The 57,671-nt window shown below is 63.9% G+C and carries 39 protein-coding genes (1 of these 39 running past the window's edge); 7 read left to right on the forward strand and 32 right to left on the reverse strand.

Annotated elements, in window-relative coordinates; all coding sequences use genetic code 11:
- The 14 genes from CKW37_RS07100 to CKW37_RS07165 form a co-directional block, all read right to left on the reverse strand.
- Positions 1 to 1,699, reverse strand: a 1,699-nt coding sequence (locus tag CKW37_RS07100; RefSeq protein WP_177454404.1) for an autotransporter-associated beta strand repeat-containing protein, incomplete at its 3' end; no start/stop codon positions are given.
- Positions 1,700 to 1,982: 283 nt separating this feature from the next.
- Positions 1,983 to 2,810 (reverse strand): SDR family NAD(P)-dependent oxidoreductase, encoded by an 828-nt coding sequence (locus CKW37_RS07105; protein WP_095154980.1) that lies wholly within the window; start codon positions 2,808 to 2,810, stop codon positions 1,983 to 1,985.
- A 9-nt stretch (positions 2,811 to 2,819) separates the two neighbouring features.
- Positions 2,820 to 3,587 carry an SDR family oxidoreductase gene (locus CKW37_RS07110; RefSeq protein ID WP_095154981.1) on the reverse strand — a complete coding sequence of 256 codons (768 nt, stop codon included), beginning with the start codon at positions 3,585 to 3,587 and terminating at the stop codon, positions 2,820 to 2,822.
- Between the two features lie 244 nt (positions 3,588 to 3,831).
- On the reverse strand, positions 3,832 to 4,047 hold the full coding sequence (locus CKW37_RS07115) for a hypothetical protein (RefSeq protein WP_095154982.1): 216 nt from the start codon (positions 4,045 to 4,047) through the stop codon (positions 3,832 to 3,834).
- 144 nt (positions 4,048 to 4,191) lie between these two features.
- Entirely contained in the window at positions 4,192 to 5,427 is a 1,236-nt protein-coding gene (locus CKW37_RS07120) for a helix-turn-helix transcriptional regulator (RefSeq protein WP_095154983.1), read from the reverse strand.
- A gap of 198 nt (positions 5,428 to 5,625) precedes the next feature.
- Positions 5,626 to 8,049: an RND family transporter gene (locus CKW37_RS07125; RefSeq protein ID WP_095154984.1), complete on the reverse strand. Its 2,424-nt coding sequence runs from the start codon at positions 8,047 to 8,049 to the stop codon at positions 5,626 to 5,628.
- 201 nt (positions 8,050 to 8,250) lie between these two features.
- A complete protein-coding gene (locus CKW37_RS07130) occupies positions 8,251 to 13,491 on the reverse strand; it encodes an RHS repeat-associated core domain-containing protein (RefSeq protein ID WP_095154985.1) in 5,241 nt (1,746 codons plus the stop codon).
- 114 nt (positions 13,492 to 13,605) lie between these two features.
- The gene (locus tag CKW37_RS07135) at positions 13,606 to 18,741 is read right to left on the reverse strand and encodes an RHS repeat domain-containing protein (protein WP_095154986.1); all 5,136 of its coding nucleotides are present in this window, start codon (positions 18,739 to 18,741) and stop codon (positions 13,606 to 13,608) included.
- A 258-nt stretch (positions 18,742 to 18,999) separates the two neighbouring features.
- Positions 19,000 to 19,947, reverse strand: a complete 948-nt coding sequence (locus CKW37_RS07140) for an OB-fold domain-containing protein (protein WP_095154987.1) — start codon at positions 19,945 to 19,947, stop codon at positions 19,000 to 19,002.
- Between the two features lie 4 nt (positions 19,948 to 19,951).
- On the reverse strand, positions 19,952 to 21,163 hold the full coding sequence (locus tag CKW37_RS07145; protein ID WP_095154988.1) for a thiolase family protein: 1,212 nt from the start codon (positions 21,161 to 21,163) through the stop codon (positions 19,952 to 19,954).
- 90 nt (positions 21,164 to 21,253) lie between these two features.
- Positions 21,254 to 22,921 carry a DUF1302 domain-containing protein gene (locus CKW37_RS07150; protein WP_095154989.1) on the reverse strand — a complete coding sequence of 556 codons (1,668 nt, stop codon included), beginning with the start codon at positions 22,919 to 22,921 and terminating at the stop codon, positions 21,254 to 21,256.
- A 67-nt stretch (positions 22,922 to 22,988) separates the two neighbouring features.
- Positions 22,989 to 24,074: an MBL fold metallo-hydrolase gene (locus CKW37_RS07155; protein ID WP_095154990.1), complete on the reverse strand. Its 1,086-nt coding sequence runs from the start codon at positions 24,072 to 24,074 to the stop codon at positions 22,989 to 22,991.
- On the reverse strand, positions 24,067 to 25,917 hold the full coding sequence (locus CKW37_RS07160; protein ID WP_095154991.1) for a long-chain-acyl-CoA synthetase: 1,851 nt from the start codon (positions 25,915 to 25,917) through the stop codon (positions 24,067 to 24,069). The genes CKW37_RS07155 and CKW37_RS07160 overlap by 8 nt, the downstream gene beginning before the upstream one ends.
- Entirely contained in the window at positions 25,914 to 26,996 is a 1,083-nt protein-coding gene (locus tag CKW37_RS07165) for an alkene reductase (protein WP_095154992.1), read from the reverse strand. Before CKW37_RS07165 ends, CKW37_RS07160 begins: the two co-directional genes overlap by 4 nt.
- A 250-nt stretch (positions 26,997 to 27,246) precedes the next feature.
- On the opposite strand from CKW37_RS07165, the gene CKW37_RS07170 reads away from it, so the two are divergent.
- On the forward strand, positions 27,247 to 28,569 hold the full coding sequence (locus CKW37_RS07170; protein WP_095154993.1) for an MFS transporter: 1,323 nt from the start codon (positions 27,247 to 27,249) through the stop codon (positions 28,567 to 28,569).
- Positions 28,570 to 28,950: 381 nt separating this feature from the next.
- On the opposite strand, the gene CKW37_RS07175 is transcribed toward CKW37_RS07170, so the two are convergent.
- The 13 genes from CKW37_RS07175 to CKW37_RS07235 form a co-directional block, all read right to left on the reverse strand.
- Positions 28,951 to 29,892: a peptidylprolyl isomerase gene (locus CKW37_RS07175; protein ID WP_095154994.1), complete on the reverse strand. Its 942-nt coding sequence runs from the start codon at positions 29,890 to 29,892 to the stop codon at positions 28,951 to 28,953.
- On the reverse strand, positions 29,889 to 30,347 hold the full coding sequence (locus CKW37_RS07180; RefSeq protein WP_095154995.1) for a YbjN domain-containing protein: 459 nt from the start codon (positions 30,345 to 30,347) through the stop codon (positions 29,889 to 29,891). Before CKW37_RS07180 ends, CKW37_RS07175 begins: the two co-directional genes overlap by 4 nt.
- A 112-nt stretch (positions 30,348 to 30,459) precedes the next feature.
- Positions 30,460 to 31,656, reverse strand: a complete 1,197-nt coding sequence (locus CKW37_RS07185; protein ID WP_095154996.1) for an EAL domain-containing protein — start codon at positions 31,654 to 31,656, stop codon at positions 30,460 to 30,462.
- 97 nt (positions 31,657 to 31,753) lie between these two features.
- Positions 31,754 to 35,374 (reverse strand): transporter substrate-binding domain-containing protein, encoded by a 3,621-nt coding sequence (locus CKW37_RS07190; protein WP_095154997.1) that lies wholly within the window; start codon positions 35,372 to 35,374, stop codon positions 31,754 to 31,756.
- A 25-nt stretch (positions 35,375 to 35,399) separates the two neighbouring features.
- On the reverse strand, positions 35,400 to 36,026 hold the full coding sequence (locus CKW37_RS07195; RefSeq protein WP_095154998.1) for a response regulator transcription factor: 627 nt from the start codon (positions 36,024 to 36,026) through the stop codon (positions 35,400 to 35,402).
- Positions 36,027 to 36,207: 181 nt separating this feature from the next.
- Complete coding sequence (locus CKW37_RS07200) at positions 36,208 to 36,936, reverse strand: molecular chaperone (protein ID WP_095154999.1); 729 nt, start codon at positions 36,934 to 36,936, stop codon at positions 36,208 to 36,210.
- A gap of 39 nt (positions 36,937 to 36,975) precedes the next feature.
- Positions 36,976 to 38,148, reverse strand: coding sequence for a hypothetical protein (locus CKW37_RS32940; RefSeq protein WP_177454405.1), 1,173 nt, complete (start codon positions 38,146 to 38,148; stop codon positions 36,976 to 36,978).
- Complete coding sequence (locus CKW37_RS07210) at positions 38,145 to 40,646, reverse strand: TcfC E-set like domain-containing protein (RefSeq protein ID WP_095155344.1); 2,502 nt, start codon at positions 40,644 to 40,646, stop codon at positions 38,145 to 38,147. Before CKW37_RS07210 ends, CKW37_RS32940 begins: the two co-directional genes overlap by 4 nt.
- Before the next feature lie 107 nt (positions 40,647 to 40,753).
- Positions 40,754 to 41,236, reverse strand: a complete 483-nt coding sequence (locus tag CKW37_RS07215; protein WP_095155000.1) for a CS1 type fimbrial major subunit — start codon at positions 41,234 to 41,236, stop codon at positions 40,754 to 40,756.
- Between the two features lie 327 nt (positions 41,237 to 41,563).
- Entirely contained in the window at positions 41,564 to 42,046 is a 483-nt protein-coding gene (locus CKW37_RS07220; RefSeq protein WP_095155001.1) for a CS1 type fimbrial major subunit, read from the reverse strand.
- 50 nt (positions 42,047 to 42,096) lie between these two features.
- On the reverse strand, positions 42,097 to 42,579 hold the full coding sequence (locus tag CKW37_RS07225) for a CS1 type fimbrial major subunit (protein WP_095155002.1): 483 nt from the start codon (positions 42,577 to 42,579) through the stop codon (positions 42,097 to 42,099).
- A gap of 282 nt (positions 42,580 to 42,861) precedes the next feature.
- Entirely contained in the window at positions 42,862 to 44,160 is a 1,299-nt protein-coding gene (locus CKW37_RS07230) for an ATP-binding protein (RefSeq protein WP_095155003.1), read from the reverse strand.
- A 9-nt stretch (positions 44,161 to 44,169) separates the two neighbouring features.
- A complete protein-coding gene (locus CKW37_RS07235) occupies positions 44,170 to 44,871 on the reverse strand; it encodes a response regulator transcription factor (RefSeq protein ID WP_095155004.1) in 702 nt (233 codons plus the stop codon).
- Positions 44,872 to 45,028: 157 nt separating this feature from the next.
- Here CKW37_RS07235 and CKW37_RS07240 point away from each other — a divergent pair, with 157 nt between their 5' ends.
- The 3 genes from CKW37_RS07240 (at position 45,029) to mobA (ending at position 50,005) form a co-directional block, all read left to right on the forward strand.
- Positions 45,029 to 46,207, forward strand: a complete 1,179-nt coding sequence (locus tag CKW37_RS07240) for an efflux RND transporter periplasmic adaptor subunit (protein WP_095155005.1) — start codon at positions 45,029 to 45,031, stop codon at positions 46,205 to 46,207.
- A gap of 11 nt (positions 46,208 to 46,218) precedes the next feature.
- A complete protein-coding gene (locus CKW37_RS07245; RefSeq protein WP_095155006.1) occupies positions 46,219 to 49,347 on the forward strand; it encodes an efflux RND transporter permease subunit in 3,129 nt (1,042 codons plus the stop codon).
- A 61-nt stretch (positions 49,348 to 49,408) separates the two neighbouring features.
- On the forward strand, positions 49,409 to 50,005 hold the full coding sequence (gene mobA / locus CKW37_RS07250) for a molybdenum cofactor guanylyltransferase MobA (RefSeq protein WP_095155007.1): 597 nt from the start codon (positions 49,409 to 49,411) through the stop codon (positions 50,003 to 50,005).
- Here the strand turns inward: mobA and CKW37_RS07255 are convergent.
- From CKW37_RS07255 to gnd, 4 genes are all read right to left on the reverse strand, one after another.
- The gene (locus CKW37_RS07255; protein ID WP_095155008.1) at positions 49,991 to 50,440 is read right to left on the reverse strand and encodes a MarR family winged helix-turn-helix transcriptional regulator; all 450 of its coding nucleotides are present in this window, start codon (positions 50,438 to 50,440) and stop codon (positions 49,991 to 49,993) included. The two genes, mobA and CKW37_RS07255, sit on opposite strands and share 15 nt — an antisense overlap.
- Positions 50,437 to 52,014 (reverse strand): class I adenylate-forming enzyme family protein, encoded by a 1,578-nt coding sequence (locus CKW37_RS07260; protein WP_095155009.1) that lies wholly within the window; start codon positions 52,012 to 52,014, stop codon positions 50,437 to 50,439. The genes CKW37_RS07255 and CKW37_RS07260 overlap by 4 nt, the downstream gene beginning before the upstream one ends.
- 780 nt (positions 52,015 to 52,794) lie before the next feature.
- Positions 52,795 to 54,297 carry a glucose-6-phosphate dehydrogenase gene (gene zwf, locus CKW37_RS07265; protein WP_095155010.1) on the reverse strand — a complete coding sequence of 501 codons (1,503 nt, stop codon included), beginning with the start codon at positions 54,295 to 54,297 and terminating at the stop codon, positions 52,795 to 52,797.
- A complete protein-coding gene (gene gnd, locus CKW37_RS07270) occupies positions 54,294 to 55,274 on the reverse strand; it encodes a phosphogluconate dehydrogenase (NAD(+)-dependent, decarboxylating) (RefSeq protein ID WP_095155011.1) in 981 nt (326 codons plus the stop codon). The genes zwf and gnd overlap by 4 nt, the downstream gene beginning before the upstream one ends.
- A 199-nt stretch (positions 55,275 to 55,473) precedes the next feature.
- Here gnd and CKW37_RS32945 point away from each other — a divergent pair, with 199 nt between their 5' ends.
- Complete coding sequence (locus CKW37_RS32945; RefSeq protein WP_175650522.1) at positions 55,474 to 55,638, forward strand: DUF6026 family protein; 165 nt, start codon at positions 55,474 to 55,476, stop codon at positions 55,636 to 55,638.
- 40 nt (positions 55,639 to 55,678) lie between these two features.
- Here the strand turns inward: CKW37_RS32945 and CKW37_RS07275 are convergent, their stop codons facing one another.
- The gene (locus CKW37_RS07275) at positions 55,679 to 56,287 is read right to left on the reverse strand and encodes a LysE family translocator (protein WP_095155012.1); all 609 of its coding nucleotides are present in this window, start codon (positions 56,285 to 56,287) and stop codon (positions 55,679 to 55,681) included.
- A gap of 109 nt (positions 56,288 to 56,396) precedes the next feature.
- Between CKW37_RS07275 and CKW37_RS07280 the strand changes: the two genes are divergently transcribed.
- Positions 56,397 to 57,323 (forward strand): LysR substrate-binding domain-containing protein, encoded by a 927-nt coding sequence (locus CKW37_RS07280; RefSeq protein ID WP_095155013.1) that lies wholly within the window; start codon positions 56,397 to 56,399, stop codon positions 57,321 to 57,323.
- Positions 57,324 to 57,387: 64 nt separating this feature from the next.
- A protein-coding gene (gene alkB / locus CKW37_RS07285) for a DNA oxidative demethylase AlkB (protein ID WP_095155014.1) crosses the window boundary here: on the forward strand, positions 57,388 to 57,671 show its 5' end (the start). It continues 370 nt past the right edge of the window; only the first 284 of its 654 coding nucleotides appear in the window; the start codon lies at positions 57,388 to 57,390; its stop codon lies beyond the right edge, outside the window.

Consider the following 57,671-nt stretch of genomic DNA (forward strand, 5'->3'; position numbering starts at 1 on the left):
CCGTCAGGTTGCTGTTCAGCGCCACGGCGTTGTTCAGCATCACCGACTGGGTGGCGCCCAGGCTGGATGCGCCGGACACGGTCAGCGCGCCGCCACCCAGTGACGCATTGTTGCCGACCAGCAGGGTCCCGCCGCCGAGCGTGGTGCCGCCGCCGTAGGTGTTGGCGTTGGACAGCACCAGGGTGCCGGCGCCATCTTTGTTGAGCACGGAACTGGCGTTGCCCTGCAGCGCCCCACTCAGGGTCAGGTTGCCGGTGCCACCAAAATTCACTGTGCCGGTGAGGTTGATGGTGTTGCTCAGGGTCGCGGTGGCGCCGGAGTCGATCCGGGTGCCGGTTGCGGCGCTGACGGCGCCGGTGCCCAGGGCCTGGCTGCTGCCGATGACGAGCGAGCCGGCGTTGAGGGCGGTGCCACCGCTGTAGGTATTGGTGCCGTCCAGGCGCAGGACACCCGTGCCACTCTTGGTCAGACCGGCATTGCTCCCCCCCGAGATCACGCCCGACAGGGTGAACGGCGTGGTGAAGTTGCTGACGGTCAGGCCGTTGCGACCCGTGCCGATGTTGAGGCCCATCACGATGTTGTTGGCGATGCTGATCGAGGACGAGGAGCTATTGAGGGTGCCGCCATTGGCGTAGATCGTACCGCTACCGGCGAAGGCCCCGTTGTTGATCAGCAGCACGCCGCCATCGAGGGTGGCCTGGGTGGAGGCACCGCTCAACAATGCGCCTTGCAGTGTCCAGGTTCCACTGTCGACCACCAGGTTGCTGAAATTGATGTACTTCGTCGAATCGATGATGCCGGTGCCGACGTTGGTGCCGCTGCCACCGCTCATGTCGTTTTGCAGCCTGAGCGTGTTGTTGCCACCGGCACCGCCATCGACGATGCCGGTAGGCGCAAAGTTCAGCCCGCCCATGCCGACGACGATCAACTCCCCGGCGCTGGCCCCGCTGGCGCTGACCGACGAGCCGGTGACCGCGGTGAACGTGTTGGTGCCGCCGGCGCCCATCGACACACTGCCGATCACCGTGCCGCCGTTGACGAAGATATTGCCCGCAAGCGAGGACTCGAAGCCGACCCGCCCGATGACGCTGCCGGAGTTGAGGAAGATCACCCGGCCACCGCCGTAGATCGCGACCACCGGCCGGTTGGCCGCGTTTTCGCTGGCACCGATGGCCAGGGTCGTGGAAATCAGGCCGTAGTTATCGATGATGGTACGGCCCGAGAGCCCGTTGTTGATGTCCAGCGCCACGCCGGTGAAATCAATCAGCGACCCGTTGATGTCGCCGGAAACACCGCGGATCACGCTGCCGGCGGCGTTGGTGATCGACAGGTTGGAGAAAACGGGGCTTACGAGTTTCAGCGCGGTGGAGGAGAACGCGGACGAGCCAATGGAGGGGTCGATGGAGCCGCCGTTGTACAGGGAAGTACTGGTACCCGTCACGGTAAACGCCGGTTTGCTCGGATCGGACGTCGTCACGACCCCGCCGGACATGAGGGTGATCACCAGATTGCTGGCCGCCAGGTCAAGGTTCGTGTTGACACCGGAACAGTCCACCGCCGATCCATTGGTCGGCGTCGCCGGTGTGCACGCGGCGTAGATCGGGTCGGACACGGCGAACGCGCCGAACATGGCCATGCTGACGGCCAGCGACAAGCGGGTACGGGCGGTGCGCGGTACTGCGGTTTTACGTCTGTCCACAACGACTCCTATGTGGATCAGGCGACTCATCCCTGACAGCGCAGCAACGCTGCGCGAGTAATTGACGGGCCCGACCTTGGCAAGATGAAGGATTTTTTATTGGTGGCACTTTAACAGCTCCCACTCAATAGAAAAATTTGCGCACAAGGTTATTGAGGGAAACTGCGCTGGCAAGCCCCCACAGGTTCATCGGTGCACGCAAATCCCTGCGGGAGTCGGCTTGCCGGCGATGCGCCGCAAGGCGGCGCTCGATCTGACGGACGCTGAAGACTGTCGGCTGGCCTCAGTCCGCCAACAACCCAAGCTTCCTGGCAAACGGCTGCGCCGCGATGGTCTGGCGTTGATACTGGCTGGCGTCTTCATGGGTGGCGAGCCACAGCATCACCGCCGCCGGCACCTCTGGCGGCGCACTGCCGGCGCGCAGGGCGATCACACCTTTTTCGCCGATGGTGGCTTTCAGCGCGTCGGTGGTCACCACCCCGGGATTGACGGTGTAGGCGCGGACGCCGGCGTCACCCAATTCCACCGCAACGATCCCCGACAACCGTGAAACCGCCGCCTTGCCCGCGCCATAGGCATAGCCCCAGCCGCCCTTCCCGGCCGCTACCGGCGGGTCGCTTTCGCCGGCGCCGGAGGTGACGTTGATCACCACGCCGTCGCCCTGCTCCGCCATCACCTGGGCCACCGCGCGGGTCAGCAGGAACGGGGTGAGGATGTAGCCCTTGAACATCCGCTCCAGCGTTTCCGGCTGCAACGCCATGAAGCCGGCATTGAGGTCGCTGCCCTGGTAGATGGCGTTGTTGATCAGCACGTCGATGCGGCCGTACTCGGCCAGCACCGCGCGGCAAGCGGCCAGTGCCGAGTCACTGTCGAGCAGGTCCATCGGCACCACCAGCGCCTTGCGGCCCAGGGCGCGGATAGCGTCGGCGGTGCCGTTGAGGCTGCCCGGCAGTGGCGCGCCACTGGCATCGCGCAGGGCATGCGGGTGCTGCTCGCCTTCGTCGAGGGTGCGGGCGCTGATCGCCAGGTCGAAGCCGGCCCGGGCGAACGCCAGCGCCGCCGCGCGACCGATGCCGCGGCTGGCACCGGTGATGAATGCAACCTTGTTCATGTGTTTTCCTCAGACCCGCTGCGGCCGGACCATGGCGTCCATGCCGCCGTCGATGTACATCACGCTGCCGTGGATGAAGCCCGCTTGTTGCGACTGCAGGAAGGCGATCAGCGCGGCGATTTCCTCGGGGTGACCGTTGCGCCCCAGCGGCGCGACAAATGCGCGTACCGCCTGGCCGAAGCGCGGGTCATTGCGCGAAGCATCGTGCAGCGGGGTTTCCACCGCGCCGGGCGCGACCACGTTGAGGCGGATGCCCTTGGCCCCCCAGGCCGCCGCGAGGCGTCGGGCGTGGTGGGTGATCGCATATTTGGAACAGGCGTAGGCCACTTGGGGTTCGCCCAGGGTGTTGGCGATATCCAGCGCCCGGGCTTCGTCGTTGTCGAGCATGGCCAGGGTCATCGGCTCCTGCTCGGCGCCGGGACGAATCGCCGCCACCGAGCCGATGACCAGCGCCGCCGGATGGCTGCCCTTGGCCAGGGCGTCTTCGAGGCCGCCGAGCAACTGGCTGACGCCGAAATGGTTGATCGCCACGATCAATCCGCAGGACGGCGCGGTGACCCCGACGCCGGCGCAGCAGACCAGGCCGTCGAGGACGCCGTCACTGAGGTCGAGGACCTGGGCGATGGCCGCGTCGCGGCCTTCGCGGGTGGACAGGTCGGCAATGACCTCGGCGTTGCCGCGGTCGATACCGATGACGCGGTGGCCGGCGGCGCGCAGGGCAGCGGCAACGGCGGCGCCGATGCCGGAGGCGCTGCCGGTGATGGCGGTAGTGGGCATTGGAAACTCCGTGAATTGGGCGTTGTTGGGGGGGGCGCTTCGCGAGCAAGCTCGCTCCTACAGGGATGTGTGGCGCTTTTGCTTTTTGTAGGAGCGAGCTTGCTCGCGAAGCGCCCCCCCAATAATCAGCAGCAACCCAGCCAGAAACATCGTCCGAGAAGACTAAAAACACACTGCAAACAAAAGCCCAGCGGGACGACGCTGGGCTTTTACTGTGGAACACCAAGGACAGCGGTTGCCCTTCTTATTCAGTCCTGTGCTCGCCTGAATCGATGTCTCTATCCAACATTTCTTTCAGATCTTTCAAGTCTTTCAGGCCTTTCAGACTGCGCCCCCCGCTTTTCACTTCTTCGCCTTGCAAGGCCACTTCTCTGCGTGTAACCGCTGCCTTCACCGTTTCCAATTCCTCGACCTCGGTGAGTTGGGAGACTTGCAGAACAATGTCATCTACGCCGGCCATATCGGTTCACCTCACAAGAAGGGGCGACAGGTTGCCTGCCCGCTGCCCCATTCTTCGCGTGCCGTGCAGGTTGCGCACCTGACAATACTGATAGTGTTTCAGACCGTTTTGGCGTAACGCTCATTCACTACACGCATGAGCCCCTCATGCCCGCCGTGCCAACGGCACCGCCAGTTGCGGCGGTGGCACCTTCAGCTTGCCGGGGGTCTTCAGCGGCATTTTCGGTTTGCCCAGCGCCACCACGCTGTTGAGCAGGATCCGCACCAGCTCGGTCTGCCGGCGCACGCCCGTCTTCGAGAAGATCGAGCGCAAGTGGGCGCGAGCGGTGTTGCGGCGGATGTTCAGTTCCTCGGCGGCCTCCTCCAGCGACAAGCCGTTAGCCAGCTCCATGGCCAGCGCCGTCTCGGCCTTGGTCAGGTTGAACAGTTGCTTGGTCACCAATTCGCTGGCCAGCGACTTGCTGGCGGCATCGCGGATGTACACCAGCGCCGCCGGCTTGCCCTTCTCTTCCGCCCAGTCCAGCGACGGAATCGATTCGACCACCAGGCCCAGGTTGACCTGCCCGGAAGGCCGGGTCACCGACATGGCCTCGGCGCTCTTCGGCGCATCCGGGGAGAACGCCGCGCGGATCAGCCGTTGCAGTTCGCGGTTGTCGCTGGGGTACGTCGCTTCCAGGCGCCCGCCCACCAGTTTCAGGCCGTCGGCCTGGGCCAGCAGGTCCTGGGCCACCGGGTTGACCCGCAGCACGCTGCCGCTCTCGTCCAGCACCAGGGTCGCCACCGACAGGCGGCTGATGGCCTGGGCGTAGAGGTCGCTGAGGGATTCGCTGCGGTCCAGCAGGTTGTGCACTTGCAAGGCCCGGCGCAGGTGCGGCAGGAACATCGCGCACAGGGCGCGATCATTGCGCGAGAACGCCGGCGCCTGTTTCGGCCGGGTGATCCGGAAGCGCAGCTTGCCGCCATCGGGGGTGGAGATGTCCGCGCCCATCACGTGGTAGACCCCTTGCGGGCCGCAGAACATCTTGAAATAGGCGCAGTGTTCCCACTCGGTGGACGACATCACGTCATCGACGGTGAACACATAGTCCAGTGGCTGGTTGGTAAAGGGCGTGTGGGTTTGCGGGTAGGTCATGTAGCTGACGTCGCCGGCGCCCTCGATGTCGCCGACGATGATCATCACGCCCATGTCCGGCTGGTCCGGCACGCGCAGGATCAGGGTCACGTAGTTGGCGTCGTAGAGGGTGCGGAAGCTGGTCAGGGCGCGGGCCATCAGTTTCGGGTCCATCGCGCCGTCATAGACTTCGCCGACCAGCCGGTCGTAGCCGGCCAGATCCAGACCGAGGCTGCTCAGGGCGTCTTGGGTCAAGACAGGATTCTCCACAGTCTTCTCCTCGCTCGGGTAAGGCGCGCTGGCCTTCCCTTGTTATTTTTATAATTTCGGCTCGGGGGCATTGCTGCCCCTTTGACAGTGCACATCTCGCAAGGCGAGGCCTTTCTGCCTTGTAGGACAAATCGGCCCGCGCCACAGTCTCCCTATCTCCCGCAGCGCCCACAATAGGGCGCCCGCTTATATTTTTGATTACCGGATATGTGGTGCCGCTGGCTGTTTCTTCAGACGGAATTCGCCCCGCACCACCTCCACCGATTGTGCCTCCCGGGCCACCAGCGGCCGCCCGCGATTGAACCAGGCGGCCAGGGCTGGCAGCAGGAAGATCGCCCCAAGCACGTTGACCAGGAACATGAACGACAGCAGCACGCCCATGTCGGCCTGGAACTTCAGCGGCGCGAAGGCCCAGGTGCAGACGCCGATGGACATGGTGAGGGCGGTGAACACCGCCGCCGTGCCGCGCTGGCACATGGCCTGGTAGAAGGCTTCGCGCAAGTCGGCGCCCGCGGACATCTCGTGCTGGATGCGCTCGTACAGGTAGATGCCGTAGTCCACGCCGACCCCGACGCCCAGGGCCATCACCGGCAGGGTCGCGACTTTCAGGCCGATGCCGAGCATGGCCATCAGCGCGTTGCAGAGGATCGCCACGATTGCCAGCGGCACCAGAATGCACAGCACCGCCCGCACCGACAGGAAGGTCAGCCAGCAGAACAGCGCCACCGAACCGAACAGCGCCGCCAGCATGATTACCTCGGCGCGCTTGACCGCTTCGTTGGAGGCCGCCATGACCCCGACATTGCCGCCGGCCAGGAGGAACTCCACCCGTGGCGTGGCCACCTCGGCGATGATCCGCTTCGCTTCGTTGACCGCATGGCTGACAGTGGCGCCTTCGTGGTCGGCGAGGAACACCAGGATCTGCATCTGCTGGCAACCATCGGTGACCAGCCCGTCGTCCGGCATGTAAGCGCGGGCCCCTTGGCTCAGGCCGCGAGACGAACCAGGAATCGCCGCCCAGCGCGGGTTGCCCTCGTTGTTGCCGGCGATCACCCGCTTGCCCATGCCGGCCACGCTCTGCACCGACTGCACGCCCTGCACCGCCCGCATGCGGAAGTCGAAGCCTTCCACCGCGCGCATCACTTCCGGGTTCAGGCAGCCTTCCTCGACACCGTGGGTCTGGACGAACACCGCCAGCACGTCCAGGCCGATCGAGTAGCTGCTGATGATGCGGGCGTTGTCCTGGTTGTAGCGCGAGTCGGCGCGCAACTCCGGCGCGCCGGCGCCGATATCGCCCACCGCCAGGTCGCGGGCCTTCCAGGCGCCGGCCGCGAGGAGCAACAGGCTCAGGCCGAACACCGCCAGCGCCGGGCCCGGCTCGGCCAGCGCCGACAGCCGCCACCACAGCCGATGACGCGCTTGCCGGCTGGCCTGCTCGCGGCTGAGCAGGCCGCGTTCCAGCGGCAGCCAGGAAATGATGATGGGCAACATCAGTTTGTTGGTGATGATCATCAGCATGACGCCGATGCAGGCGGTCACCCCCAGTTCGTGGACGATGGGAATGTCGATCAGCATGATCACGCCGAAGCCCAGGGCGTTCATCAGCAGCGCCAGCGAGCCGGGAATGAAAATCTTGCAGAACGCCGTGCGCGCCGCCTGCAATGAAGTGGCGCCGGCGACCACGTCCTGTTTCCAGGCGTTGGTCATCTGCACCGCGTGGGAGACGCCAATCGAGAAGATCAGGAACGGCACCAGGATCGACATCGGGTCGATGCCCAGGCCCAGCAGCGGCAGCAGGCCGAGCAGCCAGACCACCGGCAGCAGCGCCACCACCAGCGCCACCACGGTCAGGCGCAGAGAGCGGGAATACAACCACAGCAACAGGCCGGTGATGACGAAGGCGATGGCGAAGAAACCGATCACCGTGGTCAGGCCCTCCACCACGTCGCCCACCAGCTTGGCGAAGCCGACGACGTTGATCTCGATGGTGTCGCTGGCATATTTCTGGCGGATCTCTTCCAGGCTGTTGGCGACCTGGGTGTAGTCCACCGGTTTGCCGCTGCGCGGGTCGAGGTCCTGCAGGTCGGCGCGGACCATCGCCGATTTCAGGTCATTGGCGATCAACCGGCCGACCTGCCCGGACGCCGCGGCGTTGCTGCGCACCTGGGCGAGGTCGTCGGGGCTGCCGCTGAAGCGTGGCGGCACCACCACATCGCCGTAGAAGCCTTCTTCGGTGATCTCGATATAACGCACGTTGGCGGTGAACAACGACGTCACGCTGGGCCGGCTGACCCCGCTGATGAAGAACACATCGTCGGTGACCTTGCGCAGGGTTTCGAGGAACTCGGGGTTATAGATGTCGCCCTCGCCTTTCCAGCGGACGCTGACCAGCAACCGGTTGGCGCCGGTGAAGTACTGGCTGAACTTGAGGAAATTCACCATGTAGGCGTGGCGGACCGGGATCTGCTTGTTGAAACCGGGGTCCAGTTGCGTGTTCAGGGCGCTGTAGCCCAGCCCCAGGCTGAGCAGCACGAATAACGCCAGCAGCCCCTTGCGCCAGGCCATCAGCCAGTCCGCGACGAACTCGACGCTGTGCGTCACCCATTGCTTGACCTGATTCATTGTGCGTCTCTCATGCAAACCGCTCCCTGATCCGGTGTTCTTGTTTCAGGGGATAGTCAAGGCTGAGAGGGTTTGCGGCATCGTCCAAATGGCTTAATAACCGCTGAAACGAAAACCTCGTGGCTTGTCTGAGCGTCGACGGGCCACGGGGTTTTCGAACGGTGTGAATCAACAGCAACATCACGGCGGCAACGACCGCCTTCAGGCAAACGGGGTTTCTTCAAACGCACCACCCGCTTTGTGCGGCAACGACTGGAAGGGATCGGCAAAACGGGCATTGCCGGAAAGTGCTACATCATTGATTTCCTGGACTCCGCCCAGTTGTGTACTGACGAAGTTATCCCCCGTTACCGGTTCGACAGTTTGAATCATGCTCCAGAAATCAAGGGTGTTGTCCGTGATTTCCGCCACTTTATAAACGGTTGTGGGTGCGTTTTCAGCGAGCATTTTCAGATGGGTTGCCTGTGCGCGGTAGGAAACCGCGCGCGCGCCTTCGTACAAATAATGAGGAACTTTTGCCGCGCTGTACCAACGCTGAGCACCGGCCAACGCTGACTTGCCGAGCGCTGTTGCGTAGAGCGATATATAACGTGCGGCCATATTGAGTGAGCCCCTGCTCAATGTCTGGGCTAATTGAGCGATGGGTTTTGCAGCCCGGTAAACGCCATGCGCCACTATGCCCAATGCAGGCCCTGCCAGGCCCGCGCCTACTGACATCACTCCGAGGCCGAGGCCGATTTTCCCCAATACGTTGGACGTCTTCGGGTCGCTGTCTTTCAAAATGATCGAGGCCAACTCGAAATAGAAGGCGCCCATTGAGATACCCGTCACCGCCATTGAAAAGGCCAGCGAGGCACCGGATGTCAGTGGTGCCAACATCGCCCCCACCCCGGTGATCACAAGACCGAACTCCCGCGTCTCCATCCACGGTTTTTCACCATAGCGGCTGTATTGCATGACCACCTGGTGCCCATCGTAGTCATGGTTATTGACCGGGTCGGCATCGCAGTAACTGAAGCGGGAGAGCCCTCCTGCGTCAAACGGACTCCAGCTATCCGGTGACTGAAACCGCTGCAACTGCGGGTCATATAAACGGTAGCCGTTACCCAGATGGTAAAACCCCAGGCGATTGAGTGGCTCACCTTTGAAACCGAGCCAGGTCACGGACTTCGGCTCGGGTTTGCGATAGCCGTAAGGGGTATACGTGAAATAGGTAATGGCCTTGCTGGCGACATCGATACTGGCGAATACCGTACCTGCCGCATCGCGCAACTCGAAAGAACAACTGGACGACGCGGCGGCTGTACCGCTCGTTATCACCGCCTCTTGCAGGTAGCAACTCGGGCTGTCGTTTTGCAGCACAAGTGTGCGCTCGTTGAAACCATGGGTACTTTCATCGTCGCGCTGGACCACCGCATAAATCCGGTTGTTGCGGTAATGGTAGCGCTCACTCCATTTGCCTTGGTTGGCACCGCGAATCCGCCCGAGGTCGTCATACGCGAACACATAGGCTTCCTCGCCAGCGATAGTGCAGGTATCAACCTGTCCGTTGCGGTGATAAGCGAAGTTGCGGTCACCCTGCTGGAGGACAAAACCAAACAGGTCATATCGGGTTTCACCTTTATCCGACCCCGTCATCTCCTCAGGTTTTCGCCCATAGGTGTAGCCGATCGTGGTGGTTGCGACGGATGCGGGGCGAGTGGCTCCGGTATAGCAGTCGTCCAGGCGTGACCGGACGTTGCCCACGCAGCCATAAACGAAGGCCTGTTTGACACAGTGCTGGCCGTTGTCATTTACGACACCTGGGCCCGTGCAGGACCACGTTTGCAAGCGCTTGAGGCCGTCGTATTCATAACTGTCGGCGCATTTCTCCTTGCCTTTGACCTTCAAACTGCGTTTTTTAAGACGGCCGTCGCCCAACAAGGTGCGCTCAATGACATGGGGATCAACACCGTCACAGGCAAACGCGCGGCTGATCTCATGACCACTCGCGTCGTATGTGTAGGTGACGGTCATCGTGACGTTACTGTTCAGCGCCTTGATGGTCTCCTTTTCCAGGCGGCCGCTATCCGCGTATACCGAGGTTGTTTCGCAACGGTTGTTCTTCGAGGCGGTAATGCGCCCAAAGGCGTCATAGGCGTAGCGGGTGAGTCCGCCCTCCAACCCTTCGAACCCGAGCAGGCAGCCACGCAAGCTGAAGGTGCTGGTTGAAGCGCCGGTGCCTTTCGGCTCGACAATACGCTCGCTTCGCGTGAACCCGGTGCAAACGGTTTCGTAACCTGCCAGGGGAGATGGCGCGCCGCTATCTTCTACTCCGGCTTTTTCTTGCGGTGCGGTTTCTCCTGCAGCGTGGGTTCCTGTTTCAGACACGGGGGTTCCGTAGTCATCGATCAGGCATGTTTGCTCCCACACTTTCCGTGTAAAGCCACGGCCCAAGGCATCGTTCATCTGAACACCCAAGGCCGTGGCCTCCTCACCTTCGATCCGCGCACTCAGCCACTTCGAGTAACGGTCTCTCCAGGAGACGGAGGAGGTAAGCCCGTCTGTCGTGGTGGTGAGCAAGCGCCCGGTCGCATCATAGGTGTATGTCGTAGGGGCACCTATGCAGGGGGTGAGGGTTGTGAGCTGACCGTAGGCGTCGTAGCGGAAAGAGAGGCTGTCTTGTTCGGTCTCCTTGTTGTCCTTGTCCACGTTCAGGTACTTGATCGACGTCGGCTGCCCGGCAGCGTTGATGGCGCGAACAACCTTGAAACGCGTACCGCCCGGGACGCCGTAGGTTTCACTGCTAGTGCCTTGCGCATCCCGTTGGCGCTCAACCTGAAAACTGCCCTGTGTCAGGGTTTCACGACCCGCGGCAACGGTGAGCGTCTGGATTTTGCGGTCAAGTTCTTTGCCGTCGCTGCCCTTGAGCACCTGGGTGACCGTCTGGCTGCCGTCCGTGCCGACTTCACTCCAGCGCGTTTCGCGGGTCATGCAGTGTTTGTGGGCGCTGTCGTAGTCGTAGTCACACCGGCTGGCGACCGCACCGCCAGGGTGATAGGTGGTGGTACTGGTCGACAGCCATGCCTTGCCATCGGGGCTCAGCCAACTCTGACGCTCCCGGTTCAGCGTATCCCTGACCACCCGGGTTCGTACGCCAGTCCCGCCCTCGTGGGTTTCACATTGATACAGTCCGCCTTTGAGCACAGTCCACTCATGCAGCCGTTCCGTGGTTGTGCCGTCCGCTAACGTCACCTTCTGCGCCGTCAGCCTTCCCTGTTTGTCATATTCGTAAGACGTCTCGACGTTCTCGCCGTTTTTCGACCCATGCAAACGCCCGGTGTAAATGGAACTACGACAAGACGTGTGAATCTCTTTAATAGGCTCGGGCCGCGAGGAGTTGCATTGGGGCTGAACAACAATTTCGGTAAGGAATTCATCGTCGCCCCCGTCCGCGGCAGACTCAACTTTATAAGAAAAGGTGGTCGTAACCCCAGAACGTCCATCCTTTACCCCTTCAGGCGTGAGCCACTCCATTTCCTTTTGACTGACCAGGCCAAAGCCTGGCAAGTTACTGTCGGTTTGATACTTCAATGTTTCTCTACATATTGCGAATGGCGACTCGACAGCGTCCAACTTGAACCCTCGCGCATTTTGCTTGCTCTGAAAGTCCAGGCTTTTCTCCAGATCAGCCAGCGTTTTCTTGGCTTTTTCCCCGTCTTGTTTTTTCAGGCTATCCAGCAGTGCCTTGGCCGCCTCTTTGGCTACCGCCAACTGCAAAGCGGAAACATCGACTTCGGTGTAGTCCGGCCGTAGTACCGTCAATTTTATCTCCGGCACGACCATCACGCCCAAGGGGCCTTTATTCAGGGTTTTATAGCCATAAAAAGCCAGGCTCAACGCATACTTGTTTTCACCCTCTTTGCGATAGACCAGTTCAGACTCAACGTGCGTGCATCCGCCACTTTCATCACCTGGGTATTTGATATCCACAGGCAGGTTGAATGCATTCCGGGCATAGTCATTGGCCGCATGACTCATGCTGACGGTTGTTTCTATGCGAGTACCCCAGGTAAACCCGGATGAACCGAATGCGAGGGCTCCCCAACCGATCGGGTTCAAATAGTCGAGGGGCGCCAACAGGATGCCGAAGAAACTGGTGTTGCTGTAGCCGACTTTTTTCTCCGTCACGGTGTATTTTTTGTAGTTATTGAAATAGGTCCATTCAGTAACCGTGTCACCTTGTGCTCTGGACACCAGGTTACCGCTGGGGTCATATTCCAGCGTTACCTCATCGACCGTGACCCCATCAATTTTCTTGGTGGATTTCACCGTGGCCACGGCACGCTTATCGTCCACCTTGACCTCTTGCTCCTGAGTGACAGCCACGCCATTGGCAATGACCGTCTCCGACACCTGCCGGCCGTCCTTGTACTGGTATTCACGAGTGCAGAGCACAACAGCGTCTTCATCACCCTTTTTCAATTGGCGGCAGGTGATGGTCGTCTTGTCGGCCGTGTACTCATACGCTTCAACAAGAGGATCGACGCCCGCGCCAGGTGAAACTTTATATTCACTGACTTTATCGCCTGCGTAGGTCACGGACTCGGTATGGGTGGACGTGTCTAACCGCAGAGCGTCACCTTCCTTGGCCCCGGCAATCATGTGTTCCGTGATGATATCGATGCGGCTTAATTTATCGTCGACGAGAGTGCTCCGGTATATTTTCTTGCCCAGGATTCCGCACCCCGTGACCGTGACCTTGAACTCAACGCCCTCCGCCTTGAAGTCATCATGCGCCTCCAACTCATACCTCACTTGTTCATGGGTATCCGGAAACACGATGAGTCGTTTGAAAATCAAATTCTTCCCAAATTTATCGATATGCCGGCCATTTCGCGGTGCTGCTTCAGTTTTTAACAGGCATCGATCACCCGCATAAATTGAACGTAATCTGGACTCCGAATCAGAAAAAGAAGCCTCGTAAATATCGGTTTCCCAGTCTAGTTTTAATGTTTTTCCTGTAGGGGCAGAGTACGCCAACAACAGCCCACCACTGTTCGAATAAATGTGATGCTCCTTGCCACCGTCTTCATGACGCACGTGGATATCACAAAAATCACCATTCTCAGCGTAGTGAATGGGCCCGGCCGACAGTGTAAAATCACCAAAATCCTTCTCGCTCTTCTCACTAATACTCGTGGTAATCAAGCGCCCGTCACGAATGGGCAAGTCCAGTATATGCAGGACTTCATCATACCTGACACCGGATATCTCGCTTATAACACCAACAGGCAGGAGCGTAATGCTGGGAGATTCCAAGCTACAAAACAAACTCAAGTTTAACGGTACGCTCAGCCCTTCATCCGCATAAAGACCAGCAATGGGGATTGAAAATCTACCCTGACCAGTCTGTGGATTGATCGAGATATGTTTCTCGAAAAGATTCGGATTGGAAGACATGAACGGTGCTCCTGAAAGGAATGGCACTACGCCCCACCCATTCCACCACCGCCGCAAAAAGGCCACAACTGACAGAATTATCAGTTGTGGCCGTAAAAAAATCTGCTAGCGGCTTTATTGGAAGTTTCGATAAAGCGCTGCCGGTTCTAACTCCGGGTGTTCAAAGGGATCCTCGTCGTCGAACTCATCCAGTTCCACATCCCCATCGATATCCATGTCCCCGCTCAACGAATGACTGAAACTGTCAGTCGCGGCAATAATCTGGAAATCCTGGATCTGGGTCCAGTAGCGAAGCGCGTCATCGGCGCGTGATAGGGCCAACGGCATGGTAGAGCCCCTTTCAAGCACTCGCTTCATAAAGGTGGCATGGGCCCGATAAGAAATCGGGCCCATGCCCCAGTAGAGGTAGTTCGACGCGCTGGCAACGTGTTGCCAACGCTGGGCCGCACCCAGCGCGGATTTGCCAAGTGCCGAGGTTTGCAGGCGCATATAGCGCCCGGAAAGCGCCAGCGATTTGTTGCTCAGGGCCTGCGCGGCACTCGCAATCGAGTTCGTGCCGTGGGACACCGCATGCGCAGCGAGCCCCACAACGGGTTTGACGATACCGGCCGTGATGCCCGCGAGCCCGAACGCAAGCCCCGCGGTTCCCAGGGCCTTGGATAATTTCGGATCGCTGTCCTGCAACAGGATCGACGCCAGGTCGAAATAGAATGACGCCGCGGAAGCGCCCGTCACCGCGATGGAAAAGGCCAGTGAGCCTCCGGCCGACAAGGGTGCCAGCATCGCACCCAGGCCGGTCAGTACCAGACTGAACTCACGGGTATGGATCAAGGGCATCCCGCCATGGCGACTGTATTGCGCAACCACCGTGTGCCCGTTGTAGTCATGGTTGTTGACCGGGTCCGCGTCGCAGTAACTGAACCGTGAGAGTCCTCCCGCGCCAAACGGGCTCCAGCTATCGGCGGCCTGGAAACGCTGCAGTTGCGGGTCGTACAGGCGGTAGCCATTGCCCAGGTGATAGAGCCCCAGGGCATTGAGCGGCTCGCCTTTGAAGCCGAGCCAGGTCACCGCGCGCGAGTCGGCTTCGCGATAACCGTAAGGCGTGTAGGTGAAGTACGTGACGTGCTTGTCGCTCAGGTCGATGCTTGCGAAAACACTGCCGGCGGCGTCGCGCAGTTCGAAAGAACGGGTTCGCGAAGGGTCACCCGCAGCGCTGAACACAACGCGGTCCTGTAGATAGCAACTCGGGCTGTCGTTCAGCAGCACGAACCGGCGCTCACTGAAACCCTGGCTGCTTTTGCCGTCGCGCTGGACCAGCGCGTAAATCCGCTCGTTGCGGTAATGGTAATGCTCGCTCCATTCACCCTGGCGTGCGCCGCGGGTCCGGCCGAGATCGTCGTAGGCAAACACATAATCCGCCTCGCCCTCGACAGAACAGGTGTCGACCTGGCCATTGCCGTGATAGGTGAAGCGCCGGTCAGCCTGCCGGGTCACCCTGCCGAACGGGTCATGTTCTGTCGGGCCGTTGTTCGACGCGGTGAGTTCCTCGAGTTTTCCGTAGCAGTATTCGAGGGTGCGGGTCGTGCAGGCGTCAGGGCGGGTGTTGCCGCTGTAGCAGTCATCTGCCCGGGACAGCACATTACCCAACGGGCAATAGGTGAAGACCTGCCGGACGCAACGCTCGCCCTCGTCGTTGCTTGCGCCAGGGCCGGAGCATGACCAGCTTTTCAGCCGTTTGAGCCCATCGTATTCGTAGCTGTCGCTACGCCTGGCCTTGCCTTTGACGTTCAAGCTGCTCTTTTGCAGGCGACCGTCGCCCAGCACCGTGCGCTCGATCACATGGGTATCAAGGCCGTCACCGGCGAAGGTGCGGCTGATCTCATGGCCGCTTTCGTTGTACTGGTAGGTCACGGTCATGCTGACGTCGGGGTTCAGCGCCTTGATGGTTTCTTTTGCCAGCAGGCCGCTGTCGGTGTAGGCGAACGTCGATTCGCAGCGCGCGTTGCTGGACCGGGTGATGCGGCCCAAGGCGTCGTATTGATAACGCGTTGCCCCGCCTTCCAGGCCCTCGAACCCGATAAGGTTGCCGCGCAGGCTGTAGCGGGAAATGGATTCGCAGGTGCCCTGTGCAGCGACTATCCGCTCGCTGCAGGTGAAGCCGCTGTTGCTGCTTTCGTAGCCCGCCAGGGTTGGCGGTGCAGGCTCATCGTCCTGAGCCGCGTCGAGCGTCTTCACCTGGCCCCAGACGCGCTGCGAATAAACGCTGCCCAGGCCATCCGCATTCTGACGCCCGACAAGCCGGCGCTCCGTTCCGGTGCCGATATCCTGAACATGGATGTCCACGTCATTGGCGGTGACGTTGGTGTACTTCCGGCTGATTTCAATGCCCTCGGTGGTGGCCGTGAGCACGCGCCCCATCGAGTCATAGGTGTAGGAAGACGCACCCGCGAAGGTGGGCGTCAGTTTTTCGAGTTGGCCATAGCCGTCGTAGCTGAACAAAAGGCTGTCCAGCTCGGTTTGCCTGTCGTCCTTATCCAGCTTCAGGTATTTGACCGATTCCGGTTGCCCGGCCGCGTTGCAGGCGCGGTGAACCAGCAGCCGGTCTTTTCCGGGCGTGCCAAAGGTTTCCTTCAGCGCACCGTGCTCGCCGTACTGGCGCTGTACCTGAAAACTGCCTTGGGTCAGGGTTTCACTGTCGGCGCCGATGGTCAGCGTCTGGCTCTTGCGGTCCAGCTCCTTGCCGTCGGCATCCTTGAGGACATGGGTGATCGTGTGGCTGCTCTGGGGGTCGGCGTCGCTCCAGTGTGTTTCACGGGTCATGCACTTGTTGTGGCTGCTGTCGTAATCGTCATCACAACGGCTGGCCCGCCGGCCACTGGGGTGATACGTGGCGCTGCTGGTTTGCAGCCAGGCAACGCCATCCGGACTGACCCAGCGCTCGCGCTCGCGGCCGAGCACATCCTTGATGACCCGGGTTCGCCGGGTTGCGTCGGTGCTGTGGGTTTCACACTGGTACAGCCCGCCCTTGAGCGCGGTCCACTGGAACAGCCGGTCAGTGCGCGTGCCGTCCGGCAGCGTCACCTCCTGGGCGACCAACCTGCCCTGCTCGTCGTATCGGTAGGCGGTCTCGATTCCGTCACAGTCCTTGGCCCACTGCCGGCGTCCGCTGTAGATGGAGCGGCGCTGGGACGAATGGACCTCGGGGCTGGTTGACGTCGAAGTGCGACGGCCTGAAACCGTGGTGTCGATGCACAGCGCATCGCCGCTGCCGTCCTGCGAAGGCTCCACCCGGTAGTCGAAGGTGGAGACAACGCCGTCGCGCTCTTTCGGCGCGCCCTCGGCGTCGAGCTGACGCCGGGTTTTCTGGGTAATCAGTCCATAGCCCGGTTTCTTGTTATCGCTCTGGTACTCCAGTGTTTCCAACAGCATGCCGCCGTTGGTCCAGGGCTTTAGCAGCCTGAACCCTCGGGCGTTTTCCTTGCTTTGCGCGACCAGGCTCTTTTTCAGGGCGGCAAGGTCATCGTCTGCTTTCTGCTTTTTGAAACTCTCCAGCAACTCCCTTGCGGCGGCATTGGCCACCTCAAGTTGCTGAGCGGACACATCGACTTCTTCGCACGACGGCTGCAACACCGTGAGTTTCTGTACGGGAACAAGCCCCGCGCCAAGGGTTTGGTAACCATAGTAAGTCAGGCTCAGGGCCCGTTTCTTTTTGCCATCCTTGCGGTAAACGAACATTGATTCGACATGCGTGCAACCGCCACTCATATCGCCTGGGTAGTTGAGTGCCACCGGCAACTGGAACGCTTCCTTGGCGTAATCATTGGCCGCGTAACTCATGCTCACTTCACTGTCGATGACCGTGCCCCAGGTAAACCCCTGCGAGGCGAAAGCATGCATTCCCCAACCAATCGGATTCAGATAGTCGAAGGCCTTGAAGAACAGACCGAAGAAGCTCGTGTCCTCGAATTTTGTAGCTTTTTCTTCTACCCGGTACTTCTTGTAATTGTTGTAGTACGTCCATTCGGTGACCGTGTCACCCCGGGTTCTGGACACCAGATTGCCGCTCGGACCGTATTCCAGGGTTTCCTCATCGACCGTTACTCCATCGACGGCCCGGGTGGATTTGACGATGGCCAGCGCATTTTTCTGGTCCAGCGTGACGTGTTGTTCCCGAGTGACCTTGATGCCGTTGGCGACCACTGATTCGGCAACCTGGCGCCCTTCCTCGAAGAGGCACTCGCGGATACCGAGCACCGTGCCCTCGGCCACGTCATCGCCCGCGCTGACCTGACGGCAAGTCATCGTGGTTTTGTCGTCACTGTACTCATAGGTTTCAACAAAGGTATCGACCCCGGCCCCGGGTGAAAGGCTGTAGCTGCTGACTTTATCCCCGTCGAAGAGCAAGGTTTCCGTGTGGGTGGAGCTCTCCACCACAGGCGCATCGCCTTCTTTCGCACCGGGAATGCTGTGCTGCCGGCAGACGTCGATCTTGCTGAGCTTGCCGTCGGTGGTTTCAAGCCGATAGACCGTCTTGCCCAGGATGCCGCAGCCCTCGACCTCGATGGTGACAATCGGGTCGTGCCCCTTGCGCTCGATTTCCTTGAAGGTATAGGTAACTTGCTCAGGCGTACCGGGGAACACTACAAACGCTTCGAAGATTTGAGCGTCCTTTGAAGTACGTTGGTACTTGCCCGCTTTTAACACCCGCACTTCTACCTGACGGCAGTGCTCGCCCTTGACCTTGAACAAGCATCGATCACCCGCCTCAATGGAATGCAGTCGCGCACAGCCATCTTTTCGTTCATAGACCTTGTCATCGTAGGTCCACTCAAAGTTCAAGGACTTGCCGCCAGGAGCGCTGAACCGGGTCAACACCACCTCGGCGATGTTTTCCCCGAACCTGGAAAACACCTCCCCCCCGCCGCCCTTGTGAGACACGCGGATCAGATGATTGAAGCGCGTGTAGGTAATGCCGATATCACCGAAGTCATTCTCGCCCCAGGTCAGTTCCTGACTGATCAAACGGCCATCACTGAGCGGCAATCCTTCCAGGAACGCTCCACGCATCCTCCCCGATGGCACCAGTTGCAAAAAAGGCCTGTCCAGGCTGCAGAACACGCTTAATTTGTAAGGCGTACTCAGCCCTTCATCCGCATACAAATCGGCGATCGGCAAAGAGAACATGCCCTGGCCGGTCTGCGGGTTAATGGAAACATGCTTGTGGAATAGTTCCGGATTAACAGAGGCCATGGACGGTGCTCCTGCGGAGGCGAATCATGCGCCATCCCAGCACCGCGCCGTTGTTGGCGCAACTGACAGAAATATCAGGTGCGCCGCACGAACCCTGTGGGAGCCGGCTTGCCGGCGATAGCGTCCTCAGCGTTCCCCCATTGAATGGATAAGCCCACGACGCCAACACCCAACCTTATCGCGAGCAAGCTCGCTCCTACACGAGCGCGCGAGTCCAGACGCCGCGGCGTGCGGCGTCATCAGAGCATCCAACCCCGTTCAGGCCCGGTACAAAATCACCAGATCATTGATCACCGAAGGCCGCTCCTGCCCCAGCACATGGATATTGATCTCCAGCGTCAGTTGCGTGCCGCGCCCGAGCAGTTCCACGCTCTTGACCCGCGCCCGCGCATGGATGCGCGCACCCGCCGGCACCGGCGCGGGGAAGCGCAGGCGGTCGGAGCCGTAGTTGATCTGGGTGCCGAAGCCGGTGATCTCGAAGCCCAATGCCAGTTTCATCCGCGATTGCAGCACCTGCACCAGCGCACCATGGGCGATGGTGCCGCCGAACGGGCTTTGCAGGCGCGCCCGCTCGGGGTCGGTGTGAATCCAGTAGTCATCGCCGGACAGTTGGGCAAAGGCGTCAATCAGCGCCTGGTCGACGACGATCACGTTGCTCCAGTCGCTGAAGCTGTCGCTGACCAGAGACTGCAAGGCGGCGGCATCGTTGAAGTCGATCTTGCGCACCGGCGCCGTATCCTCGGCCGGTTGCGGCTCGGGTTCCAGGCCCGGCAGCGGCTCCAGCGCGGCGGCGTCCTTGTCCAGGCCGGTAAAGCGCAACAGGCGGTTGCCCTTGCCATCCACTTCAGCGAACACCGGCTGCAAGGCCATGCCGATGTGGATTTCGTCTTCGTCCAGGCCCACCAGGTTGCTGTTGATCCGCACGCCTTCGGCCAGTTCGACCACCGCCAGTTTCTGCGGCATTTCATCGGCGAAGTCCGGCAGGGTCGGGATGCGCGTCAGGGTGTAGCTGTACAACGTTGCCCGGCCCGGCACTTCACGCCACGCCAGGTCATGGGCCAGGCACGACGGACAATGCCGGCGCGGGTAAAACACCCAGTGCGAACAGGCGTTGCACTGTTGGATCAGCAGGCGACGGGCCTTGATCCCTTCCCAGAACGGCGCGGAAATCTCCGTGGCAACGGGCATCGGTTTGTTGTTGGACATGCTCTTATGCTCCCTGAAGTATCAATGCGCCCTGCTCGCTCATCACGCCGCCGGTGCCGGAGACATAGACGGTGTCGCAGCCTTTGAGCTGACGCTCGCCCGCCGTGCCGGCAATCTGCGTCACCGCCTCGATCACCTGCGACATGCCGCCCGCGGACCCGGCCTGGCCGAAGCTGAGCTGGCCGCCATGGGTGTTCATCGGGAAATCGCCGCGCCAGGTCAGGTCGTGCTCGCGGACAAAGGCCATGCCCTCGCCCTTGCCGCAGAAACCGGCGTCTTCCAGGGTCAGCAAGGCGGTGATGGTGTAGCAGTCGTAGATTTGCGCGGCATCGACGTCCGCCGGCTTGAGCCCGGCCATGGCGAAGGCGCGCTGGGACGCCGGGCCGATCGGCGTGTGGATCATGTCCGCGGCATAGGACGGCGACTTGAACGCAAGGTGCTCGCCGAAACCGGTGACGAAGGCCGGGCGCTTGCGCGAACGGGCCGCGACTTCCTTCGAGGCGATGATCATCGCCGCGCCACCCGCCACCGGCATGACGATTTCAAGGACGTGCAGCGGGTCGGCGACCATGCGGCTGGCCAGCACTTGCTCGATGGTCAGCGGCTGGCCGTAGAACATCGCCTCCGGGTTGGCCTGGGCGTTGGTGCGCTGGTCCACGGCGATTTTCGCCAGGGCCACCGGGTCGTAGCCGTACTGCGCCGCGTAGCGCTGGGCGATCATCGCGTAACCGGTGTTCTGGCCCATATGCCCGTAAGGCAGGTCGAACTCGGCTTCCGGCGCGCCAAACGCCGTGCTGTGACCGCCGAAGCGCATGGCCCGGGCCATCCAGCTCGGGTCTTCGTCCGGGCCGAACGGCGCCATGCGCGCCGGCAGCACGCACAGCACGGCCTGGCACAGGCCCAGTTCGATGGCGGCGGCGGCGCGCCAGACCATGCCCACCGAGGTGCAGCCGCCCAGGTCGACCACTTCGGCAAAGTTCAGGCGCAGGCCCAGGTACTCGGCGGCCATGGCCGGGACGAACACCGACGCCTCATGAAACTGCGGGCCATTGATCACCAGCCCGTCCAGGTCCTCGGCCTTGAGCCCGGCGTCGCGCAAGGCGCGGGCGGCCAGGTCGGCGACCTGCTCCAGGTGAAACATCTTCGGCGCGGTGGCGTACTTCTCCGGCTTGTATTGCGCGGTGCCAACGATGGCCGCGTGCCCTTTGAGGCCCATAGTCCCTCCCCGTCCGGGCCTGTGGCCCGGTTGTTGTGTCGATGATGGTGAAAGCCCGGGCCAGCGCAGGCCGCCCGGGCCGCGTGCGACTCAGAAGCTGTATTTCATCGAGAACGTGGCGTAGTCGCGGTCGGCGAACGGACGCTTGACCGGGTCCGCCGAGCCCAGGTAGCCGGTGTAGTTGAGGCCGACTTCGAGGTTGCCCAGGTACTTGAACGTGGTGCCTACGCTCAGGCGTCGGTCGCCCTGCACGCCGGAGATGCTGCCGGCCATGGGTGTCGAGCCGCTGAACACGTTGGAGAAGCGCACTGGCACTTCCAGATCCCAGCCCTGGAAAACCCCCGGATAACTGAACGATGCGCCCAGGGTGTAGGCGCTGGAGTCGCGGCTGCGCCAGGCGGATGAAGTCTTGTAGGTGTAGTCATCGGAATTCCCCACCATGCCGCCGAGTGACGGCAACAGGTTGACGCCTTGCAGGTTGGGCGCGGCGGAGGCGTCATCGACGCTGTCCACCCGTACATGAACGACTTCGGCGGTCAGCGTGGTCTGGCTGGCCCAGGGCCGGTCGCCCAGCACGCGCATCGCCGACAGTTGCATCTGCTGGCCCTTGCCGCGGGTCGGCACCGGCCCCAGACCGGTGTTGACCATCACCGGCGCGCCGTCGCGGTACGACCATTCGCCACCGATCTGGTACTCGCCGAGCTTGGTCGAAGCGCTGATACCGGTGAGCTTGATGTCCTCGAAGTACTTGACCTTGTAGCCGTTGGCGGCAAAGGCATAGAGGCCGCCACCCACCGGCACCGGGTCATAGCCCACCAGGGCGGTGGCCGGGTTCTTGTCGTGGTAGTTGACGTGGAACAGCGACATCTCGATCGCCGGCACCGGCCGGAAGCGCACCTGCACGCCCCACTGGCCGCTGTCGCGCGGTTCGTCGGTGCCGCGATAAGCGATCTTGCTGGTGCCGCTGTAAAGGAATTCGCGGCCCGGGCCGATCACATCGCTGCTGGACAAGTAGCTGCCCACCGGCGGCAGTTCGGTGCCCTTCCATTCGTACTGCACATAGGCGCCGAAGGTGATTTGCGGGTTGAGGCGGAACGACGCCGAGACCTGCCCCACCGGCAGCAGCACTTCCTTGACCTCGACCCCGGGCTGCGCGGCCTTGACCGCGTCGGACGGGTTCTGCACGCCGTTGACGCCGGGGTAGTACAGGCTTTCGCCCCAGGACTCGATATGCCGCCCGGCCTTGACGTCGAGCATGGTGTCGTTGTCGAAACGCCAGCCGCCGAACACGTAGGCATCCAGCAGGCGGGTGCGGCCGCCGCTGTAGTAGCGGGTGTCGCTGGTGAATTCGTCGTGGTCGCCGCTCTTGTTCACGGTGGCCGGCGAGTCGTTGTCGTTGCTCTTGTGGTAGACGTCGTCGTAGAAGGTACTGGCGCGCACCACCGCGCCGTAGTTGTCCTTGCGCAGGATCATCTCGCCGAGGGCACCGATGCGGTTGGTGGTCAGGGCGCCACGGTCGAAGTTGCGGTTGGCGTCGTCGGCGTTGACGCCCATCAGCCGCCTGCTCTGCTCGCCCAGGCGCACCCCGACGCCGTAGCTGGTGGTCACCGACCAGTCGATGGTGGCGCCGTTGTCGAACTCGATGGTCTCGCCGGCCAAGGCCTGCGTCGATGCCAGGGCAATGGCCGCCGCCAGGCAGGTGACCTGGCCCCCGCGTGAGCCAAGGCCAGGCGCATTATTGTTGTTTTTATCGATCACACTGACTCTCCTGTGTGGCAACCGTCGGGTTGCCGGGTTTGAGCAACATTGCCGCCGTGCCGGACGCTCACAACACGTCGCGCGGATCGGTGGCGGGTGCGTCGGGATCGCGCCGTCGGTAGCGGTAGAGCCCGCCGTGTTCCGCCCGCGACAGCGACCCTTCGGCCATGAGGAAGTTGGCATGGGCCAACGTTTCGCCCAGCGCCATCAGTTCGTCGAAACGACCGGACAGCTTCGGGAACAGCACGGCCATCAGCTCGAGCGCGCTGCGCGGCTCGTCGCAGGTGGCCAACAGCAGCGCCAGGTGGGCCCGGTGATGGGCCGCCAACTGGTCCAGGCGTGCATGCAGGTTGAAGAACGGACGTTCGTGGGCCGGCAGCACCAGCACGCTGTCGGGGACGTCGCGCAGGTGATCGATCGAGGCCAGCCAGTCGCGCAGCGGATCGGCGTCCGGCTCGGTGGCGTGCACGCCCACCGTCGAGGTGATGCGCGGCAGCACCTGATCGCCGGAAATCAGCAACCCGTCGTCTTCGGCGTACAGGCAGGCGTGCTCCGGCGAATGGCCGCGCCCCACCACTACCCGCCACGCGCGGCCACCGATGCGCAGGCGATCGCCCTCGCGCAGGCGCCGGTAACTGTTGAAGTGCAGCGGGCGGAAATGCCCGTTCTGGATGGTCCGGTACATGTCGCCGGCCTGTTCGGCGTTGAAGCCGGCCCGGGCGTAGTGCGCGAGGAAGTCCCAGCCCGGCTCGGCGCCGCTCGGCACCTTCACGTACAGCGACTGGTACTCGGCCTCGGTCATGTACACCGGGCAACGAAAACGCTCGGCCAGCCAGCCGGCGACACCGGCGTGGTCGGAATGGAAATGGGTGCACACCACCGCCCGCAGCGGCTGGCCGGCGCACAGCCCGGTGAACACCTGCTCCCAGACTTCGCGGGTCTGCTCGGTGTTCATCCCGGTGTCCACCGCCACCCAGCCGTCGCCGTCGCGCAGCAGGTAGAGGTTGATGTGGTCGAGGCGAAACGGCAGCGGCATGCGCAGCCAGAACACGCCGTCCGCCACCTTGCGCACCTCGCCGCCAGCCGGCGCTTCGGGCCAGGGGTAGCGCAGGCCGTCGCGCAGTTCGTGGCCGTTGTGGTCGAGGTCAGCCATGGTCGGCGACCACGAACGGTGCCAGTTCCAGGCGCTGCAGCAAGGCCCGCGAATACGGCTGGTAAGTGCCGGACTGCTCGTCACGGATGTACAGCGGATCGCGGCACGCGTCCGGGCAATAACCCTGGCGCTGCAGATCGACCTTGCGCAGCTTGAAGGTGCTGGTCAGGTCCGCCGCCGCGCTGACCCGCACGAACAGCGGCGCGGCGTAGCGCGGCAGACGCTCTTCGCTCAGGGCATACAGCGCCTGCGGATCGAACACTTCGCCCGCCTGCATCAGCACCGCCGCCATGCCGGCGCGGCCTTCGTGGCCCGGCACCTGCACGCCGTAGATATTGATCAGTTCCAGTCCCGGCAGGTCGCCCAGCGCGTCGGCCACTTCCTGGGTCGAGACGTTCTCGCTCTTCCAGCGGAAGGTGTCGCCGATGCGGTCGACGAAGTAGCAGTAGCCATCGGCGTCCTGGCGCAGCAGGTCGCCCGAGCTCCACCAGGCATCGCCTTCGCGCAGCACATTGCGGCGGATCTTGCTCTCGGTGGCGTCGGCCGAGGTGTAGCCCTCGAAGCGCCCGCCGCCGATCTCCGGGTGGTTGACGATAAAGCCCATGGCCTCGCCCACCTCGCCCACTTCGCAGACCTGATAGAAGCCGTTTTCATCCCGCGGATGGCAGTCGTTTTCCACGTCGAAGCGGATCAGCCGCAGGTTGGTGCGTGTCCAATCGGGAACCCGGCCGCAGGCGCCGACATAATTGTCGACGTTGATCAGCGCGGTGTTGGCCTCGGTGGCGCCCCAGCCTTCGAACACCTGGACCGGGCCGAAGCGCTCGATCCAGCGCTGCCAGGACTCCGGGGTCAGGCCGGCGCCGAGCATGCAGCGCAGGTTGTGGTCCCGCTCGCCGGGTTGTTCCGGGCGGTTGAGCAGGTAGCGGCAGATTTCGCCGATGTACTGGAACACGCTGATGTTGTGGCGCACCACATCGCGCCAGAACTCGCTGACGCTGAACTTGCGCCGCACCACGATACTGGCGCCGGCGCGCAGCGCGGTGGAGGTCACCGAGGTGGCGGCGGCGCCGTGGTACAGCGGCAGGCAGCAGTAGAAAACGTCGTCGCAGGTCGCCGCCAGGGTGACTTCCATCACGTCCCCCGAGGACATCCAGCGCATATGGCTGTAGCGCGCCGCCTTGGGCAGGCCGGTGGTGCCGGAGGTGAAGATCAGCAAGGTCGGCGCCTGCGCCTCGACCGCCGCGCGGATATCCCGCGGGAAGGCGCTGCGCGGCGCGCTGTCCAGGCGCGTGGCGAACTGGCGGTCGATAAAGCCGGGCAGATCGCCCGCCCAGCGGTTTTCCTCGTCGCCCACCAGCCAGTAGGCCAGCGTCGGCAGGCCCTCGGTGGCGAGCACGTTGCCCAGGCATTCTTCGCCGATCACCAGGGCTTTGGCCGCGGTGGTTTCCAGTGCGTGCAACAGCGGCCGGCCGTTGACCTGGGTATTGATGAAAGCCACCACCACACCCAGCTTGACCAGGCCGAACCAGGTGCAGAAGAACGCCGGGCGGTTCTCCATGACCATGGCGCAGACGTCGCCGGCGCGCAGGCCCTTGGCGTAGAAGGTGTGGGCCATCTGGTTGGCGCGGGCGTCCACTTCGGCGTAGCTCAGGGTCTGCTCGCCGTAGATCAGAAAGGGCCGCTCGGCGAAGCGCTCAGCTTGTTGCTCCAGGCGGTCGGCCAGGGTGTAGTGGTCCGCCGGCTTGATCTGCGCGGCCGCCGCGCCGCGCCGGTCGAGGATGGCCTGGGTCTGCTCGCGGGGCACCACGACGCTGGACGGCAGGCCGGACGATGGCAGGGTCATGGGGTCACCTCCGCCGCCAGGCTAAGCGCGGGGTAATCGGTGTAGCCCCGCGGGCCGGCGGTGTAGAGGGTCTTGCGGTCAAAGGCGGCCAGTGGCTGGCCGTGGCGCAGGCGCTCGACCAGGTCCGGGTTGGCGATGAAATGCCGACCGAACGACACCGCCACACCCTCGCCCGCGTCCACCGCGGCGCGGGCCGAGGCGCCGTCGAAACCGTCATTGAGGATCAGCCGCTGATTGCCGTGGGCACGGGCCAGGGCGAAGGCATCGAGATTGCCGAGCGGCGAACGCATCACATGCAGGTAGGCCAACTCCAGCGGCGCCAGCGCGGTGCACAGGGCAATCGCGGTGGCGGCGGGGTCGTCGTCCTGGATGTCGTTGTAGGGATTGCCCGGGCAGAACCGCACGGCGACTCGCCCGACACCAATGGCATCGGCCATCGCCTGCACGGCTTCAGCGACGAACCGCACGCGATTTTCCGCGCTGCCGCCGTAGGCGTCGGTGCGCTGGTTGCTGCCCGAGGCGAGGAACTGCATCGGCAGGTAGCCGCTGGTGCAATGCAGCTCGACGCCGTCGAAGCCGGCCTCGCGGGCATTCAGCGCGGCCTGGCGGTACTCGGCGATCACCGCGGCGATGCCTTCGATGCTCAGGGCTTCGGGCTGCTCGGTGTCGGCCATGCCCACCGCGTCGGTGAACACCTGGGTGTTGGCGCGCAGTGCCGAAGGCGCCACGGTGGCCGCCCCGGCCGGCTTGTTGTAACGGCTGGCGGCGCGGCCGACGTGCATCAGTTGCAGGACGATGCGCCCGCCCTCTTCGTGCACGGCGCGGGTCACCTGGCGCCAGGCGGCGATCTGTTCGGCGGTGTAGATCGCCGGGGTGCGGCAATAGCCCAGGCCACTGGCCGACGGCGCGGTGCCTTCGGCGACGATCAGCCCGGCGCTGGCCCGCTGGCGGTAGTATTCGACCATGTCGGCGGTGGCAACGGCCTGCGCGTCGGCGCGGCTGCGGGTCATCGGGGCCATGACGATACGGTTGGCCAGTTGCAGTTCGCCCAGGCGCACCGGCTCGAACAAGATGCTCATGTCAGCTCCTTAACTTCTTGTTGTGTCCGGGGCTGACGGGCCGCTTGGCGCATTGCCGCAACCCCGGAGATGGGCTGCATGATTGATCCGCGGCGAGGCTGAAACATCGTCCGACAAGACTAGTTTCGCGGCTTCAGGTAAGGTCGGCAGCGCCTTGAAAAGCGCAGGAAAAATGGTCTGAACGGACGATGAAAGAGGTGCGGGATGCGCCGACGATCCAGCTCGATATAACAAGAACCGGAGCAGCGCAGTGAACCCACCCAATCCCGTCACCTGGCGCACGCACTACGCGCTTCTGGTGCTCGCCAGCATCTACGTCTTCAACTACATCGACCGCCAGTTGATGGCGATCCTGATCGAGCCGGTGAAGCTCGAATTCGGCATTTCCGACACCGGCATCGGCCTGCTTTCAGGGGTCACGTTCGCGGTGTTCTACACCGTCTTCGGCTTCCCGCTGGGACGGCTCTCGGACCGCATCGGGCGCAAGCCGGTGATCGCCTTCAGTTGCATGGCCTGGAGCCTGATGACCATGCTCTGCGGCATGGCCGGCAACTTCCTTACCTTGGTGCTGGCGCGGATTGGCGTGGCGGTGGGCGAAGCCGGCGGCACCGCGCCGTCGGTGGCGATGGTCTCCGACCTGTACCCGGCCAACCGCCGCTCCACCGCGCTGTCGGTGCTGATGCTGGGTTCGAGCCTGGGCGCGATCGTCGGCCTCGGCCTCGGCGGCTGGATTGCCCAGCACCACGGCTGGCGCTATGCGTTCCTGCTGATCGGCGCACCAGGCATCCTGCTCGGCCTGGTCCTGCTGCTGACCGTGCGTGCACCCAAGCCCGCGGTGATCCGCCAGTCCACGGCGGCGCCGCAGGATGGCTGGGCCAAGACCCTGGTGGAATTGTTCCGCATGCCGTCATTCTTCTGGCTGGTGCTGACCGGCGGCACGGCGGCGATCGCCGGTTATGCCATCGGCACCTGGAGCCCGAGCTTCCTGATCCGCTCCCATGGTTTGAACATGCAGGAAGCCGGCTTCCTGGTGGGGGTGGTTGGCGGCACCGGCTCGACCATCGGCACCCTCGCCTGCGGCCTGCTCACCGACCGTCTGGCCCGGCGTGATGTCGGCTGGCAGATCGGCGTGCCGCTGCTCGGCACCCTGCTGAGCATCCCCTTCGCCCTCGCCTATTTCCTCTGGCCGCAGGGCATCGCCTTCCATATCGGCAGCATCCCGGTGCCCGAGGCGTTCCTGTTCTACAGCGCGTTCGGTTTCTTCGGCGTGTGGTGGGCGACGCCGTGCCTGGGCGCGATCACCCATTTGTTCCCGGCCACGCGCCTGGCTCAGGCCACGGCGATCTTCGTCATGTCCATGACCCTGTTGGGGGTTGGCCTGGGGCCGCTGGTGATTGGCGTGCTGAGTGACTTCTTCGTCGCCTCGCTGGGCGGCGAATCGCTGCGCTATGCGCTGGCGGCATCGGTGTCGTTGCTGGTGCTGGCGGCGGGGTTTCTGGCGATGGCGTTGCCGCGGTATCGGCGGCAGTTGCAGGCAGAGGATGTGGTGGCGGGAGCAGTGGTCGGCGTTTGAGTTGAAGGCCCGATTGCTGGATGGGTGTCTGCAGATCTTTCGGTCATGTGCCTGCCGGTATGTTTTCAGCGCCCTTGAGATCGAGCGCCGCCCGCGCGGCGCATCGCGACGGTTCGGCGCCCCGACAAGCTCGCTCCTACATCGGTTGTAACGCGCCATGGCCTGTGGGATTGGCGTCAGCCTTGAAATCAAGCCGAACCACCAAGGCGGTCAACCATGGCCTTGCAGGCATAGGTACGTTGCAACCGATGTAGGAGCGAGCTTGCTCGCGATGCGCCGCGCGGGCGGCGCTCGATCTGAACAGCGCTGAAGACACTCCGGCTAGCACATGGCGGCCACTACATCCCAGCCGCCTGTGATAGCCGTGCTAGCGAAGGGCAATTACTTCTCGGCTTCGATAACCTTGTTCAGTACAGCCCCGTCAATGCTCAGGGTGGCGCTGTTGAACATGCCTTCGACGTAGGTCTTGGCCAACTGTTCCTGACGCTGAGCACGCAGGGCGTCACGCAGTTGTCCGCGAACTTCGTCGTAGGTGGCGACGCGCGCCGGTTGCAGTTCGACCAGCTTGACGATGTGCAGGCCCAGCGGGCTTTGCAACGGTTCGCTGACCGCGCCGACCTTCAGCTTCGACACTGCGGTACGGACTTCCGGCAGCAACTGCGTCAGCGGTTGCAAACCGATATCGCCGCCCTGCTTCGCACTGCCGGTGTCCTGCGAGTAGGTCTCTGCCAGTTTGGCGAAGTCGGCGCCGGAAGCCTGGGCACGCTTGGCGATGCTTTCAGCCTGCTTGCGCACCGACTCCAGGGCCTGCTCGTCCGGTACGGCCAGGTAGATCTGGCTGACCCGGTACAGCGCCGGCACCTGCAACGAAGCCTTGCCGTTCTCATAGGCCTGCTTCAGGTCCTGCTCGGGCGGATAGTCATCCGGCACCTTGGTCACGCTGCTCAGGTAGCTGCGCAGGACGATCTGCTCGATCGCGGCGCGGGTCTGGGCTTCCACATCGGGACGCTTCGACCAGCCCTTGGCTTCGGCCTGCTGGTACAGGGCCTTTTCCGCCAGGCGTGCACGGATCCAGGTTTCCAGCGCAGGACGATCATTGCGCAGTTGCAGGCGAGCCTGCTCCGGCAATTGGGCGAACAGCGCCTTTAGCTCTTCGGCGTTGACCTGCTGGTCACCCAGGCGAGCCAGCGCGGTACCGCTTTCGGTTTCCGGAACAGTGCGGCTGGCCGCCTCCAGATCGTCGCCAGGACGCAGGGCCAGGGTGACCGCAACGGTCAGCACGGCCAGCGCACCAGCGCCGGCCCACAGGCGACCGCGACTCACGAAGCGCTTTCCACAGGCGCCTGGGCAGCAGCGACGTTGCGGCTGTAGTCACGCAGGTAGACAACGAACTCTTGCAGCAGGCGGTCCCACAGCACCAGGGAGCCTTGCAGGTGCTTGAGGCTGACGCCGTCAGCAACGATCACGTCTTTTTCCAGCACCAGGAACTCGCCCTGTTGAGCCAGACGGGAGAAACGACGCGAAGCGTTCCACAGGTTGGTCAGGCCTTCAGGCAGCTCACCCTGGATGCGCAGTGCACAGCTGTAGGTGAAGTCCAGGAATTGTCCTTCTTCCGGGGCACTGTTACCGAAACGGACGGCGTAACCGACGCCCTGGCTGGCGCTGAGCAGTTGAATCACAGCGTTTTGCTCGGTGCGGTTGACCCGGCAACCGGCGTCTTGCAGCAGGGTGGTCAGGGAATCGGCACTTACGGTTTCGATCAGGGTATTGGCAGTCACGGGGTCACCTTCCTTGCGCGGTTAAAAGCCTGAAGTTAAAGCGAAAGTTTGTAGCACATTGCTAGCATTCGGTACAGACGCACCACACCTCCTTCCGTCATAAACATGTCCATCAGCAACCGCGCGTACCCCGACCGAGGCGCCGGACCAGTTCTTCACGGTCCAGCACCGGTGCGAAGTAGCTGCCCTGGCCGACCGCGCAGCCCATGTCCATCAGGATCAGGTGCTGGCCGGCGCTTTCCACCCCGGTGACGGTGACGCCCAGGCCGAGCGACCCGGCCAGGGCCAGACTGTTCCTGATCACCGCGCGGTGGCGGGGCTGGTGTTCCAGTTCGTGCATGAACTGGCTGGCCAGCCTGATTTCATTGAACGGCAACTGGCACAAGCGCTGGAAAGCCCCGCCATTGCTACCGAACTCACCCAGGCACAAGCCACAACCGAGCATGCGCAGGCGCGTCAGGCTTTCCAGGTGCATCGCCGAAGTCTCCAGCGGGCTGCAGAACGCCAATTCAAAGGCGATGCCCTGGCCCACCGAACGATGAAACTGCATCAGCGACTTGATTCGCCGGGTCAGGCTGCGGCCACACAGCTGCGACAAGCGCAGGGCAAAGCACAGGCGCAGCACCCGCCCCTGCGCCATGAGTTCGCGCTGCAGGGCCAGGCCCTGTTCCAGCAACACCACCAGCATGTCGTCCAGCAGGCCGGCGCGTTCCACCAGGGGCATGAACAGGTTGTCGGCCAGCAGGCCATGGACCGGGTGCTTCCAGCTCGCCCGCACGTCCACGCCCTTGATTTCGCCGTTGCCGAGATCACAGCGCGGCAGGAAATGCGCGCCGAACTCCTTGTACGACAGCCCTCGGCGGATATCCGCTTCGGTCACCACCACCCCCTGGGCCGGTGCGGCCAGTGAGCGCGCGGGCAAGGTGCGCACCCGCGCCAGTGCGTCACGCATGCTCTCCAGGTGCAGCGGCTTGCCGACATCGCCGAGAAACACCACGCCCAGGCGAGCAACCAGCAGGGTAATGGCCCGGCGCACCTCGGAATGCAGCCCGCTGCTGACGATCACCCCGCCGATCAGCGACGCCTGCGCCGCGCGGTGGAGAAACTCGAGGCCGTCCATACCTTCCATGCGCACATCGCAGACCACCACATCGACCCGGCCGATGCGCTCGAGCAAGGTGATCGCTTCGCTGCCGGCGGACGCTTCCAAGACGTCCCGGCAACCGAGTTGACAAAGGATCTTCACGGCGATGGCGCGCTGAAAAGAGTGATTTTCAAGAATCAGGACACGCAAAGACTTCGCAGGCACAACCGCTTCCCTCGTATAGGCCAGGCCCCATATTCCTATCGGTGCAGCCAGGAAGAATCAGGCGGCTTCCCAGCATTCGACAGAAATCTCCGACGCTTCAAGACTGACAAAACAGTTCCAGGCGCTGGGTCAGCGCGGTCACGGCCTGACGCAGGTCGTCCACCAGCGGATCGATGCGTTCCGCCGGCGCGCTGTCCTGGCAGGCCTTTTCCAGGTTTTCACAGGCGTTCAGCAAACGGCGCGCCTTGATGATCCGGCCGCCGCCCTTGATCCGGTGCACCAGGTCCGCGAGGCCGCCCAGGTCACCCTCGCCGTGCAGGTAGGCGAGTTTCTCCAGGTCTTCGCGATTGCTGGTCAGCAGGTCCTGCAGCAGGGCCTTGATCGCCGTCGGGTCGCCGCCGGTGATCTTGTGCAGGCTGGACAGGTCCAGCCCGTTGCCCGGTTTCAGCTCACCTTCGCCGGCGTCGGGCACCAGGCCGGGTTCGCCCGAGGCCAGCTTGCCAGCGAGGTCCTTCAGGTTCAGCGGTTTGAACAGGCAATCGTCCATCCCGGCCTCGATACACCGCTTGCGCTCCGTGGGCTGGGCATTGGCGGTGCAGCCGAGCAACAGGATCGAGACCTTGCCCTTGCGCCGCTCGTCCTCGCGCACCGCCCGCGCCAGGGCATAGCCGTTGAGGCCCGGCATATTGCAATCAGTGATCAGCACATCGAAACGCTGCCGCAACCAGGTGCGCAGCCCTTCGTCGCCGTTGGTCGCGGTCACTACGCGGTGGCCGAGAAAACTCAGTTGCTGCTGCAACAGCAGGCGGTTGGCCGGGTAATCGTCCACCACCAGGATATCCAGCGGCGCATCGCTGCGGGCGGGCAGTTGCGGCAGGCTGGCCAGTACCGCCTCGGACGGTGTCAGGCGCGGCAGGTCAAGATTGATCCGCGCCCGGGTGCCCACGCCGAGGGTGCTGTCCAGCAACATGTCGCCGCCCATCATGGCGCAGAGCGTGTGGCTGATGCTCAAGCCCAGCCCCGAGCTGCAGCGGGCGCTCTGCTGGTTGTTGCTGGCCTGGCGAAACGGGCTGCCCAGAAGCGCCATTTCGTCCGGCGGGATACCGACGCCGGTGTCTTCCACCGACAGGCACAGCCCGACCCGTTCACGGTCCACGTCCAGCGCCAGGGTCACGCAGACCTCGCCTTCGTGGGTGAACTTGATCGCATTACTGATGAGGTTGGACAACACCTGTTTGAAGCGCACCGGATCGACCAGCACCTGCACCGAACAGTGGCTGTCCATGTCCAGCGCCAGGTGCAGGCGTTTCTGTCGGGCCTGGGCCTCGAACATGCGCACCGTGCTTTCCACCTCGCGGCACAGGTCGACCTGCTGCGGCACCAGCTCCAGGTGCCCGGATTCGATACGGGTGATATCAAGGATGTCGCCCACCAGATCCAGCAGGCCCCGGGCGGCGCCAGACGCCACTTCGATGGCGAGACGGTCGAGCACGCCCTCCTCGGCTTTGCGCAAGGCCAGTTCGAGCATGCCCAGCAAAGCGTTGGTCGGCGTGCGGATCTCATGGCTCATGGTCGCCAGGAACGTGGTCTTGGCCTGGTTGGCCGCCTCGGCTTCGTCCTTGGCCAGTTGCAGGGCGTCGTAGAGTTGCTGGCGTTCGGAGATATCGACCCAGCCGCCAATCACCCCGGCCACCCGGCCGTCGCTCGCGCGGTACGGCAGCATCCAGTGGTAGATGATCAGCCGCTCGCCGGCCAGCAGCAGTTCGCGGTCTTCCACTACCGACGCGCCCTGGGCGATGACCCGGCGATAGGACTCGCGGTAACGCCGCGCCTGGTCCGCGCCGATCAGCCATTCCGGCACCGGCTGGCCGATCACCGCGTCGCGCTCGACGTTGAGGGCCCGCAGGTAGCTGGCGTTACAGGTCAGCAGGCAGCCTTCGTGATCGCGCACGTAAATCGGATGCGGCGTGCCGTCGATCATCACATGCATGAATTCGAGCTGGTCGTTGAGAGCCTGTTCCGCCTGCAAGCGCTTGTGCACCTGGCGGCGCAGGCTGCGAATCCAGTACATCGCCAGCAGCAAAAGGATCAGGGCCATAAGGAAGCCTTGCAGGATCATCCCGCGATACTTCTGCCAGTAACTGTCGACAACGATCACTTCGTTGCGCCAGCGATTGGTCAGTTCGTCCATCTCCTGCGGCGCGATGCTCAGCAGCGCCTTGTTCATGATCGACAGCAACTCCCGCGCGCCGCGCCGCGTACCAAAGGCGAAATGCACCGCCGGCACCGGCAGCGCGGCGCGGATGCTCAGTTGCCCACGGAATTGCCGGGCGATGCTGTAGCGCGCGCCGATCAGGCTGGTCACCGCCGCCTGCGCCTCACCGCTGGCGACCCGTTCCAGCGCCTGCTGCGGGCCGCTGCTCCAGAGCACCTGAACCTGCGGGTGACGTTCGCGCATGTAGTCTTCGAGCACGCTGCCCTGAACCAGGGCCAGGCGCTTGCCAGCCAGGTCGTCGAGGCTGTCGAGGTAACGGTCGTTGTCCCGGGTGACCAGCACCAGGCTGTTGCTCAGGTAGGAACGGCTGAAACCCACCTGTTCCTGGCGGCCGCGGCTGAACGGCAGCGCCGCCACCAGATCGACCTGCTGCACCTCCAGACGCTGCGCCATGTCATCGAAGCCGCCGCCGGCGACGATGTCGAAGGCCAGCCCGGTGCGCTGGGCGATGCGCTCCAGCAGATCGGCGCTAATGCCGCGAAACACGTTCTGGTCGTCGAGGTAGCTGACCGGCAGGAACTGCTCGTCGATGGCCACGGTCAGTCGCGGGTGCTGACGCAGCCACTCGCGCTCGGCATCGGTGAAGTCGAGCTGTCCCCGCGCGGCGAAGCTCGTCGCGCCGCCGCTCCAGCGCCGCAGAATGGCAAGCCGCGCCTGTTCGGAAATCCGCTCCAGGGCCTGGTTGACCAGCCGTTTCAGGCGCAGGTTGTCGCTGTTGACGGCAAAGCCGTAGTGCCCGCCCTCAAGTAGCTCGGTGGGGAACAACTGCAAGTGGGCCAGGTAATTCTTGTGCAACAGGTATTGGGCACCCAGGGCATCGCCGAGAAACAGGTCGGCCTGGCCGAACGCCACGGCGCCGAGGGCGTTGAGCAGCGACGGATAGAACGCCAGGCGCGCATTGGGAAACAGTTCGTGGGCGCGGTCCTCGGACAGGTAGCCCTCGCGCATGGCCAGGCGCACGCCGGGCCGGCCGGAGTCCGGCGAGCCGCCATCGTCGCTGCGCGTGGCCAGCACCGGCTGGTTTTCCACGTAGGCCCGCGACAGCAGCAGGCGGCTGCGCGCCGCCTCATCGGCTGACACGGTGCCCAGCAGGTCGATATCGCCGCGCTGTAACGCACTGATCGCCTCGGCCCGTGAGCCATAGCGGCGCACGCGGATCTGCACGTCGAGCAACTCGCCCAGCAGCCCGGCGTAATCGGCGGTGAGGCCTTCGTAATCGCGCCCGGTGGCGGTGATGTCGAACGGCACGCGGTCGGGCCGGCTGACCCCGAGCCACAACGTCCGCCGCGCCCACAACCAGTGGCGGTCGTTGTCGTTCAGGTCCAGGCGCAGGTTGTCGTCGAGGCTCGAACGGGCCAGCAGATTCGGCGTTTCCGCCTTGGTCAGGCCGCTGAACAGGCACACGCACAGTACCGCCAGCGACAGCAGCAAGGCGCGCCGCATAGGAGGGAAAGACCGCAAGTGGGCGTCAGATCAGTGTGTGGCGCCTGGCCAGGTCGGCCAGGTCCACCTGGGAGCTGACCCGCAGCTTTTCTAGCAGGCGGGTCTTGTAGGTGCTGATGGTCTTGTTGCTGAGCAGCATCGCCTCGCCGATGGCCTTGTTGCTCAGGCCACGGGCCAGTTGCTGGAGGATCAGCAGTTCGCGGTCGGTGAGTTTTTCGATGCGCTGGGTTTCGGTGGCGTGGCAGTCGAAACGGTTTACCGAGCTCAGGGAAATTTCCGGGAAGTAGGTGTAGCCGGACATGATTGCCAGCGCCGCCTTTCGCAGCTCGCTCAAGTCATCGTTCTTCGAGACGAAGCCCGAAGCCCCCAGGCGCATGCAGCGTAGCGAGAAATAACCGACCGCCTGGGACGTCAACACCAGCATCTTGATGTTCAGTTGCGCCGCTTTGACCCGGGTGATGATCTCGAGCCCGTCGATACGCGGGATGGCGATATCGAGGATGGCGATGTCAGGCTCGTGTTCGCGGATCAGGCGCATGGCGTCGATACCGTTGTCGGCCTCGGCGACGACCTCGAATTGCTCCTGACGGAGCAGCATTCTGACACTGGCGCGGATGAACGGATGGTCGTCCACGATCATGGCTTTGTACATGAATCCTCCCTGTTTTTGGATAACGTGCAGGGTCCATTTCGAATGCCGTGCCTACCTGGGGGGGAAGCGATTCAATAGCATCAAAAGGCCAGCACTTAGGGTGCAGAGTATCGACCGCCAGGTAGGCACATGTGCATCGGACAATTCCCTAATCAATGAGGGAAATTTCCCAGCGACTAGATCAACCCTTGATTTCCACCCGCCGCCGCTCTTGCCCTTCGATCAGTTCAAAGCGATACACCCGCCCTGGGTCGCGGCTGAACTCGCGGTCGATGCCGGGGCGGATATGGTGCTTGGTCGCCACCGAGCACTGCTTACCGGTGGCGTCGCAATCGTTGAAATGGTCCAGCACCACGGTGCTGCTACCACGGTTGTGCACGATGAAGCGCTGGCCTTCGCGCGAGACGTCGGTCTGGTACTGCACCCCGTTGGGATGGACGAACAGCAGCGACCCGAAGCCGGTGAGGATTTCGACCTTGGCCTTGAGCGCTTCATATTGCTCGGCGTCCGCTTCGCTGATGGCGAAGCCATCGCCGCGTTCCGGGACGACCGGAATGAAGCGCAAGCGGAAATAGCGCTCCTTGGCCCGGTCACCGCGATACAGCACGCGCATCGTCTGCATCCCCGAGGCCGGCACGATCAGCCTGGCGGGGCTGGCGATCAGTGGCCGCTGTTCCAGGGGCAGGTCGTCTTGCGCCACCTCGGTGATATTGCCCTGGGCGTCATAGACCAGCTCGAACACGCTGACCTTGACGAATGCCGTGGTGTCGCCGCTGTTGCGTATCCGCTTGAGCATCGTGCTGCGCTCGCCGTCCATGTAGTCGTACAGGTTGCCCACGTTGATCTGTGGAGCGGCGTGCGCCGTGGCGCCGGTTATCAGCAGCAACACGCCGCAAAGGGTTTTTCTCATCGTTCATCACCTCGTTAAAAATACGTTTGTGCCCGGGCGCTACATGCCCGCATCGAAAATCACGGTTACATCGCCCGCGTACTCCATTCCGGGGTAGCGGGCCATCTCACTGACCTGGGTTTTGCCCACGTCGAAGTGCAAAACCCCGCCCTGATTGAGCATTGGCTGGAGGCTTTCCAGTTTCAGCGCCATGGCCTCGCCCACCGGCAGCGGCAGCCGGCTCACGGCTTGCCCGGAGTGCAGGAAACCTCCCGGCAACGTCAGGGCGACGTGCAGCGGCACCTGATGCTCATTGGCTCGATTGCGCATGCCACAGCGTTGCGCCTCGTTGTATTGGCAGCGCAGGTGGACACTGAAAGGACCGGACGACCAGACGCGCAGGGCGACATCGCGGTACAGCCGGTGCGGAAGGCGGTTGGACCACTGGCCCCAGCCGCCGGGAGGTTCCAGCACGACCTGCTCGCTGCCCTGGGCGAATTCGAGGCGGAAGGCATGCACCACGTCGAGTTCGACGCTGATCCCGAGGCTGTCGGTGGTGAGCCCCGCCACGCCGTGGCCGAGGTCGAAGTCCGCGCCGGGGCCGACGCTGAGCACCAGGCGTCCGCGGTACTTGCCCGGCTTCATTTTCAAGGGTGACGGCGTGCTCAGCCGGTAGGCCAGGCCAAGCTCACCGATACGCAAGCGGGCGGCCTCATCGACAGCGTCATCCGGCCTGGCCGAGAAACACGTGGCCGGTTGCGCCGGCGTGTTGATCCGCCACAGGTAGTGGCTCCGTGCCCCGGCATTCTGCGCGCCGGCGACGGCGCATCCGCCCTGCACTGGGCGGGACGCCGCCGCGCCGGCCGCCGTGTCGACCTGCAGGCCCAGCGCGAGGATTTCGAATTCCAGCGAGTAGGATTCGCCGCTTCGTTCGTTGGTCACCGTGACCTGGCGCCGGCCCGGCACCCGGATCGAGTAACCCGCGCCGCCGCCCTCCTTGTCCTGCGTCGCCAGCTCATAGCTGATGGGCAGGTCGAGTGCCGGCCCGGCGTTGCATTGCCCCGGCCAGCGTGTGCAGAAGTCCGGCGCGCGGGACGTATGGACAAAGTCGAGACCACCACGGTACTCGGCACTGACCGTCACCTCCGTCGCGTTGGCCGGGGTCGACCCCGCGCCCGCCTGCAGCATCAGCAGCAGGCATGCAAGCGTTTTCCAAGCGTGGAACTGCGTCATACACCCTCTCCTGACGGGCCTGGTTCACCGCGAACCAGAGTCCTCGCCTCACACCGCTGATCACCGGCCAGCAACACACCGTCTTCACGCGGCCCTTGCGGGTCGACCCGCAGCACGCACAACTGCCGGCCCCGGTGCTGGACCTCCAGCGTCGGCACCGCCTCGCTGACTTCCACCACGAAAAATCCGTCGGCTTCACTCACGCCGCGGCTGGCGTGGTTGATCAACATCGCACCGCGCAGCGGCTTGCTCTGCTCATCCAGCAAGCGACCGATCACGGTGACCGTGCGCATGACCCGCAACCGGTGGTACTCGACGCCGCCGCGGTTGAGGTGATAGGTCAGCGTCGGTGGCTGGATGACGGCGCTGGCGTCATAGCCGGACTGGAAATCCAGCAGCACATGGCCGGACTTGTAGGCATTGACCGGCACCACGTTGCGCCCGGGGCGCAACACGCTGCTGCTGCCTTCGGAGTCGTTGGCGCGCAATTGCAGGTTGGGCACGTCGGTTTCCACATCGACGATCAGCCCGGCCGCATACGGCAGGTACTGGCCGCTGAAGCCCAGGTGATCGCCGCCCACGGCCAGGGTGCTGTCGAGGTTCAGGCCGGCGCTGAAGTCCTGGTTGAAGGACGAGCGCTGGATGAAGGCATCGCCGTTCAAGGCGCTGTTTTCAAATTGGGTGTCTGCCGTCAGGCCGGTGCCGTAGCGGTCGAAACTGACCGTGCCGGCGATGCTGCGCACGCTGCCCTGTTCGGGCAGGTGCTGGTAGGTCAGCGCGGCGTTGCGGTCCTGCCCGCCGTCGCGCGAGGTTCGCGTTCCCAGGCTGGCGGACAGGCGGCGGTCCGAGCCGCCCAGGCTGGTGCTGACGCTGAAATTGATGCCACGGCTGCGGCGATCGCCGCTGCTCTCGGTGCCGGGCCGGTCGAACAGCGAAACTCGCCAGTTCGCATTGCTGTCCCAGAGCTTGCCGAAATAGGACAAGCCCAGGTCCATCGCCGTGCCGGCGCTGCCGCCCGTGTCGCGGCTCACCCGCAGGCTGGCCGTGTATTCACGGTTGAGGCGGTGATTCAACGACAGCGAAGACTGCCCCGTTCGTCCCGGCGCCATCACCTCATCGCGCCCGGTCCGACGCGGCTCGAATGCCGTACTGCTGTGGCTGAGAATCACGCTGCCGCTGCCGTACTGGAAAATACCCCGCAGGTCGTAGCCATTGCCCAGGCCGTCGGTACGAAACACGCTGCCCAGCAGTTGCAAACGATCCAGCACATGCCAATCGAGGGAGGAGCCGTATTGCATGTAGTCATCGACCCGCTGCGCCGACAGGCCGGTGACCACCCGCGGGTGCAGCAGGTAATTGGCGATGACCCCGGCACTCAGGCCGCCGGCGCTTGATTCGTCGTCGCTGCCGAGCAGCTCCTGGCGCTGACCGGCATACAGGTTGTAGCGCCAGGGCGAATCGGTGTTGCTCCAGTTATTGGGTTTGTAGACGAACTCGTTGCTCTGCGAGGTGATCTGGCCGTCCTCGATCAGACGCACTTCCACCTCGTAGATGCCGCCGGGCAGGCCACGGGTGTCCAGCACCTGCAAGCCCGGCGCGACCGGCTGCGTCTGGATCAACTGGCCGTTGCGGTAAATCTCCACCTGGCCCTGGCGATTGGGGGTGACATAGATCGGCGTGACGCTGGCGCTGCCATTGTTCACCGCCAGGCTGTCGCTGCTGCCGAACATCACCCCCAAGGTGGTTTCCGGTGTGTTGCCGAGCAACAGCGGCTGGCGGCTCAGGCCCTGAACATCGGGTGTGAAATAGCCCAGGCGGAAGAAACGGTCCTCATGGATTCGCTCGGCGTAGAGCTGGTCGATGTTCTGCCGGGTTTCCTCATAGCGACCGCCGCTGCGGTCGAAACGGGCTTCGGCCAACGCGGTCCAGTTGCCGATGCTGCCCTGCCCCTGCAGCGCGTAGCGCCCGACGGTCTGTTCGCCGTCGCGGCTGAGGTTGAGCTGGTTGCGCAGGATCAGCCCGCGGCTGCCCTGCTCCGGCAAACGGTGGTACGTCTCCTGGCCGCTGCTTTCCGCGCCGCGGGTGAGGATCGACAGCCGCGACTCCAGAAGGTCGTAGTGAAGCGCCAGCAAATCACGCGGGCAGCTACGCTCGCAGTTGCCCAGCGCCAGCCCGTTGCCCAGCGCGACCGCCCAGGCCTGGCGGAGGATTTCAGGCTCCTGGCTGTCGCGGCTGTCGGTGAAGTTCAGCAACTGAACGCGGTCGTCGCGGCTCAGCACCACCAGTGCCTCGCCCAGCAAACGACCGTCCAGCTCGACCCGCACCGCCAGCGGCACCTCGAAAAAATGCTCATCAAACCCTTTGGGCAAGCCTTCCGCCTGCCGGAGAATCCCTGGTCGACTGCTCTGCTCCGTCGACCCGTTTGCGCAGGCAGATGCCAGCCAGACCGTTGCGGCACAGCAGCCCAAGGTCAGTCGAATGGATATTGCCAAAGACATGTCACTGCTCATCAGCGAATGAAAAGAGGCCCGCGGTCGCCCCACTCCTGCAATCCGGCAAAAGTCAGTGCGCCCCGAAAATGGGCAAGGAAGCAGCCGGTGAATGGCTACAAGGGGGGAGCGGTCTCGAACATCATGTTCAACGCGCCGGCGTAATCCCCCGGGAGGTACTGAGGGTTGCTGCTGGGGGGCACCCAGGTCTGAAAGTTCACCAGCACACCGGGCGCGGCCACCTCGGGTCTGACGACCTCTCTGGGAACCTCCGAAAGGGTGACGTTGTTGACCTGCACCATCAGGCTGAGGACGTTATCGCCATTGCTGATGTGCGCGGGCTCGACCAGATAGGCCGAAATGGCGCCCACCGTGCTTTTCATCAGGATCTTCTGCCTGAATATGCCGAAGGATGTGCCGGCACCGCCCCACGTCAATGTCTGGGTCTGGTCCATCCAGTTGCCGGGACCTACGATGCTGAAACTTTCCGTGGGCACCGTGCCCGTGAGGCTGAAGTGCCCTTCGAGCGGTTCGATGGCTGATGCGCATTCCGAGGCCAGCATCAGTGTCAGAGGGAGCGCGAAAATGCTGTATTTCATGATTCAGTTCCTTGTCGGAGTACCAATTGATTTCGGCGACCGGCCGCTGGCTACAGCGGCGCGGCGGTCTCGAACATCTGGCCCAGGAAGCGAAGAACCGTATTGCATGCACTCATCAACCCGCTGCGCCGAAAGGCCGGCGACTACCAGGGGGTGCAACAGGTCATTGGCGATCATCCCGGCGCTCAGGCCGGTCGAACAGGTATCGCCAAAGACGTGTCGCTGCTCGTCAGCGAATGGAAAAAGCCCAGCAGTCGCCCCGCGCCTGTGCAGGCAAGAACCCGGAGCGACCCGGTAATAGGCAAAGAGGGCCCGGTGAATGAATGGCTACAGGGGGGGCGCGGTCTCGAACATCATGCTCAAGGTGCCGGCGTAATCGCCCGGAGTACGTTCGATGGTGCTCGGGTTGAGCACGCTGGCATTGAATTGCACCAGAAGGCCCGGCGGAGCCAGGTCGGCCCTGAGCACGATTCTGGGAGACTCGGTAAGAGCCACCATGTTGACGGCCACCTGCATCGGAATCACGTTATCGCCACTGCTGATTTGCGCCGGTTCGAGCATGTATGCCGTGATGGCGCCGACCGTGCTTTTCAGCAGGAGTTTTTGCTGGAGCGGGGTAAACCCGGTACCGATGACGTTCCAGTTCAGGGTCTGGGTCTGGCTCATCCAGTTAGCGGGGTCGATAACGCTGAAGCTTTCCGTGGGCACCGTGCCGGAGACCGTGAAGTTACCTTCGATCGGCTGGACGGCTGATGCGCCTCCCGAGGCCAGCATCAGCGCCAGAGGAAGCGCGAAAAAACGGTATTTCATAATTCAGTTCCTTGTGGGAGTACGGATTGATTTCGACGACCTGCCGCCGCTTACAAAGGCGCCTTAGTCTCGAACATCATGCCGAAGACCCCCGAATAGTCGCCGGGCGCGGGCATCGCCGTAGAGTCGGCGGACAGATCGAAATCCACCATGAACGGTTTGCCCGTCAGCATCTCTTCCGCGCTGGCCACTTCCTGCGGCAGGGTGCTCAGGGTCTTTCCGGCGACCCTGAGGCGCATGGCGATCACATCGTCCTTGTCATTGGTGAGTTGCGCCGGCAGCGTCAGGTGCGCAGTGACGGCACCGACTGTGCTCACGAAGATGAGCCGCTGTTTGAACAAGGCGAAACCTTGACCTTCCACCCAGCTCAACTCGTGATTCTTGCCCCACCAATTGCCGCTATCGATCACGTTGAAGAACTCGGTCGGAATGGTGCCGACGAGCTTGACCTGCTTGTTGATCGGCTCGGCCGCCGAAACTGTGCCCGCCGCCAGCATCAAGGCCAACGGAAGCGCGAACGCACTGTATTTCATGATCTTTTCCCTGTCTGAGGAACGAAAATTCCGAAGCCCACCAAAGACGCCGCCGGGGAAGGGTTGCTGGCGCCAGATGGGCAGGACGGATTATTCGTGACTGGGAAAAAGGCTTACATCAGACGTATCCCAGTGACACCGGGAAATTTCCCACCGAGCCTACTTACAGCCCATGAAACAGCTCGGGGAAATGTGCGAATGACGCGTGGCGCTGGGCCGTTATTGCGGAAGGAAGGATTGAATGTGAGTACACCCGGCGCCGTGGGAAAAGCGCCGGGGTGCCTATCGCCGGGGCAGTCGAATGCTGAACCGGGCACCGCCCAACGCCGACGGGCCGACCGTCAGTTGCCCGCCCTGGCTCTCGATGACCCGACGACTGATGGCCAGGCCCAGGCCGAACCCGCCGGTAGCCCGGTCGCGGCTGCGGTCCAGGCGATAGAACGGCTGGAAGATCTGCTCACGCTCGTGTTCGGGGATGCCGATGCCGTCGTCCTCGACGCTGAGCAGACAGTTGCCCGCCGCGTCCTGGCCGAGTTCCAGCAGCAGTCGCCGGTCGCAGTAGCGCATGGCGTTGCGGATCAGGTTCTGCACGGCGCGGGCGGTAAGCCGTGGGTCCAGGGCGAATCGCGGCAAGTCGTTGGCCGCGCAGACCTCCCAGCAGATGTCTCGGCTGTCGAGTTCCTCGGCGAAGCTGCCGAGAATGCTGTCGACAAACTCCAGCAACGACACCTCGACCCGCTCGACGTTTTGCCCAGGAGTTTGCAAGCGGCTGTAGGACAGCAGTTCGAGCACCAGCTCATCCAGCTCGCGAACATGCCCGACCAGTTGCATCAGCCGCTTGCGGCTGGTGGCCGGCAGCTCGTCATAAAGCAGCACCAGGCCGAAGTCGAGACGGGTCAGCGGTGTGCGCAACTCATGGGACACCGCGTTGAGCAGTTCGCGCTGTTGGGTCAGCAGTTGCTCCAGGTCGTGGGCCATGGTGTCGAACACCTGGGCCAGTTCGCCGATGTTGGAACGCGAGGAAATCATCGTGCGCTCCGACAACTGCCCCTGCCCGAGCAACTGCGCGGTGGCCTTGAGCCGTTGCAGGTCGCGCCAGTGCGGCCACAGCCAGAGCAGCAGGCAGCCGAGCAGCGCGGCGCCGATCAGTACGGTGATGCCCCACGACAACAGGTTGATGTCGAACGGATCCGGCGGGTTGCGCAGGGCCACCAGCCACTGGCCGTTGAGCGGCGCGATGGCGGTCTCGTAATAGCCCCAGTCACCCAGGCGCACCACGTTCTGCCCGGCGTCCAGGCGCAGACGTTCCTGTTCGGTCAGATCGGCCGAGGTGCTCGGCATCAGCTCGACCGCCAGCGGCGCGAAATCGACCGCCAGCGCCTTCGCCACCGCCGGCCACTCGCTCTCCGGCGCCTGGCGGAACTGGCGGACGATCAGCGCCTGCACGCCCCGCGCCTGCTCCAGGTTGTACGCCAGGTAACGTTCGTTGAACGCCTTGAGGATGACTTCCGGCACCAGGAAGATCGCCCCGGCGTAGGTGACGATGGTGAGCAGGTAGAGGCGAACTAGGATTTTCAGCATGGTCCGGCCTCAGACCTCCCATTCCACGCGGCTGAACAGGTAGCCCTTGCCCCACACGGTCTTGATCTTCCGTGCTTCGCCGGCGTTGTCGTCGAACTTGCGGCGCAACTTGGAAATCGCCACGTCCACCGAGCGGTCGGTACCGTTGAACTCGATGCCGCGCAGGTGCTGGAGGATATGGTCGCGGCTGAGCACCGTGCCGGCATTGCGCGCCAGCACCACCAGCAGGTTGAACTCGCCGCTGGACAGCTCCACCGGCTGTCCGCGCCAGGACACGGTGCGCTCGGCGAGGTCGATGCACAGGGCGCCGATCAGCACCCGGTCGCTCTCAAGGTGCGGCTCGGCGATGCTGCTGCGGCGCAACAGGGTCCGCACCCGCGCCAGCAACACCCGCGGTTCGCAGGGCTTGGCAACGTAGTCGTCGGCGCCCATTTCCAGGCCCAGCACCTGATCGTGACTGTCGTCGCGGGCGGTGAGCATGAGGATCGGCAGGCTCTGCGACTCGCCCCGCAGGTGGCGGCAGACCTGCAGGCCGTCGAGGCCGGGCAGCATCAAATCGAGGATCACCAGATCAGGTTTGTCGCGGCGCACCTGCTCCAGCACTAGATCGCCACGGGCGATGACGCTCACGGTAAAGCCGTTGCGCTGGAGGTAGCTGGCAATCAATTCGGACAGGGCGCAGTCGTCTTCGACCAGGAGAATGTTGGGCATGAGTTGACTTGGAGAGCAGAGAAAGGAACGCAGAATATAGAACCGGAAAAGGTAACGAGTTATTTGTTCACACTTTTTAACAGACGCTCTACAGAGCTTCACAGCCGCTGGTCGCGCGCCTGCCTTACCATTCGGCGGTCATTTATGGAAGATCCGTATGTTGCCTTCAAGCCCCGCCCGTCTGCGACGTCTGCTCCCCCTCACCGCCCTCGCCCTGCTGCTGGGCGCCTGTGACAGCAAGCCGCCCGAGGAACAAAAAGCCCCCGCGCCGAACGTCACGGTGGAAACCGTGCGGGTGCAGCCGCTGGCCATCAGCAGCGAACTGTCCGGGCGCATCCAGGCGCCGCGCATCGCCGAAGTCCGCGCCCGTGTGGCCGGTGTGGTGCTCAAGCGCGAATACCGCGAAGGCAGCGACGTGAAACAGGGCGACGTGCTGTTCCGCATCGACCCGGCGCCGTTCCAGGCCGACTTCGACAGCGCCCGCGCCGCCCAGGCCAAGGCCGAGGCGACGCGCTACCAGGCGCGCCTGCAAGACCAGCGCTATGCCGAGCTGATCGAGATCAACGCGGTCAGCCGCCAGGACCGCGACAACGCACGCGCCGCAATCATGCAGGCCGACGCTGATGTTGCCGCGGCCAAGGCCGCCGTCGAACGGGCGCGGCTGAACCTGGGCTATGCCACGGTGACCGCGCCGATTTCCGGCCGGGTCGGCCGCGCGCTGGTTACCGAGGGCGCGCTGGTCGGCCAGAACGAATCAACGCCGCTGGCGATCATCCAGCAACTGGACCCGATCCACGCCGACCTCACCCAGTCCACCCGCGAGATCAACGCCCTGCGCCGCGCACTGCGGGCCGGCGAGTTGCAGCAGGTCGGCCAGGACCAGGCGAAAGTCACCCTGATCCAGGACGACGGCACGCCCTACCCGCTGGCCGGCAAACTGCTGTTCTCGGACATCAGCGTCGACCCGGGCACCGGGCAGATCACCCTGCGCAGCGAATTCCCCAACCCGGACCTCGACCTGCTGCCCGGCAGTTTTATCCGCGTGCGCCTGGAACAGGCGGTCCAGCCCCAGGGCATCAGCGTGCCGCAACAGGCCATCCTGCGTGACAGCGCCGGCCAGCCGCGAGTGCTGCTGGTGGACGCCGAGCAACGCATCGCCGAACGCGCGGTGACGCTGGGCAGCGCGCAGAACAACCGCTGGATCGTCAGCGACGGCCTGAGCCCCGGCGACCGCGTGGTGACCGAGGGCCTGCAGCACGTCAAGGCCGGCGACCCGGTTCAGATCACGCCGGGCGCCGCGGGTGACCAACCCATCGTCCAGACCACCGGCCAGTGAGGGCCTGATTCATGCCGCAGTTTTTCATTGATCGCCCGGTGTTCGCCTGGGTGGTCGCGCTGTTTATCCTGCTTGCCGGCGCGCTGGCGCTGCCCAAGCTGCCGGTGGCGCAGTACCCCAACGTGGCGCCGCCGCAGGTGGAAATCTACGCCGTCTATCCGGGCGCCTCGGCCCAGACCATGGATGAAAGCGTGGTCAGCCTGATCGAGCAGGAACTCAATGGCGCCGATCACCTGCTCTATTTCCAATCGCAGAGCAGCCTCGGCAGCGCCACCATTACCGCCACCTTCGAACCCGGCACCAACCCGGAACTGGCTCAGGTCGATGTGCAGAACCGCCTGAAGATCGTCGAGTCGCGCCTGCCCCGCGCCGTCACTCAACAGGGCCTGCAGGTGGAAAAAGTCTCCACCGGTTTCCTGTTGCTGGTGACCCTCACCGCTGACGACGATCGCCTCGACGAAACCGCCCTGAGCGACTTCCTCGCGCGCAACGTGATGAACGAGATCCGCCGCCTTGAAGGTGTCGGCAAGGCGCAGTTGTATGGCTCCGAGCGGGCCATGCGGATCTGGATCGATCCGCAGAAGCTGATCGGCTTCAACCTGACGCCCGAGGACGTCAACAACGCCATCGCCGCGCAGAACGCTCAGGTCGCGCCGGGCAGCATCGGCGACCTGCCGGGCCGCTCCGGTCAGGAAATCACCGCCAACGTGCTGGTCAAGGGCCAGTTGTCGAGCCCGGAAGAGTTCGCCGCCATCGTCCTGCGCGCCAACCAGGACGGCTCCAGCGTGACCATCGGCGATGTCGCCCGGGTCGAGATCGGCAGCCAGGAATACCAGTTCGGCACCCGCCTCAACGGCAAGCCGGCCACCGCCTTCAGCGTGCAACTGGCGCCCGGCGCCAACGCCATGCAGACCGCCGACCTGGTGCGGGCGAAGATGGAGGAGCTGTCGCGCTACTTCCCGCCGGGCGCGACCTGGTCGATCCCTTACGACACCTCGCCGTTCGTCAAGGTCTCCATCACCCAGGTGATCAACACCCTGGGCGAAGCCATGGTGCTGGTGTTCCTGGTGATGCTGCTGTTCCTGCAGAACATCCGCTACACGCTGATCCCGACGCTGGTGGTGCCGGTGGCGCTGATGGGCACCTTCGCCAGCATGCTGGCGCTGGGTTTCTCGATCAACGTGCTGACCCTGTTCGGCATGGTGCTGGCCATCGGCATCCTGGTGGACGACGCCATCGTCGTGGTGGAGAACGTCGAGCGGATCATGATGGAAGAAGGCCTGCCGCCGCGTGAGGCGACCCGCAAGGCGATGGGCCAGATCAGCGGCGCGATCATCGGTATCACCCTGGTGCTGGTGGCGGTGTTCCTGCCGATGGCCTTCATGAGCGGATCGGTGGGGGTGATCTACCAGCAATTCTCCATGTCCATGGCGGTGTCGATCCTGTTCTCGGCCTTCCTCGCCCTGAGCCTGACCCCGGCGCTGTGCGCCACCCTGCTCAAACCGGTGGCCAAGGGCGAGCACCACGAACGTCGCGGCCTGTATGGCTGGTTCAACCGCCGTTTCGAGTCGATGAGCAACGGCTACCAGCGCTGGGTGGTCCACGCCATCGCCCGCAGCGGTCGCTACCTGCTGCTGTATGCCGTGCTGCTGGGCGTGCTGGTGATGAGTTTCAGCCAGTTGCCGTCGTCGTTCCTGCCCACCGAGGACCAGGGCTACACCATCACCGACGTGCAGTTGCCGCCCGGTGCCAGCCGCGAACGCACCGAGCAGGTGGCGGCGCAGATCGAGGCGCACAACGCCGCTGAACCGGGCGTGGGCGACACCACGGTGATCCTCGGTTTCAGTTTCTCCGGCAACGGCCAGAACGCCGCGCTGGTGTTCACCACGCTCAAGGACTGGTCCGAACGCAGCGCCAACGACGCCGCCGCGGCGATCGCCGAGCGCGCGACCATCGCCTTCAGCCAGTTCAAGAACGCCATCGCCTACTCGGTGCTGCCGCCTCCGGTGGACGGCCTGGGCACCTCCACCGGCTTCGAGTTCCGCCTGCAGGACCGTGGCGGCCTGGGCTACAACCGCTTGATGGCCGCCCGCGACCAACTGCTCGCCGCCGCGGAAAAGAGCCCGGTGCTGGTCAACGTGCGCGAAAGCGCCCTGGCCGAAAGCCCGCAGGTGCAACTGGAGATCGACCGCAAGCAGGCCAACGCCCTGGGCGTGTCTTTCGCCGATATCGGCACGGTGCTGAATACCGCGGTGGGTTCCAGCTACGTCAACGACTTCCCCAACCAGGGCCGCATGCAGCGGGTGGTGGTGCAGGCCGAGGGCGACCGCCGCAGCCAGGTCGAGGACCTGCTGAAGATTCATGTGCGCAACAGCAGCGACAAGATGGTTCCGCTGGCCGCCTTCGCCCGCGCCCAATGGGTGTCCGGGCCGGTGCAACTGACCCGCTACAACGGCTATCCGGCCATCGCCGTTAGCGGCGAACCGGCGCCGGGCTACAGCTCCGGCGACGCCATGGCCGAGGTCGAACGGCTGGTGGGCGAACTGCCGCTGGGCTTCGGCCTGGAATGGACCGGGCTGTCATTGCAGGAGCGTTTGTCCGGCAGCCAGGCGCCGTTGTTGATGGGCCTGTCGTTGCTGGTGGTGTTCCTCTGCCTGGCGGCGCTGTATGAAAGCTGGTCGATCCCGACCTCGGTGCTGCTGGTGGTGCCGCTGGGGATTCTCGGCGCGGTGCTCGCGGTGACCCTGCGCGGGCTGCCCAACGATGTGTTCTTCAAGGTTGGCCTGATTACCCTGATCGGCCTGTCGGCGAAGAACGCCATCCTGATCATCGAGTTCGCCAAGAGCCTGGTGGATCAGGGCCACGACCTGGTGGACGCCACGGTGCAAGCCGCGCGCCTGCGCCTGCGGCCGATCGTCATGACCTCGCTGGCGTTCATCCTCGGCGTGGTGCCGCTGGCCATCGCCACCGGCGCCAGCTCGGCCAGCCAGCAGGCGATCGGCACCGGGGTGGTCGGCGGCATGCTCAGCGCCACGCTCGCGATTGTGTTCGTACCGGTGTTCTTCGTGGTGGTGATGCGCCTGACCGGCTACCGCCGCAACAAGGCCGAGGCCGCGTCGGCCAGCGTCAGCGAAAGCTGATGGACAGCCCGGCGGCGCTCATGGGAAGGTGGCGGACCCTGTCCGACGGAAACACTTCGCAATGAGCGCCGCCCCTCTTCCGCCCTGTTCGATCCTGATCCTGGCCGGCGGTCGCGGCCAGCGCATGGGCGGCCAGGACAAGGGCCTGCTGCCCTGGCGCGGCACGCCGCTGGTCGCCCACCTGCACGCGGTGGTGCGCCCCCTCAGTGATGACCTGATCATTTCCTGCAACCGCAACGCCGACACCTACCGGCTATACGCCGACACCCTGGTCCACGACCACGAGCCGGATTTTCCCGGCCCGCTGGCCGGCGTCCTGGCCGGGCTCGCGGTGGCGCGGCATGAGTGGTTGCTGGTGCTGGCCTGCGATGCGCCGCAAGTGGACGATGGGTTGCTGACGTCGATGCGGGCCCTCGCCGCAACGCACAACACCTCGGTGATGGTGCGCCAGGCCGGTCAATGGCAGCCGATGTTCAGCGTGATCCCGCGGGCCCTGCGCGAATCCCTGGCGGACGCCTGGGATGCCGGTGAACGCAGCCTGTTGCGAGTGTTGCGCAGCGGGCCGCTAGTGGCCCTGGACTGTGCCGAGGACGATCCGCGGCTGGCCAACTTCAACACGCCGCTGCACCTCGACGGCTCCGCTTCAGCGCAGCCGTGAGCGGATCTGCAGGCAGGTGTCGAGCACTTGCTGCTTGTTCTGCGGCGCCAGCGCCAACTTGTCCTGCATCCTGTCGAACAGCCGCGCCGCCTCGACCTTCAGGTCGCGGCCCTTGTCGGTGAGCAGCACCTTGCGCCGGCGGCGGTCGCCCGGGTCCAGGTAGACCGTGATGAACCCGGCCTCGCCCAGGCGACGGATGATCGGCGTCAGGGTGCCGAGGTCGAACAGGGTCACCGCGCTCAAGGCGCTGATGGACAGGTCGTCCTCGCCCCACAGGCCGATCAGCACCAACAGTTGCGGGTAGGTCACGCCATGCCGGCGCAGCGGTTCGCCATAGTCACGGACCATGGCGTTGGCCGTGGAATACAGGGCGAAACAGAGCATGCTGTCGAAATCAAAGTGCGGTTCCTCAAGGGTTGTTTCGGCGGCTGTCATTGTCCATCTCCCTGCATCTGCTCGTTACGTGCCCATTGTTGCAACAGGGTGAAGTCCACCCGACCACTACCGGTGCTGGGCAACACGCCTCTGAACGTGACCCCTTGCGGCACCTGCCAGGCGGTCAATCCGGCCCGGCATCGCTCCAGCACTTCACCGGGGCTTGGCGGCCCGTTGCTGTCCGGCACCACGAAAGCCCACAGCCGCTCGCCGGCCACGGGGTCGGCAATGCCCACCACCGCGGCGTCCTGCACGCCCTCGAGGGCATGCAGAAAACTCTCCACCTCCACTGGATTGACCCGCACGCCGTCGCAGGTCACCAGGCGCTGGATCGCGCCATGGAAATACAGATAACCGTCCTCGTCGCGACTGCACAGGTCGCCGGTGTGCAACACGCTCTCGCCGGGCTCGACGCCGGGCTTGAGGCGCTGCGCCGTGGCCACCGGATTGCGCCAGTAACCGGGCATCATCGACGGACTGCGAATCACCAGTTGGCCCATGCGGTCCGGCTGGAGAACGTCGCGGCCCTCCTCGTCAATCAGCCAGACCTCGGTGTCGGGCACCGGAATCCCCAGGCTGCCCGGCTTGCCGTGGACATCTTCGGCGGGCAGGTAGGCGCAGCATTTGCACTCCGGCAGGCCGTACAGCGTGCAGATCTGCGCCGTGGGAAACAGCGTGCCGATCCGTGCGACCTGACGCCGCCGCAACCCAGTGCCGCCGTTGGTGACCAACCGCACCGCGGGAAAGCAGATACCGCGCCGGGCCGCGTGCTCGTGCAACAGCATCAGGGTGTTGGCGACGAAGGGCACCACGCTGACTTCATGCCGCTCGATGCTCTCAACCAGGTATATCGGCCAGGCAAACGCTTTCTCCAGTACCAGAGTGGCGCCAGCATCCAGCGCCATCAGCATCTGGTACAGGCCGTAGTCCGAGGACAGCGGCAAGCAGCACAGCACGTTGTCGCTGACCTGATAGGCCAGGTTGCGCCGCAACGACCCGAGTGCCGCGAGCATGTTGCGGTGGGTGACCATAATCCCGCGTGGCGCCCCCGGAACGTCGTCGGGATAGAAAATGGTCGCCAGGTCCTGTTCCTGCGGCGGCATCGCCGATGCGCACCACGCCTCCTGGCCGAGCAGGCTTTCAAAGGTGCGGGTGGCCTTGGCATCCGGCTCGCCGTCGAGCAGGACGATGCTGCGCAGGTGCGGCAGCCCGGCGATGCTGACCGGCAGGCCGGCCAGGGTGGCGCAAGTGGTGATCAGCACCGTGGCTTCGCAGTCGCGCAGGATGTAGTCGAGGTGACTGGCGCTGACCTGCGGCTCGACATTGACCACCACCCCGCCGGCCTTGAGTACGCCCCAAAAAGCACAGATCGTTTCGATGCGGTTGCCCAGGCACAACAGCACCCGGTCTTGCGTGCGCAGACCGACCCCCAGCAGCCCGCCGGCCAGTCGCTGGCTGGCGTCTTCCACTTGCGCGTAGGTGTAGGTCTCGCCGGCGTAAATGATCGCCGCCTTGCCCGGATACCGCCCGTTGCTGTCGTCCAGGACCTGTTGCAGTCCGCCCGGCCGGCTCATGGCGCAGCCACCACGGCATCGGCGTGGCTAAACCCAGCCCACTCCCTGGCATCAAATGCCCTGACTTTTGCCAAGACTGCGTCCATGCGAAACCCTTCAACGGATACGTGAAAAATGAAAAGCGACGGCCTCTGGTGGAGGATTGCAAAAAGCCCGATCGCGCTCGCTTTTTTTCTAAGATGCCGCATCCGAAACAATATAGCCAGTTGCCATTGGCGGCGAATAAATGGCGTCAAGGAATGGCTGTAGCCCGCGTGTTACGGGCTATGCGGGAAAATACTGACGGCTTGGACAGGCATCCGTTTGGATGGTTTTGAATGAAGGTCAGGGGATGGCCGGAAAGTGCTTGTCGAAAGACCGAGCAATGGCTACCAAGTGCATGTCGAGAGTCTTTTAGCGCTCTCACGATCGAGCGCCGCCCGCGCGGCGCATCGCGGATGAATCCGCTCCTACATTTTTTGCAACGTACCTATGCCTGTCAGGCCATGGTTGACCGCCTTGGTGGTTCGGCTCAATTTCAAGGCTGGCGCCTCAGCCGCCCCGCACTCTCCCGCCATGCACCAAGGCTGGCAACGCCAATCCCACAGGCCATGGCGCGTTGCAACAAATGTAGGAGCGGATTCATCCGCGATGCGCCGCGCGGGCGGCGCTCGATCTCAAGGGCACTAAAGACCTGTCGGCTAGCACACAGCGGCCATCACCGGTTCCGCTGAGAGGCGGCTCGTGACCTTTACACAACCCTGAGAAGTGTAGATACCCTTCCAACAATGAAGCCGAAACTCAACCCAACCGATGCCAGCTCCTGCGCTCCCGCCCAAGCAACTCATCCCCCGCCGCAGGGCCATCCTCACCCGCCGGGTATTCATGAACCTCGCCGCCGTCCTTCCAGGCATCGAGAAACGGCTGCACCGCCCGCCAGCCGTTCTCGATGTTGTCGGCGCGCTGGAACAGGGTCTGGTCGCCGATCAGGCAGTCATAGATCAAGGTCTCGTAGCCGGTCGCCGGGCGCATCTTGAAGAAATCCTTGTAGGCGAAGCCCAGCTCGACGTTCTCCATCGCCAGCGCAGGCCCGGGACGCTTGGCCTGCAAATCGAACCACATGCCTTCGTTGGGCTGGATCTGGATCTTCAGGTAGTTGGGCTTGGGCCGTTCGGCATCGCTGTCGCGAAACTGCGCGTAAGGTGCCGGCTTGAAGCAGATGGCAATCTCGGTGTCGCGCACACTCATGCGCTTGCCGGTGCGCAGGTAGAACGGCACGCCAACCCAGCGCCAGTTGTCGATCATCACCTTCAAGGCCACATAGGTTTCGGTCTGGCTGTCCGCCTCCACGCGCGGCTCCTGGCGATAGCCCTTGAGCTTCTTGCGCCCAAGCTTGCCGGCGCTGTACTGCCCGCGCACCGAGTTCTTCAGCGCCATGGCTTTCGACCAGGGCCGGATCGCGCCGATGACCTTGGCCTTTTCGCTGCGCACCGCATCGGCGCCGAAGGCGGCCGGCGGTTCCATGGCGACCATCGCCAGCAACTGGAACAGGTGATTCGGCACCATGTCGCGCAAGGCGCCGGTGCCGTCATAGAAACCGCCGCGCTCTTCCACGCCGACGGTTTCCGCCGCGGTGATCTGCACATGGTCGATGTAGTGGTTGTTCCAGAACGCTTCGAACAGGCCGTTGGAAAAACGGCTGACGAGGATGTTCTGCACCGTCTCCTTGCCCAGGTAATGGTCGATTCGGTAGATCTGCTTTTCGCTCATGACGCTGAGCAGGCGGGCATTCAGCAGTTCCGCGCTGGCGAGGTCCGAGCCGAACGGTTTTTCGATCACCACCCGGCGAAAGCCATCGCGCTCGTCCAGCAGCCCGGCGCCGCCGAGGCGCTGCACCACATCGGCGAAGAAGCGCGGCGAGGTCGCCAGGTAGAAGATCGCGTTGCCATTGCGGGACTTGTCGATGTGCCGGGCGATGCCCTGGTAGGTGGCGTCGTCGAGAAAGTCCCCGGTCAGGTAATCGATACGCTTTGCCAGTTTGGCCCAGCGCTTCGGGTCCAGGCACTGCGCGCCCTCGCCCGCCGCCTTGTCGCGTTCGTGCATGAAGGCTTCCAGGCGGGCGGCGAATTCAGGGCCGCTGGCGGTGTTGTGATCGACGCCGACGATACGCAGATTGCGGTCCAGCAGGCCGTCGCGGCTCAGGTTGTAGAGGGCCGGCATCAACAGGCGCTTGACCAGATCGCCATTGGCGCCAAACAGGAACAGGGTGCAAGGTGGGGCGGTTTCGACGTTGTATTCATTCATTCGGAACGCTCGACATGCCCGCCAAACCCGAAGCGCATCGCCGACAGCAGGCGATCGCCATAGGTGCCCTGCTGCTGTCGCGAACGGAAGCGGGCGAACAGCGCGCTGGACAACACCGGCACCGGCACCGCCTGCTCCACCGCCGCATCGATGGTCCAGCGGCCTTCGCCGCTGTCGTCCACCGCGCCGCTGTAATGGCTCAACTGCGGATCGGCCGCCAGCGCATCAGCGGTCAGGTCAAGCAGCCAGGAGGTGACCACGCTGCCGCGCCGCCAGACCTCGGCGATCTCGGCCAGGTCCAGTTCATAGCGCTGTTCGGGCGGCAACTCCTCGCCGGCCTTGCCGCGCAGGATGTCGAAGCCCTCGGCGTAGGCCTGCATCAGGCCGTACTCGATGCCGTTGTGGACCATCTTGACGAAATGCCCGGAGCCGGCCGGCCCCGCATGGATGTAGCCCTGTTCGGCACGGCCGGTCGGGCCGCTGCGTCCGCGAGTACGCGGGATGTCGCCAACGCCCGGAGCAAGGCTGACGAACAGCGGGTCGAGGTGTTCGATAACCGCCTGTTCACCGCCGATCATCATGCAGTAGCCGCGCTCCAGCCCCCAGACGCCGCCCGAGGTGCCGACATCCACATAGTGCAGGCCTCGCGCGCTCAGCTCGCCGGCGCGGCGGATATCGTCCTTGTAGAAGGTGTTGCCGCCATCGATGATCGCGTCGCCCGCCTCCAGCAGGTCGGCCAGTTGCGCGATGGTCTCTTCGGTCGGGGCGCCTGCCGGCAACATCACCCACACCGCCCGCGGCTTGCCCAGTTGCGCCACCAGCGCCGGCAGGTCCGGCGCGCCTAGCGCGCCCTCCGCCACCAAGGTGTCGATTGCCGCCTGATTGCGGTCGTTCACCACCAGTTGATGGCCATTGCGCATCAGGCGCCTTGCGATATTACCGCCCATGCGGCCCAGCCCCACGATTCCCAGTTGCATGTGCCGACGCTCCGTTCGAAAGGAAGAAATGCCTCATCAGGTGCACAAGGTTAGTCCAGACGACCGGAGGATGGTTTCACGACGAACGGCACGACAGCGACAAACAAAAAAGTTCCACCCGGCGGAAAAAGAATTCAGAATCGCGCCCCGTCAAGCGTCTACGCTTCAGTTCTGTGACAACCCATTTGCGAGGTGCGCAATGCAAACCCTGATGCCGGCAAGCCCACCCCAGACGCTCTACGTCCAGGTTCGCCGTGACGAACTGCAACGTCTGAAGCAGGAACGTGACCAGCTCAAGGAGCAGGTAGCCCGCCTGAACCTGATGCTACAACAGGCCCAGTCGCCCAGCCGGGCCAGCGCCTGATTTCCTCCCTCCGGGCGCAATCACCCTGCATTGCGCCCCGTTAGCCCAGCAACACCGTCAGCCAGTACCCCGCGCCCGCCGTCGCCACCAGCAACAGCAATCCCGCCGATACCCGTGATACCGACGCCCGGTAACGCTGCGCCAGGCTGTGCCGCATCAGGCCGATGTACAGCGCCAGAATGCTCAGGTCCACGATCAGCCACAGCAGTGCCAACAACCCGATGCTGGTGCCGAACGATTCGGTCACCGGGATGAACTGCGGGAACAGGGCCACGAAAAACAGAATGTCCTTGGGGTTGGAGATACCGATCACGAAGCCTTGCCACCAGCCGCTGGCGCGCGGGGCCACGCCCGTCTCGGTGCTGGCGGAATCGCGCAAGCCGCTGAAACCCAGCCAGCCGATAAACAGGCAACCCAGCAGGCCGCCCCATTGCAGCAAGTGCGGGCTGATCGCCAGGCTGCCCGCCAGCACCGCCGCAGCAGCCGCGACCAGAATCAACGATGCGGCGTTGGCGCCCAGCGCGGTTTTCACCGCCGTGGCGGTGCCGGCGCGGCTGCTGGTGTCCAGCACCAGCAGCACCACCGGGCCGGGTGTGGCGATCAACAGGATGACAGTGCCCAGGTAGGCGATCAGCAGCGGTGTGTTCATGTCTGACTCTCGTAGCGGTGAATCCGCGCATTCTGGGCAGAGAGTGCTGCCTTGAAAAACGCAAAAAGCGCTGGCCTACTATGACTCAAACTCATCATGAGCCTTCGCCATGGCTGACCGCCTGCCCCCGCTGTATGCCCTGCGCGCCTTCGAGGTCGCCGCCCGCTCCTGTTCCTTCACCCGCGCCGCCGATGAACTGGCCCTGACCCAGAGCGCCATCAGCCGACACATCCGCAGCCTGGAAAGCCACCTGGGCTGCCGCCTGTTCGAACGGCACGGCCCGCGCCTGCGCCTGACCGACGCCGGGCAACGCCTCGCCCGCCAGCTCAACGCTGGCTTCAGCCTGATCGAGCAAGCGTGCCAGCCGTTTCGCGGCGCAGGCCGGCAACTGCGCCTGAAAGCCCCGTCGACCCTGACCATGCACTGGCTGCTGGGCTGCCTGGAGCATTTCCGGCAAGACCCGCAACACGTCACCGTGCAACTGGCCAGCGTGTGGATGGACCAGGACGCCGTGGATTTTTCCAGCGAGCCCTACGATTGCGCGGTGCTGCTGGGCAATGGCCATTTCGGCGAGCAGGTGCAGAGTTGCAAGCTGTTCGAGGAGTGGCTGATCCCGATCTGCGCGCCGGCGCTGCTGGGCGATACGCCCTGGGATGCCCAACGCCTGGGCAGCGCCGCGCTGGTGCACCCGTCCAGCGACCGCCGCGACTGGCAGCGCTGGCTGCGCGGCAGCGGACTGGCGACGGACATCGACCTGACGCGCGGCATCTGCTTCGACACCCTCGACCAGGGCATGGCCGCGGCCATGGCCGGACATGGGCTGTCCGTCGGCGACCTGGCGCTGATCGGCGCCCATTTGCGTGATGGCCGGCTCGCGTTGCCGTTTCCTCAGGCGGTGGCGACCGGCGATGCCTATTACCTGGTCTGGCCGGCAGGCAGCGCCTGGCAGGACAGCCTCGCCACGCTGCGCGACTTTCTGCTCCTGCAGTGTCCCGATACTGATCCGCCGGGCGTGGAGCGCCGTTCGGTCGCGTGAGCCGGCAACCCTGCACGCGCCGGTTCATACTGGCGACCTGATTTATCCGGGAACTTCTTTGAGCATGCAGACAGAACTTGCGCTGTTCGACTCGCCACAGCGCCGCGAACCGCAATGGGTCGGCCAACAGACAGTGCTGCTGCCCGGCTTCGCCCTGGAGCGGGTGGAACAGTTGCTGCCGGCCTTGCGCCGGGTGGTGCATGCCGCGCCGTTTCGCAACATGACTACGCCCGGCGGGCGGACCATCGCGGTGCGGGTGACCAACTGCGGCGAACTGGGCTGGGTCAGCGACCTGCGCGGCTATCGCTACAGTCCGCTCGATCCCCTGAGCGGACAGCCGTGGCCGCC

The sequence above is a fragment of the Pseudomonas sp. Irchel 3E13 genome, from assembly GCF_900187455.1.
Lineage (GTDB): Bacteria > Pseudomonadota > Gammaproteobacteria > Pseudomonadales > Pseudomonadaceae > Aquipseudomonas.

What these genes read in the sequence shown, in the direction of transcription:
- CKW37_RS07210 (WP_095155344.1), bottom strand. Translation starts at nt 40,646, where the DNA reads ATGTCTTTGGCAATATCCATTCGACTGACCTTGGGCTGCTGTGCCGCA.
- CKW37_RS07125 (WP_095154984.1), bottom strand. Translation starts at nt 8,049, where the DNA reads ATGAATCAGGTCAAGCAATGGGTGACGCACAGCGTCGAGTTCGTCGCG.
- CKW37_RS07165 (WP_095154992.1), bottom strand. Translation starts at nt 26,996, where the DNA reads ATGAGCATCTTGTTCGAGCCGGTGCGCCTGGGCGAACTGCAACTGGCC.
- CKW37_RS07235 (WP_095155004.1), bottom strand. Translation starts at nt 44,871, where the DNA reads ATGCCCAACATTCTCCTGGTCGAAGACGACTGCGCCCTGTCCGAATTG.
- CKW37_RS07200 (WP_095154999.1), bottom strand. Translation starts at nt 36,936, where the DNA reads ATGAGAAAAACCCTTTGCGGCGTGTTGCTGCTGATAACCGGCGCCACG.
- CKW37_RS07140 (WP_095154987.1), bottom strand. Translation starts at nt 19,947, where the DNA reads ATGTCCAACAACAAACCGATGCCCGTTGCCACGGAGATTTCCGCGCCG.
- CKW37_RS07110 (WP_095154981.1), bottom strand. Translation starts at nt 3,587, where the DNA reads ATGCCCACTACCGCCATCACCGGCAGCGCCTCCGGCATCGGCGCCGCC.
- CKW37_RS07260 (WP_095155009.1), bottom strand. Translation starts at nt 52,014, where the DNA reads ATGAGCCGGCCGGGCGGACTGCAACAGGTCCTGGACGACAGCAACGGG.
- CKW37_RS07160 (WP_095154991.1), bottom strand. Translation starts at nt 25,917, where the DNA reads ATGACCCTGCCATCGTCCGGCCTGCCGTCCAGCGTCGTGGTGCCCCGC.
- CKW37_RS07145 (WP_095154988.1), bottom strand. Translation starts at nt 21,163, where the DNA reads ATGGGCCTCAAAGGGCACGCGGCCATCGTTGGCACCGCGCAATACAAG.
- CKW37_RS07225 (WP_095155002.1), bottom strand. Translation starts at nt 42,579, where the DNA reads ATGAAATACAGTGCGTTCGCGCTTCCGTTGGCCTTGATGCTGGCGGCG.
- CKW37_RS07275 (WP_095155012.1), bottom strand. Translation starts at nt 56,287, where the DNA reads ATGAACACACCGCTGCTGATCGCCTACCTGGGCACTGTCATCCTGTTG.
- mobA (WP_095155007.1), top strand. Translation starts at nt 49,409, where the DNA reads ATGAGCGCCGCCCCTCTTCCGCCCTGTTCGATCCTGATCCTGGCCGGC.
- CKW37_RS07240 (WP_095155005.1), top strand. Translation starts at nt 45,029, where the DNA reads ATGTTGCCTTCAAGCCCCGCCCGTCTGCGACGTCTGCTCCCCCTCACC.
- zwf (WP_095155010.1), bottom strand. Translation starts at nt 54,297, where the DNA reads ATGAATGAATACAACGTCGAAACCGCCCCACCTTGCACCCTGTTCCTG.
- CKW37_RS07155 (WP_095154990.1), bottom strand. Translation starts at nt 24,074, where the DNA reads ATGGCTGACCTCGACCACAACGGCCACGAACTGCGCGACGGCCTGCGC.
- CKW37_RS07115 (WP_095154982.1), bottom strand. Translation starts at nt 4,047, where the DNA reads ATGGCCGGCGTAGATGACATTGTTCTGCAAGTCTCCCAACTCACCGAG.
- CKW37_RS07255 (WP_095155008.1), bottom strand. Translation starts at nt 50,440, where the DNA reads ATGACAGCCGCCGAAACAACCCTTGAGGAACCGCACTTTGATTTCGAC.
- CKW37_RS07190 (WP_095154997.1), bottom strand. Translation starts at nt 35,374, where the DNA reads ATGCGGCGCGCCTTGCTGCTGTCGCTGGCGGTACTGTGCGTGTGCCTG.
- CKW37_RS07230 (WP_095155003.1), bottom strand. Translation starts at nt 44,160, where the DNA reads ATGCTGAAAATCCTAGTTCGCCTCTACCTGCTCACCATCGTCACCTAC.
- CKW37_RS07135 (WP_095154986.1), bottom strand. Translation starts at nt 18,741, where the DNA reads ATGGCCTCTGTTAATCCGGAACTATTCCACAAGCATGTTTCCATTAAC.
- CKW37_RS07105 (WP_095154980.1), bottom strand. Translation starts at nt 2,810, where the DNA reads ATGAACAAGGTTGCATTCATCACCGGTGCCAGCCGCGGCATCGGTCGC.
- CKW37_RS32945 (WP_175650522.1), top strand. Translation starts at nt 55,474, where the DNA reads ATGCAAACCCTGATGCCGGCAAGCCCACCCCAGACGCTCTACGTCCAG.
- CKW37_RS07245 (WP_095155006.1), top strand. Translation starts at nt 46,219, where the DNA reads ATGCCGCAGTTTTTCATTGATCGCCCGGTGTTCGCCTGGGTGGTCGCG.
- CKW37_RS32940 (WP_177454405.1), bottom strand. Translation starts at nt 38,148, where the DNA reads ATGACGCAGTTCCACGCTTGGAAAACGCTTGCATGCCTGCTGCTGATG.
- gnd (WP_095155011.1), bottom strand. Translation starts at nt 55,274, where the DNA reads ATGCAACTGGGAATCGTGGGGCTGGGCCGCATGGGCGGTAATATCGCA.
- CKW37_RS07130 (WP_095154985.1), bottom strand. Translation starts at nt 13,491, where the DNA reads ATGTCTTCCAATCCGAATCTTTTCGAGAAACATATCTCGATCAATCCA.
- CKW37_RS07215 (WP_095155000.1), bottom strand. Translation starts at nt 41,236, where the DNA reads ATGAAATACAGCATTTTCGCGCTCCCTCTGACACTGATGCTGGCCTCG.
- CKW37_RS07195 (WP_095154998.1), bottom strand. Translation starts at nt 36,026, where the DNA reads ATGTACAAAGCCATGATCGTGGACGACCATCCGTTCATCCGCGCCAGT.
- CKW37_RS07220 (WP_095155001.1), bottom strand. Translation starts at nt 42,046, where the DNA reads ATGAAATACCGTTTTTTCGCGCTTCCTCTGGCGCTGATGCTGGCCTCG.
- CKW37_RS07280 (WP_095155013.1), top strand. Translation starts at nt 56,397, where the DNA reads ATGGCTGACCGCCTGCCCCCGCTGTATGCCCTGCGCGCCTTCGAGGTC.